This is a genomic window from Bacillus sp. PK6-16 (genome assembly GCF_056530295.1).
Map to the genome: position 1 here is coordinate 600,001 of NZ_CP096511.1, position 57,671 is coordinate 657,671.

Annotated in this window: 45 protein-coding genes, 22 tRNA genes and 2 rRNA genes (2 of these 69 only partly in view); 52 read left to right on the forward strand and 17 right to left on the reverse strand. The window is 37.9% G+C overall.

The genetic code is table 11. The features are described from left to right. The 25 genes from M1D66_RS02940 to M1D66_RS03060 all read left to right on the forward strand — a co-directional run. Window positions 1-1,822 (forward strand): 23S ribosomal RNA (locus tag M1D66_RS02940); it begins 1,100 nt to the left of the window's first position. Window positions 1,823-1,923: 101 nt separating this feature from the next. Next, window positions 1,924-2,039: ribosomal RNA gene (rrf, locus tag M1D66_RS02945) — 5S ribosomal RNA — on the forward strand. A 4-nt stretch (window positions 2,040-2,043) separates the two neighbouring features. Beyond that, window positions 2,044-2,119 (forward strand) — tRNA-Val (locus M1D66_RS02950). Between the two features lie 4 nt (window positions 2,120-2,123). Continuing rightward, window positions 2,124-2,199 (forward strand) — tRNA-Thr (locus tag M1D66_RS02955). A 9-nt stretch (window positions 2,200-2,208) separates the two neighbouring features. Next, a tRNA-His gene (locus tag M1D66_RS02960) sits at window positions 2,209-2,284 on the forward strand. Between the two features lie 22 nt (window positions 2,285-2,306). Further along, window positions 2,307-2,387, forward strand: a tRNA-Leu gene (locus tag M1D66_RS02965). Window positions 2,388-2,416: 29 nt separating this feature from the next. Continuing rightward, a tRNA-Gly gene (locus M1D66_RS02970) sits at window positions 2,417-2,491 on the forward strand. Window positions 2,492-2,507: 16 nt separating this feature from the next. After that, window positions 2,508-2,596: transfer RNA gene (locus tag M1D66_RS02975), tRNA-Leu, on the forward strand. 3 nt (window positions 2,597-2,599) lie between these two features. Next, a tRNA-Arg gene (locus M1D66_RS02980) sits at window positions 2,600-2,673 on the forward strand. Between the two features lie 10 nt (window positions 2,674-2,683). Then, window positions 2,684-2,757: transfer RNA gene (locus tag M1D66_RS02985), tRNA-Pro, on the forward strand. A 16-nt stretch (window positions 2,758-2,773) separates the two neighbouring features. Continuing rightward, window positions 2,774-2,846, forward strand: a tRNA-Ala gene (locus tag M1D66_RS02990). Between the two features lie 20 nt (window positions 2,847-2,866). Further along, window positions 2,867-2,943 (forward strand) — tRNA-Met (locus M1D66_RS02995). 4 nt (window positions 2,944-2,947) lie between these two features. Beyond that, a tRNA-Ile gene (locus M1D66_RS03000) sits at window positions 2,948-3,024 on the forward strand. 17 nt (window positions 3,025-3,041) lie between these two features. After that, a tRNA-Ser gene (locus tag M1D66_RS03005) sits at window positions 3,042-3,134 on the forward strand. 27 nt (window positions 3,135-3,161) lie between these two features. Further along, window positions 3,162-3,238 (forward strand) — tRNA-Met (locus M1D66_RS03010). Between the two features lie 3 nt (window positions 3,239-3,241). Beyond that, window positions 3,242-3,317: transfer RNA gene (locus M1D66_RS03015), tRNA-Asp, on the forward strand. A gap of 12 nt (window positions 3,318-3,329) precedes the next feature. Further along, a tRNA-Phe gene (locus M1D66_RS03020) sits at window positions 3,330-3,405 on the forward strand. A 14-nt stretch (window positions 3,406-3,419) separates the two neighbouring features. Then, window positions 3,420-3,495 (forward strand) — tRNA-Thr (locus M1D66_RS03025). A 10-nt stretch (window positions 3,496-3,505) separates the two neighbouring features. Beyond that, window positions 3,506-3,581, forward strand: a tRNA-Lys gene (locus M1D66_RS03030). A gap of 13 nt (window positions 3,582-3,594) precedes the next feature. Then, window positions 3,595-3,665: transfer RNA gene (locus tag M1D66_RS03035), tRNA-Gly, on the forward strand. Between the two features lie 10 nt (window positions 3,666-3,675). Beyond that, window positions 3,676-3,752, forward strand: a tRNA-Ile gene (locus tag M1D66_RS03040). Between the two features lie 7 nt (window positions 3,753-3,759). Further along, window positions 3,760-3,834 (forward strand) — tRNA-Asn (locus tag M1D66_RS03045). Window positions 3,835-3,841: 7 nt separating this feature from the next. Beyond that, window positions 3,842-3,932 (forward strand) — tRNA-Ser (locus M1D66_RS03050). A 5-nt stretch (window positions 3,933-3,937) separates the two neighbouring features. After that, window positions 3,938-4,009, forward strand: a tRNA-Glu gene (locus M1D66_RS03055). A 746-nt stretch (window positions 4,010-4,755) separates the two neighbouring features. Beyond that, window positions 4,756-5,700, forward strand: a complete 945-nt coding sequence (locus M1D66_RS03060) for an L-lactate dehydrogenase (RefSeq protein ID WP_000715339.1) — start codon at window positions 4,756-4,758, stop codon at window positions 5,698-5,700. Window positions 5,701-6,021: 321 nt separating this feature from the next. On the opposite strand, the gene M1D66_RS03065 is transcribed toward M1D66_RS03060, so the two are convergent. Then, a complete protein-coding gene (locus tag M1D66_RS03065; RefSeq protein WP_242554983.1) occupies window positions 6,022-10,245 on the reverse strand; it encodes a S8 family serine peptidase in 4,224 nt (1,407 codons plus the stop codon). Window positions 10,246-10,277: 32 nt separating this feature from the next. After that, window positions 10,278-10,883: a CalY family protein gene (locus M1D66_RS03070; protein ID WP_000053930.1), complete on the reverse strand. Its 606-nt coding sequence runs from the start codon at window positions 10,881-10,883 to the stop codon at window positions 10,278-10,280. 469 nt (window positions 10,884-11,352) lie between these two features. Between M1D66_RS03070 and glgB the strand changes: the two genes are divergently transcribed. The 5 genes from glgB (at window position 11,353) to glgP (ending at window position 19,392) form a co-directional block, all read left to right on the forward strand. Further along, window positions 11,353-13,290: a 1,4-alpha-glucan branching protein GlgB gene (gene glgB, locus M1D66_RS03075; protein ID WP_086386024.1), complete on the forward strand. Its 1,938-nt coding sequence runs from the start codon at window positions 11,353-11,355 to the stop codon at window positions 13,288-13,290. After that, a complete protein-coding gene (gene glgC, locus M1D66_RS03080; RefSeq protein ID WP_000057604.1) occupies window positions 13,238-14,368 on the forward strand; it encodes a glucose-1-phosphate adenylyltransferase in 1,131 nt (376 codons plus the stop codon). Before glgB ends, glgC begins: the two co-directional genes overlap by 53 nt. A gap of 18 nt (window positions 14,369-14,386) precedes the next feature. Continuing rightward, complete coding sequence (glgD, locus tag M1D66_RS03085) at window positions 14,387-15,421, forward strand: glucose-1-phosphate adenylyltransferase subunit GlgD (protein WP_000504167.1); 1,035 nt, start codon at window positions 14,387-14,389, stop codon at window positions 15,419-15,421. A 113-nt stretch (window positions 15,422-15,534) separates the two neighbouring features. Then, window positions 15,535-16,965, forward strand: a complete 1,431-nt coding sequence (glgA, locus tag M1D66_RS03090; protein ID WP_023901191.1) for a glycogen synthase GlgA — start codon at window positions 15,535-15,537, stop codon at window positions 16,963-16,965. Window positions 16,966-16,983: 18 nt separating this feature from the next. Then, the gene (gene glgP / locus M1D66_RS03095; protein WP_000494108.1) at window positions 16,984-19,392 is read left to right on the forward strand and encodes a glycogen phosphorylase; all 2,409 of its coding nucleotides are present in this window, start codon (window positions 16,984-16,986) and stop codon (window positions 19,390-19,392) included. A 103-nt stretch (window positions 19,393-19,495) separates the two neighbouring features. Here the strand turns inward: glgP and M1D66_RS03100 are convergent, their stop codons facing one another. The 4 genes from M1D66_RS03100 to M1D66_RS03115 form a co-directional block, all read right to left on the reverse strand. Then, the gene (locus M1D66_RS03100) at window positions 19,496-19,630 is read right to left on the reverse strand and encodes a hypothetical protein (RefSeq protein WP_000911075.1); all 135 of its coding nucleotides are present in this window, start codon (window positions 19,628-19,630) and stop codon (window positions 19,496-19,498) included. Between the two features lie 76 nt (window positions 19,631-19,706). Beyond that, window positions 19,707-20,429, reverse strand: coding sequence for a lipase family protein (locus M1D66_RS03105; RefSeq protein WP_001260111.1), 723 nt, complete (start codon window positions 20,427-20,429; stop codon window positions 19,707-19,709). A gap of 337 nt (window positions 20,430-20,766) precedes the next feature. Further along, window positions 20,767-20,916 (reverse strand): hypothetical protein, encoded by a 150-nt coding sequence (locus tag M1D66_RS03110; protein WP_000521639.1) that lies wholly within the window; start codon window positions 20,914-20,916, stop codon window positions 20,767-20,769. Window positions 20,917-21,138: 222 nt separating this feature from the next. After that, window positions 21,139-21,921, reverse strand: coding sequence for a TIGR00266 family protein (locus M1D66_RS03115; RefSeq protein WP_001201257.1), 783 nt, complete (start codon window positions 21,919-21,921; stop codon window positions 21,139-21,141). Window positions 21,922-22,312: 391 nt separating this feature from the next. On the opposite strand from M1D66_RS03115, the gene cspD reads away from it, so the two are divergent. Beyond that, window positions 22,313-22,513, forward strand: a complete 201-nt coding sequence (gene cspD, locus M1D66_RS03120; protein WP_001193054.1) for a cold-shock protein CspD — start codon at window positions 22,313-22,315, stop codon at window positions 22,511-22,513. Window positions 22,514-22,557: 44 nt separating this feature from the next. Here the strand turns inward: cspD and M1D66_RS03125 are convergent, their stop codons facing one another. Further along, the gene (locus M1D66_RS03125) at window positions 22,558-23,289 is read right to left on the reverse strand and encodes a yteA family sporulation protein (RefSeq protein WP_000957394.1); all 732 of its coding nucleotides are present in this window, start codon (window positions 23,287-23,289) and stop codon (window positions 22,558-22,560) included. 109 nt (window positions 23,290-23,398) lie between these two features. Next, window positions 23,399-24,352, reverse strand: a complete 954-nt coding sequence (locus M1D66_RS03130) for a 1,4-dihydroxy-2-naphthoate polyprenyltransferase (RefSeq protein ID WP_000425762.1) — start codon at window positions 24,350-24,352, stop codon at window positions 23,399-23,401. Window positions 24,353-24,546: 194 nt separating this feature from the next. Between M1D66_RS03130 and M1D66_RS03135 the strand changes: the two genes are divergently transcribed. The 15 genes from M1D66_RS03135 (at window position 24,547) to gntP (ending at window position 41,700) form a co-directional block, all read left to right on the forward strand. Further along, window positions 24,547-25,941, forward strand: a complete 1,395-nt coding sequence (locus M1D66_RS03135; protein ID WP_086386026.1) for an isochorismate synthase — start codon at window positions 24,547-24,549, stop codon at window positions 25,939-25,941. Further along, entirely contained in the window at window positions 25,938-27,692 is a 1,755-nt protein-coding gene (gene menD, locus M1D66_RS03140) for a 2-succinyl-5-enolpyruvyl-6-hydroxy-3-cyclohexene-1-carboxylic-acid synthase (protein WP_033696567.1), read from the forward strand. The genes M1D66_RS03135 and menD overlap by 4 nt, the downstream gene beginning before the upstream one ends. Further along, on the forward strand, window positions 27,689-28,501 hold the full coding sequence (menH, locus tag M1D66_RS03145) for a 2-succinyl-6-hydroxy-2,4-cyclohexadiene-1-carboxylate synthase (protein WP_242554984.1): 813 nt from the start codon (window positions 27,689-27,691) through the stop codon (window positions 28,499-28,501). Before menD ends, menH begins: the two co-directional genes overlap by 4 nt. 68 nt (window positions 28,502-28,569) lie before the next feature. Next, window positions 28,570-29,388 (forward strand): 1,4-dihydroxy-2-naphthoyl-CoA synthase, encoded by an 819-nt coding sequence (menB, locus tag M1D66_RS03150; protein WP_000963881.1) that lies wholly within the window; start codon window positions 28,570-28,572, stop codon window positions 29,386-29,388. Between the two features lie 371 nt (window positions 29,389-29,759). After that, window positions 29,760-31,205, forward strand: coding sequence for an o-succinylbenzoate--CoA ligase (locus tag M1D66_RS03155; RefSeq protein WP_212125524.1), 1,446 nt, complete (start codon window positions 29,760-29,762; stop codon window positions 31,203-31,205). Continuing rightward, window positions 31,206-32,312 (forward strand): o-succinylbenzoate synthase, encoded by a 1,107-nt coding sequence (menC, locus tag M1D66_RS03160; protein ID WP_242554985.1) that lies wholly within the window; start codon window positions 31,206-31,208, stop codon window positions 32,310-32,312. Between the two features lie 240 nt (window positions 32,313-32,552). Then, window positions 32,553-33,251 carry a response regulator transcription factor gene (locus M1D66_RS03165; RefSeq protein WP_000822509.1) on the forward strand — a complete coding sequence of 233 codons (699 nt, stop codon included), beginning with the start codon at window positions 32,553-32,555 and terminating at the stop codon, window positions 33,249-33,251. Beyond that, complete coding sequence (locus M1D66_RS03170; protein WP_000002605.1) at window positions 33,244-34,350, forward strand: sensor histidine kinase; 1,107 nt, start codon at window positions 33,244-33,246, stop codon at window positions 34,348-34,350. The genes M1D66_RS03165 and M1D66_RS03170 overlap by 8 nt, the downstream gene beginning before the upstream one ends. A gap of 82 nt (window positions 34,351-34,432) precedes the next feature. Then, entirely contained in the window at window positions 34,433-35,293 is an 861-nt protein-coding gene (locus M1D66_RS03175; RefSeq protein WP_000759404.1) for a D-Ala-D-Ala carboxypeptidase VanY, read from the forward strand. Between the two features lie 360 nt (window positions 35,294-35,653). After that, window positions 35,654-36,754, forward strand: a complete 1,101-nt coding sequence (locus M1D66_RS03180) for an amidohydrolase/deacetylase family metallohydrolase (RefSeq protein WP_242554986.1) — start codon at window positions 35,654-35,656, stop codon at window positions 36,752-36,754. Beyond that, window positions 36,732-37,835, forward strand: coding sequence for a DgaE family pyridoxal phosphate-dependent ammonia lyase (locus tag M1D66_RS03185; RefSeq protein ID WP_149149983.1), 1,104 nt, complete (start codon window positions 36,732-36,734; stop codon window positions 37,833-37,835). Before M1D66_RS03180 ends, M1D66_RS03185 begins: the two co-directional genes overlap by 23 nt. 1 nt (window position 37,836) lies before the next feature. Then, window positions 37,837-38,592, forward strand: coding sequence for a 2-dehydro-3-deoxy-phosphogluconate aldolase (dagF, locus tag M1D66_RS03190; RefSeq protein WP_242554987.1), 756 nt, complete (start codon window positions 37,837-37,839; stop codon window positions 38,590-38,592). Next, entirely contained in the window at window positions 38,585-39,601 is a 1,017-nt protein-coding gene (locus M1D66_RS03195) for a sugar kinase (protein WP_242554988.1), read from the forward strand. The genes dagF and M1D66_RS03195 overlap by 8 nt, the downstream gene beginning before the upstream one ends. Next, window positions 39,601-40,326: a GntR family transcriptional regulator gene (locus M1D66_RS03200; RefSeq protein WP_000539278.1), complete on the forward strand. Its 726-nt coding sequence runs from the start codon at window positions 39,601-39,603 to the stop codon at window positions 40,324-40,326. The genes M1D66_RS03195 and M1D66_RS03200 overlap by 1 nt, the downstream gene beginning before the upstream one ends. A 48-nt stretch (window positions 40,327-40,374) precedes the next feature. Further along, on the forward strand, window positions 40,375-41,700 hold the full coding sequence (gene gntP / locus M1D66_RS03205) for a gluconate permease GntP (protein ID WP_000356185.1): 1,326 nt from the start codon (window positions 40,375-40,377) through the stop codon (window positions 41,698-41,700). A gap of 135 nt (window positions 41,701-41,835) precedes the next feature. On the opposite strand, the gene M1D66_RS03210 is transcribed toward gntP, so the two are convergent. After that, window positions 41,836-42,507: a YqeB family protein gene (locus M1D66_RS03210; RefSeq protein ID WP_000710348.1), complete on the reverse strand. Its 672-nt coding sequence runs from the start codon at window positions 42,505-42,507 to the stop codon at window positions 41,836-41,838. A gap of 45 nt (window positions 42,508-42,552) precedes the next feature. Next, a complete protein-coding gene (locus M1D66_RS03215; protein WP_000132248.1) occupies window positions 42,553-43,146 on the reverse strand; it encodes a TetR/AcrR family transcriptional regulator in 594 nt (197 codons plus the stop codon). 256 nt (window positions 43,147-43,402) lie between these two features. Between M1D66_RS03215 and M1D66_RS03220 the strand changes: the two genes are divergently transcribed. Beyond that, complete coding sequence (locus M1D66_RS03220) at window positions 43,403-43,594, forward strand: YjcZ family sporulation protein (RefSeq protein ID WP_001290392.1); 192 nt, start codon at window positions 43,403-43,405, stop codon at window positions 43,592-43,594. A gap of 53 nt (window positions 43,595-43,647) precedes the next feature. On the opposite strand, the gene M1D66_RS03225 is transcribed toward M1D66_RS03220, so the two are convergent. From M1D66_RS03225 to M1D66_RS03250, 6 genes are all read right to left on the reverse strand, one after another. Further along, window positions 43,648-45,624 carry an FtsX-like permease family protein gene (locus tag M1D66_RS03225; protein ID WP_144596885.1) on the reverse strand — a complete coding sequence of 659 codons (1,977 nt, stop codon included), beginning with the start codon at window positions 45,622-45,624 and terminating at the stop codon, window positions 43,648-43,650. Next, window positions 45,621-46,373, reverse strand: a complete 753-nt coding sequence (locus tag M1D66_RS03230) for an ABC transporter ATP-binding protein (protein WP_000393250.1) — start codon at window positions 46,371-46,373, stop codon at window positions 45,621-45,623. Before M1D66_RS03230 ends, M1D66_RS03225 begins: the two co-directional genes overlap by 4 nt. Before the next feature lie 20 nt (window positions 46,374-46,393). Next, on the reverse strand, window positions 46,394-48,349 hold the full coding sequence (locus M1D66_RS03235; RefSeq protein WP_000145013.1) for an ABC transporter permease: 1,956 nt from the start codon (window positions 48,347-48,349) through the stop codon (window positions 46,394-46,396). A gap of 79 nt (window positions 48,350-48,428) precedes the next feature. Beyond that, window positions 48,429-50,399, reverse strand: coding sequence for an FtsX-like permease family protein (locus tag M1D66_RS03240; RefSeq protein WP_000145046.1), 1,971 nt, complete (start codon window positions 50,397-50,399; stop codon window positions 48,429-48,431). A 94-nt stretch (window positions 50,400-50,493) separates the two neighbouring features. Further along, a complete protein-coding gene (locus M1D66_RS03245) occupies window positions 50,494-51,516 on the reverse strand; it encodes a sensor histidine kinase (RefSeq protein WP_000765341.1) in 1,023 nt (340 codons plus the stop codon). Between the two features lie 2 nt (window positions 51,517-51,518). Further along, a complete protein-coding gene (locus tag M1D66_RS03250; protein WP_000276738.1) occupies window positions 51,519-52,214 on the reverse strand; it encodes a response regulator transcription factor in 696 nt (231 codons plus the stop codon). Window positions 52,215-52,423: 209 nt separating this feature from the next. Between M1D66_RS03250 and M1D66_RS03255 the strand changes: the two genes are divergently transcribed. From M1D66_RS03255 to M1D66_RS03265, 3 genes are read left to right on the forward strand one after another with little or no spacing between them, the layout of a single operon-like run. Then, window positions 52,424-52,696, forward strand: a complete 273-nt coding sequence (locus tag M1D66_RS03255) for an autorepressor SdpR family transcription factor (RefSeq protein ID WP_001070523.1) — start codon at window positions 52,424-52,426, stop codon at window positions 52,694-52,696. Then, window positions 52,693-53,328 (forward strand): SdpI family protein, encoded by a 636-nt coding sequence (locus M1D66_RS03260; RefSeq protein WP_086386036.1) that lies wholly within the window; start codon window positions 52,693-52,695, stop codon window positions 53,326-53,328. The genes M1D66_RS03255 and M1D66_RS03260 overlap by 4 nt, the downstream gene beginning before the upstream one ends. Before the next feature lie 23 nt (window positions 53,329-53,351). Beyond that, the gene (locus M1D66_RS03265) at window positions 53,352-53,990 is read left to right on the forward strand and encodes an SdpI family protein (protein WP_000820673.1); all 639 of its coding nucleotides are present in this window, start codon (window positions 53,352-53,354) and stop codon (window positions 53,988-53,990) included. 45 nt (window positions 53,991-54,035) lie between these two features. On the opposite strand, the gene M1D66_RS03270 is transcribed toward M1D66_RS03265, so the two are convergent. Continuing rightward, window positions 54,036-54,908: an AraC family transcriptional regulator gene (locus M1D66_RS03270; RefSeq protein WP_000377718.1), complete on the reverse strand. Its 873-nt coding sequence runs from the start codon at window positions 54,906-54,908 to the stop codon at window positions 54,036-54,038. A gap of 306 nt (window positions 54,909-55,214) precedes the next feature. On the opposite strand from M1D66_RS03270, the gene M1D66_RS03275 reads away from it, so the two are divergent. Continuing rightward, entirely contained in the window at window positions 55,215-55,985 is a 771-nt protein-coding gene (locus M1D66_RS03275; protein ID WP_000859655.1) for an ABC transporter ATP-binding protein, read from the forward strand. Next, window positions 55,972-57,671, forward strand: the 5' portion of a protein-coding gene (locus M1D66_RS03280; protein ID WP_000176131.1) for an ABC transporter permease. It continues 250 nt past the right edge of the window; the window shows 1,700 of its 1,950 coding nt (coding positions 1-1,700); the start codon lies at window positions 55,972-55,974; its stop codon lies off the right edge, out of view. The genes M1D66_RS03275 and M1D66_RS03280 overlap by 14 nt, the downstream gene beginning before the upstream one ends.

A 57,671-nucleotide genomic window follows, 5' to 3' on the forward strand; every position in this document is an offset into this window, starting at 1 on the left:
GGATGTTGGCTTAGAAGCAGCCACCATTTAAAGAGTGCGTAATAGCTCACTAGTCGAGTGACTCTGCGCCGAAAATGTACCGGGGCTAAATACACCACCGAAGCTGCGGATTGATACCAATGGTATCAGTGGTAGGGGAGCGTTCTAAGGACAGTGAAGTCAGACCGGAAGGACTGGTGGAGTGCTTAGAAGTGAGAATGCCGGTATGAGTAGCGAAAGACGGGTGAGAATCCCGTCCACCGAATGCCTAAGGTTTCCTGAGGAAGGCTCGTCCGCTCAGGGTTAGTCAGGACCTAAGCCGAGGCCGACAGGCGTAGGCGATGGACAACAGGTTGATATTCCTGTACCACCTCTTTATCGTTTGAGCAATGGAGGGACGCAGAAGGATAGAAGAAGCGTGCGATTGGTTGTGCACGTCCAAGCAGTTAGGCTGATAAGTAGGCAAATCCGCTTATCGCGTATGCTGAGCTGTGATGGGGAAGCTCCTTATGGAGCGAAGTCTTTGATTCCCCGCTGCCAAGAAAAGCTTCTAGCGAGATAAAAGGTGCCTGTACCGCAAACCGACACAGGTAGGCGAGGAGAGAATCCTAAGGTGTGCGAGAGAACTCTGGTTAAGGAACTCGGCAAAATGACCCCGTAACTTCGGGAGAAGGGGTGCTTTCTTAACGGAAAGCCGCAGTGAATAGGCCCAAGCGACTGTTTAGCAAAAACACAGCTCTCTGCGAAGCCGTAAGGCGAAGTATAGGGGGTGACACCTGCCCGGTGCTGGAAGGTTAAGGAGAGGGGTTAGCGTAAGCGAAGCTCTGAACTGAAGCCCCAGTAAACGGCGGCCGTAACTATAACGGTCCTAAGGTAGCGAAATTCCTTGTCGGGTAAGTTCCGACCCGCACGAAAGGTGTAACGATTTGGGCACTGTCTCAACCAGAGACTCGGTGAAATTATAGTACCTGTGAAGATGCAGGTTACCCGCGACAGGACGGAAAGACCCCGTGGAGCTTTACTGTAGCCTGATATTGAATTTTGGTACAGTTTGTACAGGATAGGCGGGAGCCATTGAAACCGGAGCGCTAGCTTCGGTGGAGGCGCTGGTGGGATACCGCCCTGACTGTATTGAAATTCTAACCTACGGGTCTTATCGACCCGGGAGACAGTGTCAGGTGGGCAGTTTGACTGGGGCGGTCGCCTCCTAAAGTGTAACGGAGGCGCCCAAAGGTTCCCTCAGAATGGTTGGAAATCATTCGTAGAGTGCAAAGGCATAAGGGAGCTTGACTGCGAGACCTACAAGTCGAGCAGGGACGAAAGTCGGGCTTAGTGATCCGGTGGTTCCGCATGGAAGGGCCATCGCTCAACGGATAAAAGCTACCCCGGGGATAACAGGCTTATCTCCCCCAAGAGTCCACATCGACGGGGAGGTTTGGCACCTCGATGTCGGCTCATCGCATCCTGGGGCTGTAGTCGGTCCCAAGGGTTGGGCTGTTCGCCCATTAAAGCGGTACGCGAGCTGGGTTCAGAACGTCGTGAGACAGTTCGGTCCCTATCCGTCGTGGGCGTAGGAAATTTGAGAGGAGCTGTCCTTAGTACGAGAGGACCGGGATGGACGCACCGCTGGTGTACCAGTTGTTCTGCCAAGGGCATAGCTGGGTAGCTATGTGCGGAAGGGATAAGTGCTGAAAGCATCTAAGCATGAAGCCCCCCTCAAGATGAGATTTCCCATAGCGTAAGCTAGTAAGATCCCTGAAAGATGATCAGGTTGATAGGTTCGAGGTGGAAGCATGGTGACATGTGGAGCTGACGAATACTAATAGATCGAGGACTTAACCATATAATATGAAGCAATGTTATCTAGTTTTGAAAGAATATAAAAAACTTGTTGACTTTCAAAAGTAAATGAGTTATAATAATTCTTGTCTTAAATGAATACAGTCTGGTAATGATGGCAGAGAGGTCACACCCGTTCCCATACCGAACACGGAAGTTAAGCTCTCTAGCGCCGATGGTAGTTGGGACCTTGTCCCTGTGAGAGTAGGACGTTGCCAGGCAAATGGAGGATTAGCTCAGCTGGGAGAGCACCTGCCTTACAAGCAGGGGGTCGGCGGTTCGATCCCGTCATCCTCCACCATTTAGCCGACTTAGCTCAATTGGTAGAGCAACTGACTTGTAATCAGTAGGTTGGGGGTTCAAGTCCTCTAGTCGGCACCAGAAATCATGGCGGTTGTGGCGAAGTGGTTAACGCACCGGATTGTGGCTCCGGCATTCGTGGGTTCGATTCCCATCAGTCGCCCCATTTTTCTTAAATAAATTAATATGCGGGTGTGGCGGAATTGGCAGACGCACCAGACTTAGGATCTGGCGCCTTTGGCGTGGGGGTTCGACTCCCTTCACCCGCACTTTTAATTAAATAACTCATACATGTCTTGCGGAAGTAGTTCAGTGGTAGAATACAACCTTGCCAAGGTTGGGGTCGCGGGTTCGAATCCCGTCTTCCGCTCCAATTTTCAATATGACATGCCGGGGTGGCGGAACAGGCAGACGCACAGGACTTAAAATCCTGCGGTGGGTGACCACCGTGCGGGTTCGACCCCCGCCCTCGGCACCATATGCGCCCGTAGCTCAATTGGATAGAGCGTTTGACTACGGATCAAGAGGTTAGGGGTTCGACTCCTCTCGGGCGCGCTTTTATTAACGGGAAGTGGCTCAGCTTGGTAGAGCACCTGGTTTGGGACCAGGGGGTCGCAGGTTCAAATCCTGTCTTCCCGATATCCCTAAAAAATATGGGGCCTTAGCTCAGCTGGGAGAGCGCCTGCCTTGCACGCAGGAGGTCAGCGGTTCGATCCCGCTAGGCTCCACTTATATTAATATCATTTATGGCGGTGTAGCTCAGCTGGCTAGAGCGTACGGTTCATACCCGTGAGGTCGGGGGTTCGATCCCCTCCGCCGCTACCATAAAGGACCTTTAGCTCAGCTGGTTAGAGCAGACGGCTCATAACCGTCCGGTCGTAGGTTCGAGTCCTACAAGGTCCACCATTAGACGTATATATCTCGGAGGTATACCCAAGTTCGGCTGAAGGGATCGGTCTTGAAAACCGACAGGCGGCGAGAGTCGCGCGGGGGTTCGAATCCCTCTACCTCCTCCATTTTTTCTAAAGTAAATATTTTATCATCGCGGGGTGGAGCAGCACGGTAGCTCGTCGGGCTCATAACCCGAAGGTCGCAGGTTCAAATCCTGTCCCCGCAACCAAATGGTCCCGTGGTGTAGTGGTTAACATGCCTGCCTGTCACGCAGGAGATCGCCGGTTCGACCCCGGTCGGGACCGCCATTTTTACATAAAGGCTCGGTAGCTCAGTCGGTAGAGCAGAGGACTGAAAATCCTCGTGTCGGCGGTTCGATTCCGTCCCGAGCCACCATTTTGAAGTCGCAAGCCGACTTAGCTCAATTGGTAGAGCAACTGACTTGTAATCAGTAGGTTGGGGGTTCAAGTCCTCTAGTCGGCACCACTTTCAAAATGAGCCATTAGCTCAGTTGGTAGAGCATCTGACTTTTAATCAGAGGGTCGAAGGTTCGAGTCCTTCATGGCTCACCATTTACAATTTAATGCGGGTGTAGTTTAGTGGTAAAACAAGAGCCTTCCAAGCTCTGGTCGAGAGTTCGATTCTCTTCACCCGCTTTTCAATTATGGGCCTATAGCTCAGCTGGTTAGAGCGCACGCCTGATAAGCGTGAGGTCGATGGTTCGAGTCCATTTAGGCCCACCATAATTGTTCCGCAGTAGCTCAGTGGTAGAGCTATCGGCTGTTAACCGATCGGTCGTAGGTTCGAGTCCTACCTGCGGAGCCATATTTATAGAGAAGTACCCAAGTGGCTCAAGGGGCTCCCCTGCTAAGGGAGTAGATCGCGAACGCGGTGCGAGGGTTCGAATCCCTTCTTCTCTGCCAGAACTGGCCCGTTGGTCAAGTGGTTAAGACACCGCCCTTTCACGGCGGTAACACGGGTTCGAATCCCGTACGGGTCATACTAAAAGAGATAGCATAATCTGCTATCTCTTTTTTGTTGTATAAAAATGGACTTTGGATAGTCTGCTTTTTTATGCAATAGAAGAAATATGAAGTATTCGCTGTTGCAGTTGGGTACATAGAGAGCCGTAAATACAATCATGTTAATTATTTGGACCTGTATGAATATGAAGGAATTAACTTCAACTTGAACTTTTACCCCAGCTGTATGGCTGTAGCCTCCTACACTTGGAGAAACCGATGAAAATGCATCTGGGAGCTACTGTGGAAAATAAATAATATATAGAAGAAGCTGCTTTCTCTCAATAGCTGTGATCTACTGAAGACAGCTTTTTTATGTTGTCAGTATTGTCGAGTTTTGTCGGTAAGTCGATATATTGCAAAAATCGCTGATATAATTTGAGTTACGGTCGATAAATTTCAATAATCGCTGATATATTTGGAGTTACAGTCGATATATTCTAAAAATCGCTGGTATAATTTCACTTACCGACAAAAAACACAAGAAAATCCCTTTCACAATCTAAAGAAAACGCCTCCATTGAAATGGATTCCACACCTATTCCAATAACTTTACACTCTATGTGAAAAAGTTCACAAATAGGTCATAATTTGTGAAGTAATTCACAATAATACGTGCTACAATATGAATGTAAAGAAGTTAAACAACATTAAATTAGTATTTTAATTAATTACTTAAACAATCATAAAAAATATATGTGAACAATAGAGAGGGGAAATTACCATGAAAAAAGGTATCAATCGTGTAGTATTAGTAGGAACAGGAGCTGTAGGTTGTAGTTACGCTTACTCAATGATCAACCAAGGTGTAGCTGAAGAATTCGTATTAGTAGATGTTAATGAAGCAAAAGCAGAAGGGGAAGCAATGGACTTAAGCCATGCGGTACCATTCTCTCCATCACCAACAAAAGTTTGGAGCGGTAGCTATGCAGATTGTAAAGATGCAGATTTAGTTGTTATCACTGCTGGGTTACCACAAAAGCCAGGTGAAACTCGTTTAGACTTAGTTGAGAAAAATACAAAGATCTTTAAACAAATCGTTCGTGGCATTATGGATAGCGGATTCGATGGAATCTTCTTAATCGCAACTAACCCAGTTGATATTTTAACTTACGTAACTTGGAAAGAATCTGGTTTACCGAAAGAGCGCGTAATCGGTTCTGGTACTACTTTAGACTCTGCTCGTTTCCGTTACATGTTAGGTGACTACTTAGATGTAGATCCACGCAACGTTCATGCTTACATCGTTGGTGAACACGGTGATACTGAACTTCCAGTATGGAGCCACGCTACTATCGGTGTACAAAAACTAGAAACAATCTTAGCTAACAACGAACAGTACAAACAAGAAGACTTAGATAAAATCTTCGAAAATGTACGTGATGCAGCTTACCATATCATCGAGCGTAAAGGTGCAACTTACTACGGAATCGGTATGTCACTACTTCGTGTAACTAAAGCAATCTTAAACAACGAGAACAGCGTATTAACTGTATCTGCATACCTTGAAGGCCAATACGGTGAGAAAGATGCTTACGTAGGTGTTCCAGCTGTAATTAACCGCGAAGGTGTACGTGAAATCGTAGAGCTTGAGTTAAATGAAGAAGAAAAAGCGAAGTTCGCTCATTCTGTAAAAGTATTAAAAGAAACAATGGCACCAGTACTATAATAATTGCTAAATCATTTAGGGGCGGGACACTGCTTCCTACCTCTAAATTCATATAATTTAATATAAATTCCTTTTCCGGTTTCCCTTGTATATCCCCAATATACCCCTTTTGCTGGATCAGGGTCGTTTATAGAAAAAAGCACTCTACTTTAAGTAGAGTGCTCTTTATTATCCCGCATTAACGGGCAGTAAGATCCCCACCTCAAAATGCAGCGAAAGCAAAGAAGTTAGTTTGGTGATCAACTGCCCGTAAAAGCCCGATTGGTTCAACTAATAATCAGTGGGGGATTAACACCCCACACTGATTAAAGTTTCACTTTATCATTTTTTAGGCGTTAATCCTAATTTCTTTAAAATATCTGCCAGTGTACCGCTTTTGGATTTTTCTACAGGTGTTTGTGATTTAGATGCATCCGGACCTTTTTTCAAGAAGTTCTTTTCGACGAAGCGAATATCTTTTTCATCGACAATCCCATCTTTATTAAGGTCTCCGTCTTTTACAGTTAGTCCTTTTTTGCCATAGTTGCTAGCGATAATTTCAGCATCTCTAATATCGATTACTTTATCAGCATTTACATCGCCGGCAAGGTTTTCGTCAGGTCTTGCATAATAATATTGGCCAAGCAGCTTACCGTCTTTTTCAGTACCAAGTTTCGTTGTTAGGCGGCTTGTTAAATGTCCTGGCACCTCTACATATAAGTTATAGTCGCGTTTATTAACTGGAAGTCCATTTAGTTTGAAGTATCCGTATTTATCTAGTGAGCCTTCAAACTTATGACGATAAGAATCAGTCGCATATACTTTTACGCCAAGCTTTGTATAATCGAACTTTTCATCTAAATATCCACGTTCATTTAAGAATGCACCAGGCTTAATATTTCCTTCTACTAATGAGTTTAAGGACATTACTGAGAATGATTGATCTTGAAGGACACGCATTCTATTTGGCTCTGTTTCTCCTGGTTTCCAGTATACAAACACTGGTAACTCTAATTGAGCATTTGCTTCATAAAACTCATCGTTTTCTACTTTGAACGTTACATCAATGAACGGGAAATCACCATCTAATCCAGCGAAGTTTTTGTCATCGATAGCACCGCCAACTGTAACAGAGCCTGCTTCTAGCTTCGGTTCATTTACTTTTGCTGTTACCCCTTTTTCAGAAAGGAGTTTTTTAAAAGCAGGATTCAATTTCGCATTTGCAAATTTGAAGTTCTTTTCTAGGAATTTTACGTTAAATTCCCCAGCAACAAATTGTTTCACATGTTTGGCGTTTAGCGTCACAGTGAATTCATCACCTTTATATACTTCTTTTTTATCATAGCTAGTTTTCGCATATTGAGCTCCTTGCGGGATAAACCAATAGTTATTTACACCGCTTGGATAGTCAACTCCTGCAGTTGCATAATCGAAAATATATACCCCTGTGTTCATTGGACCTTCCACTTTAAAGGATTCAGGAGTAATGCCAACTTTAAAGTCACCGTTTGCATTAATAGGTAAAAACTTATGCAAGTATGGAGAATAGTCATAATACATCACTCCGTTTGCTTCTTGCGTAATGTTTAATCCTTTTCCTTTTAAGTAGTCAACATTCGAATCATACACATTTCCTTTAATCCATAATGCCTTTTTACCGTCTTCTACTGTATAGTTTTCTTCATTTAATTCATAAATACCAGGTTTTAATCCAGTTAATTTTACTTCTGGCGGTGTATTATCAATTACGACATAATCACCTTTCACACGTGCTTTACCATCTTTATCATAGCCAACAAATTCAATTGTGTAATCGCCTTCTGGTAAGTCGATTTTCTCATCACCAATTGGTTTTGCAGGATCATTTGTGAAAGGATATACTCTGCCGTTAAAGAATGAATCTAAGTAGTAATACACATCCGTTTTTAGTCCGCTTGTGTTTAATGTTCCAATGAAGCCAAGCGCTTTATTTGTTTTTGAATCCTTCACGATAAGATCTAACGTCTCAAGGTCGCTATTTAATTGGAATGCTCCGTGTAAATACGATTCACGATATGGATTGAATTTAGATGTATCAGTTGAAATGGATTTTCTTGATAAAAAAGCATTTTCAATACCAGGCTCTGATACACGAATAGAGAATGGTATTTGATACGTTTCTTCTTTATTTTTCGTATTTGTAATATGAATATATCCTTCATATCGGCCTTGCTTCACGCCAGCTGGAATATTAATTTTTGCTTCAACTTCATCTGATTTTCCAGCATCAACAGTAATTGTTTCTGCAATAGAAACTTTTACACCATTTGCGGTAGCGTCGTTAATGGAAGGAGAAGCTGGTGTATAAGAAATTTCTGTTTTAAATTCTTTCTTCTCTTGTTTATTATGATTAGCTACTTTTACATTGCGTTTTTGTTCAAGAGCTTCACCGTCTTTTTGATAGAACTTCCCGAATGCAATGGATCCGGTTTCTTCTGGTACTTCAATTACTTCATCATTTACAACTGTTTTTGTTGTATCTAGCACTTTAAAACTTGTTTCCGTATGAACGGAGTTGTATGCATCTACTCGTCCAGCTCCAACTTCATATACGGAATACTTTTCTTTTAAATCATCAGCTGTGTTCATAAGAGACGCCTTTACATCGAATGGAGAGTATTCTGGGTGTTCTTGTAAAATAAGAGCAGCAACGCCCGCGATATGAGGAGAAGCCATAGATGTTCCTTGCATACGCTCATAGGAAACGTCATAGTTTTCGCCCTCTTGTGGGTCATTAATATATTCAGGTACTGTTGAAAGTACAGCAACACCAGGCGCTGTAATATCTGGTTTAATATCATCATTTGATGTAACAGGACCGCGTGAGCTAAAGTCTGCAAGATGATCGCCTTCTGTTTGAATATAACTAAGTTCGTCAAAAGTAAAGGATGTATTACTTTGTTCGATTTGAGCTTTTAGTTTTTCACCGTCTTCTTTCGTTAGGCGGAATGCTGGAATGTATTTTGTACTTTCACCAACGTAGAAAGGAATTTCTCCGTCCACATTGTTATAAATAATAACGGCCTTTGCACCAGCTTGTTTTGCGTTAGCAATTTTTTCATCAAATGACAGTGTACCACGTGCAACGAGAGCGATTTTTCCTTTTACATCTTTTTTACTAAACTCGTCAGACGTACCAATTCCTACAGATTCAATAGATAGAGATTGTCCTTTGAAATCCTCTATTTTATCAGTGAAATTTTTGCCGAATAGAATTAGGTTAGGAAATTGTAATTGTCCCGCATGACCTGATAGTTTCGGTAAGGAAATAGAGCTATCACTTGCTCCAACCGTAATTGCAAATGGAGAAGCACCTGGTGAACCGAGTGTCGCTGGATTTGGACCAGAGTTGCCAGCAGCAACGACTGTAACAACGCCTGAAAGCATTGCATTATTAACAGCGATAGATGTTGGATCGAGTGGATTGTTGCTATCATCACCTAATGATAAGTTAATAACGTTCATACCGTCAGAAATAGATTTATCAATTGCAGCGATAATGCCTGAACTATCTCCACTTCCGTATGGGCCGAGTACACGATAGTTATACAGTTCAATGTCAGGGGCAACGCCTTTTACTGCGGAATCTGATGTATTTTTCTTTTGAGCAGAAACGATACCTGCTACGTGAGTACCATGGGCGGTGTAGAAGGAAGAGCCGCGATCATCAAATTCAGGAGCACCAGATTGTTGCCACTCTGTATAAGTTGTTTCCATCGGATCTGCATCGTTATTAATAAAGTCCCAACCTTTTACGGAGTTTGGATCTACCTTGCTAGAATCTTCGCCAGGTTTTGCGCGATAGCCCTTATATACATCTTTTAAGTCAGGGTGATTGTAATCAATACCCGTATCTAATACACCAACTTTAATTCCTTTTCCGGTAATGCCTTCACTATGTAACTTATCGACCCCAATTTGCGGAATACTATCTGTTAGTTTTTGAGGCGCTTTTTGCTCTGCTTGTTTCGGTAAATTTAATTTCACTTCGTAATCTTTCCAAATACGTTTTACAACGCCAATCCGTAACAATTCTTCCACTGTATTTGCTGGTAATGTCAGCGCAACCCCATTTATCGCATGTTTATAAGAACGTTTAATTTGTACTGACTGGAAATTCCCTGACTTTACTGATGGGCTGAATTGATAAAGACGTTTTAGTCCTTTTTGAAATTCCTCATGTTCTTGATCAATACGTGCTTTTATATTTTCAGGAGCAGCTTGTAATCCTTTTTCTTTTTGTTTTAATTCATTAATTTTTACTGGCGCAGTTTGAAATTCTACAATGATATTTACTGGTTCGGGACTACTCGTATTAATATCTGGCGAAATCGTAAAGCCAGGATTGGCATCTAACGTTTGTAATGCCTGACGCTGTTCTTTAGAAAGTTTTGATAGTAAAGACTGGGCGTTTGAAGAGTCAATTTGGTTAATAGGATTTTCAGCAAGTACATTGAATGGAAGGGCAGTTGAAAATAGAACGCCAGCCGTTACAATTCCGGTAACAAAACGATTTTTCTTTTTCATGTATAAGCCTCCAGTAATTTATATTTTAAAAATTATTTCTCCACGCCTGGTGTTTGCTCTGCATGGAATGTCCAGTTTAGCTGCAGGGAATCACCTTGAAATTTATTTTGATCTTGGTTGTTATCTTCAAATGAGAAGAGGACGTGTAAATAATCTGTTTCACCAGATTTAATACCGTCTATTAAGTTATGACGTTCTAGAGAAGTAGCGACATCTTCAGGTTTCATAGTTTTTAATTGTGATAGTTTTGTTTCCCACAAAATCTCATGATCATCGTTTGGATTAGATGGCTGTCCATCATTTACTAGAAACTTGACGATAATGTGATCACCTAAATCTTCACCGTCATTATTTTGCTTTGCATCTGTAACTTCATATGATGTTTCAAGTGCTACTTTTGCGATATCCAATGTACCTTTATTTTCAAGCTTGAAGTTCCTTTCAATAAAATCACCTGGTTTTAAATCTTTCACATTAACGATTACACTTGGATTAATAGAAAGATCTAGTGTTCCAGCTTGAAATGAGTTACTTGATGTTTCTGAATCACTGAAATAGGCGAATACACCGCCGAATGTAAGGGATAAGCCAAGTGAAGCGGTGATAACTCCCATTCCTACTTTTTGTTTTAATGACATAAGAAAGCCTCCTAGTTAAATTTGTATAGCAACCGTTCGCAACAAGGATAAACGAGTAAACATAGTAGTCCGCTATGAATTGTAGTTACGAAAGATCGTCGTTCTTTATTGAGAACAAGTATATGCTTATAAATTTCGCATTTCAATAACATTGTGACAAAAAATATTGAGAAACATTTTTTTATGACAGATTATTTTGTTTTGAATTTAAGTGGAAAATAGCATGAAAAATAGGATAAACATAATAAAATAAAGGTTGAGAAAAAATAATTGGTAAAAATATAGAAGAATAATAAAGCGTTTTCAATGAATATTCGTCAAAATTCGATATTTTACACGGAAATGTGAAGGAAAACTAACATTTTTAAGAAAAAAACGAATGTTTTTTATAAATTAACAAGGATATTGCAGTTTTTCGCAGAAATAGTTAAAGTATAAAAAATTCTGTCATCTAAGTGAGGTGAGCATATTGAGTGTAATAAATTGTGAAGAAGTGAAACGAGATGAGTTTCATACAGAAAAGTACTATGAAAGTTATAATATCTTTGGCGCACATGTTGTGACGGAAGATGAGATTCAAGGAGTACGATTTACAGTGTGGGCTCCTCATGCGAAAGCAATGAGTGTTGTTGGAGATTTTAATGAGTGGGATTATGAGCAACATAAAATGCTACAAGTGACAGAAGAAGGCATTTGGTCCTTGTTTATACCGCATATTGAAGAAGGAGAAATATATAAATATGCGATTGAAACGTTGGCTGGTGACGTCATTTTAAAGGCAGATCCGTATGCTGTATATGCAGAAGTAAGACCGAATACGGCATCTGTAGTTTTTGATATAAAGGGATATGAATGGAATGATAAAAACTGGATTCGTAAGAAAAAGAAAAAATCGATTTATAAAGAAGCGATGACAGTTTATGAATTGCATTTTGGTTCTTGGAAAAAGAAAGAAGATGGAACACTGTATTCTTACAGGGAAATGGTAGAAGAACTCATTCCATATGTGGTGGAACATCAATTTACACATATTGAAATTATGCCGCTTGTTGAGCATCCATATGATCGTTCTTGGGGATATCAAGGAACGGGATATTATGCAGCGACGAGTAGATTTGGTACGCCGCATGATTTAATGCATTTTGTCGACGAATGTCATAAATATGGAATCGGTGTCATTTTAGATTGGGTGCCGGGGCATTTTTGTAAAGATGCTCACGGTTTATATTTGTTTGATGGTACACCGACCTATGAATATAAAGATAAAGATGTACAAGAAAATCCAGTATGGGGAACTGTCAATTTTGATTTAGGAAAGAGAGAGGTACGTAATTTCTTAATTTCAAATGCGTTATTTTGGATGAGATATTTCCATATTGATGGTTTCAGAGTTGATGCAGTTGCGAACATGTTGTACTGGAATAAAGAAGGACAAGAGCAAAGTAATGAGCATGCTGTTTCATTTTTAAGAGAGTTAAATGAAGCAGTGTTTGCAGAGGATGAAGATTTTCTTATGACGGCAGAAGATTCAACAGCTTGGCCACTTGTAACAACTCCAACGTATGAAGGTGGGCTTGGATTCAATTACAAATGGAATATGGGCTGGATGAATGACATGCTGAAATATATGGAGTGTGCGCCTGAATATAGGAAACACATTCATGAGAAAATGACGTTTTCTTTGCTATATGCGTACTCTGAAAACTTCATATTACCGCTTTCTCATGATGAAGTCGTTCATGGGAAAAAGTCGTTATTAAATAAAATGCCAGGTGATTACTGGGATAAGTTTGCTCAGCTTCGTTTATTATATGGATATTTCTTTACTCACCCAGGAAAGAAATTACTTTTCATGGGAGGAGAATTCGGGCAGTTTGATGAGTGGAAAGACCTTGAAGATTTAGATTGGAATTTACATGATTTTGAAATGCATCGTTATATGCATGATTACTTTAAAGAGCTCATAGCATTGTATAAGCGCTCAAAACCACTTTGGCAGCTTGATCATTCGCCTGAAGGTTTTCAGTGGATTGATGCTAATAATAACGAGCAAAGTATTTTCTCGTTTATCCGTCAAGGGGATAAACAAGAGGATGCGTTAGTTATCGTATGTAATTTTACGAAAGCTACATATGAAAACTATAAAGTAGGTGTACCAGATTTCGAGTATTATAACGAGATTTTAAACAGTGATGCACAGCAATATGGCGGTTCGGGGCAAGTGAATAAGAAACGTCTTAAGACGATTCTAGAACCGTACCATAATCAAGCAGCACATGTAGAGATTACAATTCCACCATTTGGCGTATCCATATTACGACCAGTGAAGACGAGAAAGGGGAGCAAAAAACAAGATGGCTCAAAAACAAAAGTGCGTAGCAATGTTACTAGCAGGGGGAAAAGGTAGTCGTTTAAGTGCATTAACAAAAAATTTAGCCAAGCCAGCTGTTCCATTTGGTGGTAAATATCGCATTATTGATTTTACGCTAAGTAACTGTGCGAATTCTGGTATTGAAACGGTTGGGATTTTAACACAATATCAACCACTCGAACTTCATAATTATATCGGAATCGGAAATGCGTGGGATTTAGACCGAGTAAACGGTGGAGTCACAGTATTACCTCCTTATGCGGAGTCTTCAGGGGTTAAGTGGTATACAGGTACGGCAAGTGCCATTTATCAAAACTTAAACTATTTAAGTCAGTATGAACCGGAGTATGTTCTCATTTTATCAGGCGACCATATTTATAAAATGGATTACAGTAAGATGCTAGATTACCATATTGAGAAAGAATCGGATGTATCCATTTCTGTTATTGAAGTACCTTGGGATGAAGCGAGTCGCTTTGGCATTATGAATACGAATGAAGAGATGGAGATTGTTGAGTTTGAAGAGAAACCACAATTTCCAAGAAGTAATCTTGCATCAATGGGAATCTATATTTTTAATTGGTCAATTTTGAAAGAGTATTTAGAGATGGATGCAAGAAACCCTGAATCTAGTAACGATTTCGGAAAAGACGTACTTCCGCTTTTATTGGATGAAGGGAAGAAGTTAATGGCGTATCCGTTTGAAGGATATTGGAAAGATGTTGGAACGGTGAAGAGCTTATGGGAAGCGAATATGGATTTGCTTCGCGATGAAACATCACTGAATTTAAACGATCGTAATTGGCGTATTTACTCTGTCAATCCAAACGAACCGCCTCAATATATTGCTGAAAAGGCGAAAGTAGAAGAATCGCTTATTAACGAAGGATGCGTCATTGAAGGGGACGTGAAGCATTCTGTGTTATTCCAAGGAGTGACGGTGGAAGAAGGAAGTATGGTGATTGATTCTGTCGTTATGCCAGGGGCTAAGATTGGTAAAAATGTTGTGATTGAAAGAGCGATTGTTGGATCAGAAATGGTTATCGAAGATGGAACAATCATTCGTCCAGAAAAGAATGTTGACGATGTAGTATTAATTGCTGAAGGGAAATAGAAAAGGGGGATGAAATGAATGGGAGAAAAAATGTTAGGAATTATTAATGCAACGGGAAGTTTTCCTTCCTTAAAGAAAGTAACAGGGCATCGTTCACTAGCGGCGTTACCGTTTGGGGGCCGTTATCGACTCATTGATTTCATGCTTTCAAATATGGTGAATTCTAGTATTCATAGTGTGGCAGTTTTTACAAGCCATAAAAATCGTTCGTTAATGGACCATGTTGGTTCAGGAAAACAGTGGGATTTAGATAGAAAACGAGACGGACTATTTTTATTCCCGCCAAACTGCCAATGTGACCAAGATGAATTTGGGTCTTTTGCACACTTTAGAAGACATATTGATTATTTTCTAAGAAGCAGAGAAGAGTACGTTGTTATTACGAATAGCCATCTCGTAACAGCATTAAATTTTCAAGCGGTGTTAGAGCGACATATACATACGGCAGCTGATATTACAGAAGTTTGCCATGAAGGGGTTTCGCTTCAAACATACGTGTTAAAGAAACAATTATTGTTAGACTTATTTGAGTCATATAAAGGTGTGGAACAATACAGTTTATTTGATGTAGTGAGAGAAAAGCGCGGGAAATCATTACACATTGCTACATATGAACATACTGGATATGTAGCAATTATTGACTCGATTGAAAGTTACTATAAACATAGCTTAGAAATTTTGCAACCTGCTATTTGGAAGCAATTATTTAAGAAAGAAGCACCGATCTTTACGAAAGTAAAAGATGAGCCACCAACTCGTTATTTAAAGGGTGCAGTCGTGAAAAATACAATGATTGCAAATGGCAGTATTATTGAAGGGGAAGTCGAAAACAGTGTTGTTTCCCGTTCAGTTAAAATTGGAAAAGGTTCAATTATTCGTAACAGTATTATTATGCAAAAGAGCCAAATTGGAGATAACTGTATAATAGACGGTGTTATTATTGATAAAGACGTGAAAATTGGCGACGGTGTCGTATTAAAAGGAAACGCCGATGAGCCGTATGTTGTAGAAAAAGGAAGCGTACAAAACAGTACGATTAATAGTTATTCCTAAAGAATCAGTGGGGGCTTTTTCCTCCACTGATTAAAGTTTTAATTTAAATGAAAACTCGAAGGGAGGAAGCTGCAAGAGGAGTAATAAAAACTTTTCGCGCAGTGGGACAACAAGTGAATATTTTATTTGCAGTATCAGAATGTGTACCGTTTGTGAAATCGGGAGGATTAGCTGATGTAGCGGGTGCGCTCCCAAAAGAGCTAAAAAAATTAGGAGTGGACGTTCGTATTATACTTCCGAATTATAGTCTCATTCCGCAAAAGTTAAGAGATGGATGTACGTTACATAAAGTAATTAACGTCCCTCTTGGGTGGAGAAATCAATATTGTGGAATTTTAAAAGGTGAGCAAGACGGAATTACGTATTACTTAATAGATAATGAATATTATTTTAAGAGAGATTCTCTGTATGGTCATTACGATGACGGAGAGCGTTTTTCTTATTTCTCAAAAGCAGTGTTAGAGTGTATTCCGCACCTTGATTTTGAAGTGGATGTTCTTCATAGCCATGATTGGCATACGGCTATGGTTAATTTCTTACTTCGTGAAAAGTATCAAGATAACCCGTTATATGAGCGTATTAAAACGGTATATACGATTCATAACTTGCAGTTCCAAGGTGTATTTCCTCCTGAAGTGATGTACGACTTGTTAGAGCTTGGTGATGAATATTTTCATAGTGAGCAGCTAGAGTTTTATGGAAACGTAAACTTTATGAAAGGCGGTATTATCGCTTCGGATCAAATTACAGCGGTGAGCCCGACGTATAAAGAAGAAATTCAATATGAATTTTTCGGTGAGAAGTTAGATGGATTACTGCGAAAATATAATGATAAGCTTAGCGGCATTGTAAATGGTATTGATACGAGCGTATATAATCCAGAAACGGATTCGTATATTAAGGCTCAGTATGATGCAGAGTCATTATATGAAAAGAGTGAAAATAAACGCGCCTTGCAGCGTTATTTTGGTTTGCCAGAAAAAGAGGATACACCAATTATTTCAATGGTAACGAGATTAACGAAACAAAAAGGTCTTGATTTAGTACGTACTGTATTCCGCGAAATAATGGAAGAAGATGTACAATGTATTATTTTAGGTTCAGGTGATTCGGAATATGAGCAATTCTTTGAGTGGATGGCATATGAGTATCCGGAGAAGGTAAAAGTTTATATCGGATTTAATGAAGAATTAGCTCACCAAGTGTATGCGGGAAGCGATTTGTTTTTAATGCCATCGCTGTTTGAACCGTGTGGACTTGGACAACTTATCGCATTAGCATACGGTACAATTCCAATTGTAAGAGAAACAGGTGGGTTAAACGACACGGTACATTCTTATGATGAAGAAACAGGCGAAGGAAATGGTTTCAGTTTCACGAATTTTAATGCACATGACATGCTGCATACGATTCATCGTGCAATTGAATTCTATCATGATAAACCAGTGTGGGAGCAGCTTGTAAAACAAGCGATGACTGAAGATTATAGCTGGGAGCAATCGGCTCTTGCTTATAAGGAATTGTATAAAAGTCTCATGGAATAACATGTAGGTGGTGAAAAAATGTTTACTCATGTTGAAAGTTTTAAATCAACTTTTCTAGAAAAGTTAGAGACGATGTATGGTAAAAGTTTTAAAGATTCTACAACTCGTGATCAATATAATACGCTCGGCCATATGGTACGTGAGTATATGAATAGTCAATGGATTGCAACGAACGAGAGTTATCGATCCGGAGAGCAAAAGCAAATGTATTACTTGTCTATTGAGTTTTTGCTTGGACGTTTGCTTGGAAGTAACATCTTGAATTTAGGTATTCGAGATGTATGCGAGCAGGGGTTATCTGAACTAGGGATTTCGTTACAAGAGTTAGAAGAAGTGGAAGCAGATGCAGGCCTTGGTAATGGTGGGCTTGGACGCTTAGCAGCCTGTTTTCTCGATTCACTCGCATCTTTAAACTTACCAGGACACGGCTGTGGAATTCGTTATAAACATGGTTTGTTTGATCAGAAAATTGTTGATGGTTATCAAGTTGAATTTCCAGAACAGTGGCTTCTTCATGAAAACGTATGGGAAGTAAGAAGGTATGATCAAGCTGTAGAAGTAAGTTATTTCGGCAGTGTTGAACCGCTGGAAATTGACGGGCGTTTAGAGTTTAGGCATACAAATGCAGAAGTCATTATGGCCGTGCCATATGATGTGCCGGTAGTTGGCTATGAGACGAGTACTGTAAATACACTTAGACTTTGGAATGCTGAACCAGTTCCTTTCCCGCAAAACTGCAAAGATATTTTGAAATATAAGCGTGAAACAGAGGCTGTATCGGAGTTTTTATATCCAGATGATACGCATGATGAGGGAAAAATACTTCGTTTAAAACAACAGTATTTCCTCGTATCAGCAAGTTTGCAAAATATCGTTCGAATGCATAGAGAAAGATATGGTGACCTTCGTCAACTACATGAAAAAATTGCGATCCATATTAACGATACACATCCGGTTTTAGCAATTCCGGAACTGATGCGTATTTTACTAGACGAAGAAAAGTTAGCATGGGAAGAAGCTTGGCACATAACGACGCAGACGATTTCTTATACGAATCATACGACGTTATCAGAAGCGCTCGAAAAGTGGCCAATTCACATTTTTAAACCGTTATTACCGAGAATTTATATGATTATTGAAGAGATTAATGAACGTTTCTGTCATGAACTGTGGGAACAGTATCCGTATGAGTGGGATCGTATTGAAGCAATGGCGATTATTGCACATGACCTTGTGAAAATGGCTCATTTAGCGATTGTCGGTAGCCATAGCGTAAACGGTGTAGCAAAAATTCATACGGAAATATTAAAGCAGCGGGAAATGCGATTGTTTTATGAATTTTATCCAGATAAGTTTAATAATAAGACGAATGGAATTGCTCATAGGCGCTGGCTTATGAAAGCAAATCCACAGTTAACAAATCTCATTTCAGAGGCGATTGGAACGGAGTGGAAGAAAGAACCGATTAAGCTTCAAGAGCTACAATTAGTTCAATATGATGCGAGTTTCCAAGAGAAATTTGCAGAGGTAAAACAAGAGCGTAAAGAGATTTTAGCAGAGCGTATTCATAATACAATGGGGATTACCATTGATCCAAATTCTATTTTTGATGTGCAAGTGAAAAGATTACATGCTTATAAACGACAATTATTAAATGTTCTTCATATTTTATATTTATATAACCGTTTGAAAGAGGATGCTAGTTTTACATTTTATCCGCGTACTTTTATTTTTGGAGCAAAAGCATCACCTGGCTATTATTACGCGAAAAAAATTATTAAATTAATAAATGAACTCGCAAGAAAAGTAAATAATGACCCGTATGTCAGTCAATATATGAAAGTTATCTTTCTAGAAAACTATCGAGTTTCTTTAGCGGAAGATATATTCCCAGCGGCGGATGTAAGTGAACAAATTTCAACGGCGAGTAAAGAAGCATCGGGAACAGGTAATATGAAATTTATGATGAATGGTGCGATTACACTCGGAACGCTAGACGGTGCTAACGTTGAAATAAAAGACCGGGTCGGTGATGATAACTGTTTTATTTTCGGTTTAACGGCCGAAGAAGTTCTTCATTACTATCAAAATGGTGGCTATCGTGCAAGTGATTATTATCACCACAATAGACACATTAAAAAAGTAGTTGATCAATTAACAAATGGTTTCTTTGCACAATCGGGAGCTGAATTTGAAGCGATTTACGATTCTCTCGTTATTCAAAACGATGAATATTTCGTTCTGCGAGATTTTGGTCCATATGCTGAAAGACAAGAGGCTGTCGGTAGAGCTTATGAGAACCGAACGAAGTGGCTAGAAATGTCGATTTTAAATATTGCACAGTCTGGTCATTTTGCGAGCGATCGGACAATTTTGCAGTACAGTAATGAAATTTGGGGTATTGGTAATGCAGTTAAACAGTTTTAAAGAGGTTGCTATATTGGGATATATATTATCGATTTACCAACCGAAATGGATATTAATAAATAAAACGGGCTTAATAAAATTAAGCTCGTTTTATTTATTTTGCTTAAGAAAGAAATGGAACAGTGGTATATATGATACCTGCCCCATCATACTCTCCTGTCGCAAAGTATGAAAATGTAAAGAAACCTGTAACCGTAAAAATTACAATAAGAAAAAGTGCGAAGATAAATTTTAACATGTAAGGTCCCCTCATCCAAAAATAACTTCATACATTATTATAGTATACGAATATTTTATTTCCAATTGTTTACTGGTTAAAAATGAGAAGTCAGACATGTTTTGTATGTTGTAATGGAATGATTATTTGTAATGGATTTTGTGTTTTTTGTAAATGTCATGTTGTGATGGACGTGTGCATACTCCCAATCATGATCATTAAAATTTATGTTTCGGGGAGGGAGAAGTGGGACGACATCGAACAAGTTGACGAAACGAAAGCTACTAGCTACTTGTAGTTTATAATAATTTCGAAAAGCGATATCTCCTACTTTTGGAGAAGCGAATGTATAAAGTCCATACTGTGCGAAGGCAGTATTTATACGTGCATCTAATATGTGTAATGTGGCAAGTGCGCCACCTAGACTATGCCCAGTAGCTAGCAGTTTTTTATGTGCTGGCAATGATACGAGCATATCCATAATAGAATCACGACAAGACTCATAAATAGAGAGAAAACCGTTATGGACATTTCCGCCATTTAAAGCATAAGGATAAGGTTTTTGATTGACGAGAGAATCAATAATCCAATCGGGGTCTGTTTGAGTGCCTCTGAAGGCAACGATAATTGTATCCTCAGATTCTAATATAAATCCGAACCATTCTGTTGTTTGAATGGCCTTTCCTTGAAACCCTTGTACATATTGAAAACCATCTGGTATCTCGAAAATGCCATTTTGTTTATATTGTTCATACGTTAACTCACAACAAGAAGCTAACAGTATGGCAGTGTCTTTATCAAAGGATAAAGGAGTACGCATTAAGGAAGCCCTCCTTAAGAAAAAGTATAGTTTAATATATGCAGTGAGGAACTTGATTCATTCTTTTGGAGGTGGGGAATAGCTTGTATCGCTTATCTAAATCAGTGGAGGAAATTATAAGGTCAAAATAAAACAGTGCCCGATAAGGGCACTGTTTACTCTTTTTCATCTCAAGGAATCGACTTTTTTAGTTATTCTTAATGAACTGACGCATGCGTTAGTTGCATAAGTAAGAGGTTTGAAAAAATAGCCTGTATATATTTGAACAATGAATAACTTACCTATTTTCTTGTGTTTGTTTACACTATATACAGAAAAATTTGAAAAACAAAACGTATTATTTATCTGTTTGTTTTTGCTTCTTTTTCAAATATTCCGTACGCAATTTTTCAAGTTGCTGCTTTTTATCAAATTTGGCAGGTTTCTGTTTTTCATGGAACTTTGCCACAGCTACCTGACTTTTGGAATCCAATTGATATTTTCCCACTTTGTTCACCTACTTTTCTTGTCTCTAAAGAGAATCTATTCAACAAATATAATATACCTTATTTTCCTGAAGTAAACCTTATTACTTTATTTTAACTGCTTTTTCTCGTTTGTAGACGTAAATTAAAACACCCTTTCACTGCATTACTGCAAGCAAGGGTGTTTTAATTTTATTATTTTATTATTTTATTAGTTGATGGCCATGCCTACATAAGGGCACAGTTTACTCTTTCCCATCTAATAAACGACCAAGTCCACCTAATACACTACCTTCGCCAGTACTTTGCGCTGCTGGGCTTGTAAGGCGTGCTGCTAAGCGGCTAAGTGTTAAGGACTGAATCCAAACTGTTCCAGGACCTTCTAATGTTGCGAAGAATAAACCCTCGCCGCCAAATAGAGCTGTTTTTACTTTACCAACGAACTCGACATCATAGTTAATGTCTTTTGTCATAGCAACGAGACAACCTGTATCAATGCGAAGTTTCTCACCAGGTTTTAATTCACGTTTATATACAGTTCCACCTGCGTGCATGAAAGCAAGGCCGTCACCTTCAAGTTTCTGCATGATGAAGCCTTCACCACCGAAGAAACCAGTTCCTATTTTTTTCGTAAATTCAATTCCGATGGAAACACCTTTTGCGGCACAAAGAAAGGCATCTTTTTGACAAACTACTTTTCCTTGATACTCTGTTAAATCTACAGGAATAATTTTACCAGGATAAGGAGCAGCAAATGAGACGTGGCGCTTGCCGTGACCTGTATTTGTAAATACAGTCATAAACATACTTTCGCCTGTAACGAGACGTTTACCAGCGCCCATTAATTTTCCGAATAAACCTCCAGATGGGCCAGAACCATCACCGAAGATTGTTTCCATTTCTATGTAATCTTCCATCATCATCATTGCGCCAGCTTCTGCGATCACGCTCTCTTCTGGATCTAACTCAATTTCAACAAACTGCATATCATCGCCATATAACTTATACTCGATTTCGTGTGCTCTCATTTTTTTCACCTCGTATGTAATAGATACTTATATTGTACAGAATTTAATAGGATTAGAATACTTTAGTTTTGTTAATTTTCAAATAAAGTGGAACCAGCCAAAACTGATTATCAGCTCCCGCCAATCAAGCTGTCCACAAATGGCGGGATAATATATGAATATGGAAATTCAACATTATATTAAAATTATAAAAAAATGGTGGAATGAAAGTGTTCTCATTTGACGTTTTGGATATAGCGTGATATAGTGAAATCACTATTGAGCTACATAATGTGGTACGGAAATAAAGCACGTTGAATTAAAGGCTGTAAGCTTGTTATACATTCATGTCCTTTATATCCACCTTTTCATGTGGATTCATAGTTTCATTTTTATTTAGGAGGTACATGACATGCAAACAGGTAAAGTTAAATGGTTCAACAGCGAAAAAGGTTTCGGTTTCATCGAAGTTGAAGGTGGAGACGATGTATTCGTTCACTTCTCAGCTATCCAAGGTGACGGATTCAAAACTTTAGAAGAAGGTCAAGAAGTTTCTTTCGAAATCGTTGAAGGTAACCGTGGACCACAAGCTGCTAACGTTACAAAAAACTAATTAGCTAGCGATAAAAAGCATTCCGATTTTCGGAATGCTTTTTTTTATTCTTTGGAACTAGATTCATTTGAAGATAATTCACCTTTGAAGGTACGTTCTTCAAAATCATCAAGCATTTGTTCATATTCTTCATGCTCTTCTGTAGCGAAAACTTGTGGGTTTTTCCCGTACATATCCGTACCGATAAAGTTTTCAAAATCCTCCACGTAGCCTACGTTTTCTTCACTATTTACATACATGCCATTATAGTTTTTTGAATCTTGTCTTTCTAAATCAGACGGCGTTTCAGATGTTCCGTAATTTGCGACATCTTGCCACGCATCTTCCGCATCGTACTCAACAGAATGGTCCTCATCATGCTTGTGGAAAGAAGGGGATAACACTTCCTCTTCAACTGGACGCGTATTCATGTTTAATTTATTTGTCGCGTGCTGAACGCATGTTGTAGCGGTTGGCATTGCTTCCAATCTTTCGAATGGAATTTCTTCGCCAGACACTTCGCAAATGCCGTACGTACCCGCTTCTATTTTTTGCAAGGCATGTTTCGTGTCCTCAAGCTGTTTATGCCAAAGTTCAATAAGCCCGAAGTCTTTTTCACGTTCATATAGCTCTGTAGCCATATCAGCTGGATGGTTATCATAGCTAGACAGTTCTCCTACTGAGTCACGTTCAGAAGCACGATCTGTATTTTCATGAGTTTGTATCGTTTGCTCTAGTTCTTGTTTTTGTTTTTCTAAAATGGATTTAAATTGACCTACTTGTTGTGGAGTTAACATAGTCGTCCACCTTCCTACAATTCAGTTTCTTTACATAGTATGAGCGTTGAGAGTAGGAATTATGAGATGAATTTCAGATATGAAAAAGGAGCCGCATAAGCAGCTCCTTTTATAGAAAGTATCCAAGTAATAATCCGATTCCCATTAGGAAACCGAAGATTGTATTTGTTTTTGCTGTTGCAATCATCGCAGGTACCATTTCCATTGGAATGCTTTTGCCAATAAAACCTTTCGTCGCTTTAAATGCTTTCGGCGCACTTAAAAATACGATAAGCATCCATGGTGATACGATGCCCACGATAATTAAAGCAATTGTCCAAATGTAGGAAACGATGAACATCGAAGCAAGTACACCAACCGCTCGCTCACGTCCAACGAGAATTGCTAACGTTTTACGACCGTTTTCTTTATCGCCATCCAAGTCACGAATATTATTGGCTAGTAAAATGGCACCAATTAAAATGGAGCTTGGAATAGATAGTAAAATGACTTCTGATGTTACAGTTCCAGTTTGAATAAAGAATGAAATCCCAATAATAATGACACCCATAAATAATCCGGCTGTCAACTCTCCAAATGGTGTATATGCAATTGGAAGTGGGCCACCTGTATAAAGGTAAGCAACGGCCATACAAACAAGACCGATTGCAGCAAGCCACCAGCTAGAATTTATACAAATATAAACACCTAATAGTATTGCGATGCCGAAAAATCCAAATGCTAAGTTAAGCACTGTTTTTGGCTGAATGCCATCCCGAACGATAGCGCCGCCGATACCAACTGAACCTTCGTGATCGAGTCCTCTTTTATAATCAAAGTATTCATTAAACATGTTTGTTGCTGCTTGAATGAGAAGACAAGCAAGAAGCATCATAAGGAAAAGAGGAAGATGTATTTGATTTATACCTCCGACCTGCATCGAATATGCTGTTCCGATGAAAACAGGCACGAAAGCTGCTGTTAATGTATGGGGACGTAGTAAACTCCACCAGATGCGCCAGCCTGTTTGCTTACTTGGCTTTGGCGCCGTAGGAGAGGAATTCGTTTCGACGTTCATTTCCATGTTGAATCCTCCTTTGGTCACATATTGTACACAACTAAGTGTAGAAAAAGCATCATTTAGTGTCAACGTTTATTTTCTAGGAAGAGAAGGTGAATTTCTCAGAAATGCTAAACGTTGACAGGCCTTTCGTTTGAGGTGTATCTTAAAATCAAGCGTAATTATGACTATTTTTCGCCCATAGGGGGGAGACAATTGTGATTCAAACGAAACAAAAAGGCTTGCAAGAAGTTCTTATTGCAGCTATCAAGCGTGCAACTAACGAAAAAACATTGGTTAGTTTTGTAAAACAAATAGACTGGGTGGATCCGCTTCTGTTCTATGCAGCAGGAAAAAGGATTTCATTCGAAAATAGATGTTATTTTGCAGACCCGGCTCAGCATGTAATATTTGCAGGAATTGGCTCTGTTTTCACTATAGCAAATTCTTCTCATAAGCGCTTTCAAACCGCTCGTGACGAGTGGGAGAAAGTAAAAGAGAATGCATTTGTCCAAAGAGATGAATATGAATTTGGAACGGGTCCGCTTTTATTTGGTGGTTTTTCCTTTGATCCAGAAAAAGAGAAAACGGACCTATGGAAAGAGTTTAAAGATACGACATTTTCACTACCAGCATTTTTATTAACTGTAAAAAATGAAAAAGCATGGTTAACGATGAATACATTTGTTGCAGCAACAGATTGTGCAGAAACTCTTTATAATGAAATAATTTCTTTAGAAGAGAGAATTTTTGAGGAGAGTAAATGTGCGCTAAACGGATCGAAATTAACTGCTATTTCTAAAGTAGAAGTGAATCCGAAAGGCTGGATGAAAGCAATTGAAAAAGTACAAGATGAGATGAAGCAGGGTAACGTGCAGAAGGTTGTATTGGCGAGGGAACTAAAAGTAGAGATGAACCATTCGATTGATTCTGCTCTTGTTTTAGAAGCACTTCGCATTGGTCAACCGGATTGTTACGTATTTTCTTTTGATTATAAAGGAGCATGCTTCTTAGGAGCGACGCCTGAGAGATTAATTCGCAAAGAAGATGAGAAATTTACATCGATGTGTCTTGCTGGTTCAATCGGTCATGGTCATTCTATAGAAGAAAGTGAACGAAATAGTAATGCGCTTCTTCATGATGAAAAGAATTTAGCTGAACATGGTTATGTTGTTAACATGATCCGCTCGGTACTAAATGAACATTGCGAATACGTTAATATTCCGGAAAGCCCAGGCTTATTAACAACGAAAAACTTAATCCACTTATATACGCCTGTAGAAGCAAAAGGTGATGCGAGTCTTTTAACAATGGTAGAAGAATTACATCCAACACCAGCTCTTGGCGGGACACCTCGTTTGGAAGCGATGAAACTGATTCGTGATGTTGAATTGTTAGACAGAGGGTTGTATGGTGCACCGATTGGCTGGATAGATGATGAAGGAAATGGTGAATTTGCGGTTGCGCTGCGCTGCGGATTATTAAACGGCGAGAAAGCATCCTTATTTGCCGGCTGTGGTATTGTAATTGATTCAGTCCCGCAGCTTGAATATGAAGAAACAAGTTTGAAGTTTAGACCGATGCTTGGTGCTTTGGAGGAATTAATGAAATGAACAATCATATAGAAGCATTATCATATTATTTAGGCGCGTTCGTGGATGAACTGACGCGTCTAGATGTATGTGATGTTGTCATTAGTCCAGGCTCACGGTCAACGCCGATTGCTTTGCTAATGGAACAACACGAAGGAATGAACACATATTTACATGTAGATGAAAGATCAGCAGGATTTTTCGCGCTCGGTATTGCGAAAGCAAAAAAACGCCCAGTAGCATTATTATGTACGTCAGGAACAGCAGCAGCGAACTATTATCCAGCTGTATGTGAAGCTTTTCATTCAAGGGTCCCACTTATCGTCTTAACAGCGGATAGACCGCATGAATTAAGAGATGTGGGTGCACCACAAGCAATGAATCAATTTAATTTATACGGTACTTTTGTGAAACAATTTACAGAGATGGCACTGCCAGAAGCAAGTGAAGCGATGTATCATTACGCTCGTATGACGACGCAGCGTATAGTAGCAAATGCTTGTTTAGCACCGCAGGGGCCTGTTCATCTTAATTTTCCAGTTCGCGAGCCACTTATCCCTGATTTCTCACTAGAAAGCTTATGGGATAAAGGACGTAGTGAATATACAGGAGTAGTTCAGCAAGGAAACGCGGTGATGCCGAGTGAATATGTAGATTCTCTTGTAGGGCGCCTTTCACATATGGAAAAGGGGCTTATTATTTGTGGAGATGATAGTCATGCAGAAATCGCAATGTTTGCAACGCAACTAGCTGAAAAAACTGGCTATCCTATATTAGCAGACCCACTTTCTAATATTCGTAGCGGACACCACGATAAAACGATGGTAATTGACTGTTATGATACATTTTTACGAAATGAAAAGTTAAAAGAAACATGGAAACCGGACGTTTTAATTCGCTTTGGTGGTATGCCTGTTTCTAAATCATTAACGCAGTTCATAAAAAAACAAACAAAAGCAGTTCATATCGTTGTCGATGAATCAGGACAATGGAGAGATCCAGCTCTTGTTGCGACAGAAGTTGTGCAAGCAAGTGACATTGAATTCTGCAAGGCATTAATAGAAAAAATGCCAGTTATGAAAAAGAATGATTGGTCCCTAATGTGGCAACATATAAACGAAAAAACGAAGGAAACGCTTCGTGAAATGGAAACATATGAAACTGCATTTGAAGGAAAGGTTATTACAGATATTGTGCGCGTATTACCAGAAGACGCAACGTTATTTGCGAGCAATAGTATGCCAATTCGTGATACAGACTCATTCTTCTTCACATCGGATAAAAACATCCATGTGATGGCAAACCGTGGTGTAAATGGTATTGATGGAATCATTTCGACAGCTCTAGGAGCAAGCGTTATTTGCGATCCACTTGTATTAGTGATTGGTGATTTATCATTTTATCACGATTTAAACGGGCTGTTAGCAGCGAAATTACATGAATTAAACATAACAATTGTCGTTGTAAATAATGATGGTGGGGGTATTTTCTCATTCTTACCACAGTATGAGAAAAAGGAACATTTTGAATCATTATTTGGAACACCAATTGGACTTGATTATGAGCATGTTGTCAAAATGTACGGCGGTTCATTTAGCCGTGTAAATGGTTGGGAGCAATTCCGAGAAGAAGTTCGAAAAGGAACGACGACAGAAGGTTTACACGTTGTGGAAATTTGTACGAATCGTGATGAAAACTTAACATTGCACCGTACATTATGGGCAAAAACGATGGACGTAATTACTACATCTTTACAAGGTGAATCAAAATGAAAGTAACGCTGCAAGGTGTATCGTATGAATATGAAGTAGTCGGAAGCGGGGAACCACTTCTACTTCTTCATGGTTTTACGGGAAGCATGGAAACGTGGCGTTCTTTTATCTCTTCATGGAGTGAGCAGTTTCAAGTTATTGTAGTGGATCTTGTTGGACACGGAAAGACGGAGAGTCCTGAAGATGTTGCGCATTATGATATCCGAAATGTGGCATTGCAAATGAAAGAACTACTAGATTACCTTCATATTGAAAAAGTACATATACTTGGCTACTCAATGGGAGGAAGACTGGCGATTACGATGGCATGTCTATATCCAGATTATGTACACTCTCTTTTATTAGAAAATTGTACAGCTGGGCTCGAAGACGAAGCAGATAGAAAAGAACGTCGTGAAAAAGATGATCGACTTGCCGATAAAATTGAGCGAGAAGGCATAGAAAGTTTTGTATCGATGTGGAAAAATATTCCGCTTTTTGCAACGCAAAAACGTTTAGCAAAAAACGTACAAGAAGCGGTGCGAAAAGAACGACTTGCTAACAACCCAAAAGGGCTCGCAAATAGCTTGCGCGGCATGGGAACTGGGGCTCAGCCTTCATGGTGGGATGAGCTGAAAAACTTAAAAATGCCTGTTCTTTTAATGAACGGAGAATATGATGAAAAGTTCTTCCGCATATTAAAAAACATCGAAAAATCCGTGTCTGATGCGAAATTTGTCAAAATTCATGGGGCTGGCCATGCAATTCATGTGGAACAACCGGAAAAGTTTGATACAATAGTAAAGGGATTTCTAAAAACTATGCAGTGATACTTTTTTCAGCAAGAAGGAAGCCACGCTTATAGGTGAAATCAGAAATATACAAGGAGGTAGTTGTAATGGCTATTGAATGGGTAAAAGAAGGCAATTACGAAGATATTATTTATTCAACATACAATGGTATCGCAAAGATTTCGATTAACCGTCCTGAAGTACATAACGCATTCCGTCCAAAAACGGTAATGGAGTTAATCGACGCTTTTGCACAAGCTCGTGATGATGCAAATGTTGGCGTTATCATTTTAACAGGTGAAGGTGGACGTGCATTCTGTTCTGGCGGCGACCAAAAAGTTCGCGGTCATGGCGGATATGTAGGTGACGACCAAATCCCACGTCTAAACGTATTAGACTTACAACGTCTAATTCGCGCAATTCCTAAACCAGTTATCGCAATGGTAGCAGGTTATGCAATCGGTGGAGGACACGTACTTCATATCGTATGTGACTTAACAATCGCTGCAGACAACGCTGTATTCGGACAAACAGGTCCTAAAGTAGGAAGCTTTGACGGTGGATACGGAGCTGGTTACTTAGCTCGTATGGTAGGCCACAAGAAAGCTCGCGAAATTTGGTACCTATGCCGTCAATACAACGCTCAAGAAGCACTTGATATGGGCTTAGTAAACACTGTAGTACCATTAGAAGAGCTTGAAGCAGAAACAGTACAATGGGCACAAGAAATTTTAGCAAACAGCCCAATGGCACTTCGTTTCCTAAAAGCTGCATTCAACGCAGACACAGACGGTCTAGCTGGTATTCAACAACTAGCTGGAGATGCAACTTTATTGTATTACACAACTGACGAAGCAAAAGAAGGTCGCGACGCATTCAAAGAAAAACGCAGTCCGGACTTCGGTCAATTCCCTCGTTTCCCGTGATCAAACCAAAAGCGAAAGCGGCTTGCTTAGAACAAGAGGGCGTTGGAACTCCTGACGTAGAGGCGCTTTTTGCCTCGTAGGAAGGCGTGAAACGACCGACTGTTCTAGCCGCTATAGCTGGATGAAACCAAAAGCGAAAGCAGCTCGTTCAGAATGTGAGGGGGATGGAGCTTCTGACGTAGAGGCGCTTTTTGCCTCGTAGGAAGAAGTGAAGCCACCGAACATTCTAGCTGCTGTAGCTGGACGCGACCAAAAGCGAAAGCGGCTCGCCAATAAAGTGAGACGCAACGAAAAGGTCAAACCGGAAACAAAACAACTAAGAGACTTGATATCATATCAAGTCTCTTTCTTTCATGAAAGGAGAATGAATGATGGAGACGATGCCAAATTGGTTAATGCAACGTGCATTTTTAACACCAGATCGCACTGCAATTGAAATAGAGGAAGAGAAAGTTACTTTTATGGAGCTGCATGAAAAAGTAGTATCTGTTTGTGAACACCTCACGCATGTTGGAGTGGAGCGAGGGCAAAAGGTGGCTGTTCTGATGAAAAATGGTATGGAGATGATTACAGTTATTCACGCCCTATCTTATATAGGTGCAGTAGCTGTGCTTTTAAATACGCGTCTTTCAAGAGAAGAGCTACTTTGGCAAATGGGTGATGCTGAAGTTATTTGTTTAGTGACGGATCAAGATTTTGATGCTAAAGATATTCCTGTCTATTCATTCGCCGAAGTGATGAATGGACCAAAAGAGGAAGCCTCTATACAAGAAGAGTTTTCTTTAGAAGAAGCGATGACAATCATTTATACGTCAGGGACGACAGGAAAACCGAAAGGCGTTATTTTAACGTACGGTAATCATTGGGCAAGTGCGGTTGGCTCTTCGCTTAACTTAGGGCTTCGTGATGATGATTGCTGGTTAGCTTGTATGCCGATGTTCCATGTTGGCGGGCTCTCTCTTTTAATGAAAAACATTATGTATGGCATGCGTATTTTACTCGTTCCGAAATATGATGCTGATTTTATTCATAAAGCACTTCAAACGAGAGGTGTTACGATCATTTCTATTGTATCCAAAATGTTAACAGATTTATTAGAGAGACTTGGAGAAGGGACATACCCAGCTTCTTTACGATGCATGTTACTTGGCGGAGGACCAGCGCCGAAACCGTTATTAGAAACATGTGTAGAAAAAGGAATCCCTGTGTATCAAACGTACGGTATGACAGAAACGTCTTCGCAAATTTGCACGTTATCAGCAGATTACATGTTAACGAAAGTAGGATCAGCTGGAAAACCACTATTTCAGTGCCAACTCCGTATTGAAAAAGATGGCGTAGTAGTGCCGTCACATGCGGAAGGTGAGATTGTAGTAAAAGGGCCGAACGTAACAGGCGGTTACTTTAACCGTGAAGATGCGACGCGAGAGACTATTCAAAACGGATGGCTTCATACTGGCGACCTCGGTTATTTAGACGAAGAAGGGTTTTTATACGTATTAGATCGCCGCAGTGATTTAATTATTTCTGGCGGAGAGAACATATATCCAGCTCAAATTGAAGAAGTGTTGCTTTCTCATCCGGCAGTAGCAGAAGCTGGTGTTGTCGGCATGGCTGACGATAAATGGGGACAAGTACCAGCAGCTTTTGTTGTGAAAAGCGGGGCGGTAACAGAAGAAGAAATTCTTCATTTTTGCGAGGAGAAATTAGCGAAATATAAAGTGCCGAAGAAAGCATGTTTCTTAGAGGAATTACCACGTAACGCTTCGAAAAAATTGTTAAGACGAGAGTTAAGACAATTAGTGGAGGAGATGTAGGTGGAAATAAAAAAAGCGACACTGTTTATAACGGAAATGCCACTCGTAATCCCGTTTGCTGCAAGCTACGGGACTTACGAAAAGCGTGAGGGTATCGTTATTGAATTAGAGGATACGGACGGGTACATTGGATTTGGGGAAGTCGTTGCATTCTCTGAACCGTGGTATACGGAAGAAACGGTGAAGACAGCGCTGCATATACTGCAAGACTTTTTAATACCTGATTTATTAAAGGCTGAAATTTCTCATCCGAATGAGGTACTGGGTCTATTTCAACATATAAAAAGAAACCGAATGGCAAAAGCCGGAATAGAGGGGGCTGTTTGGGATTTATATGCGAAGCGTCAAAAGAAATCGTTAGCGACATTGCTTGGCGGAACGAAGTCTGAAATTGAAGTCGGCGTTGTAATTGGGATCAATACGATTCCGGTTATGTTAAAACAAATCGAGAAGTACGCAGAAGAAGGATACGAGCGTTTTAAAGTAAAAATAAAACCGGGGCATGATTACGAATTATTGAAAGAGATTCGAAAAGAATTTCCGCATATCCCGCTAATGGCAGATGCAAATTCAGCATATACATTAGCGGATACGGAGAGGCTGAAACGACTAGATGAATTCCAATTAATGATGATTGAACAACCGTTAGCGGATTACGATTTTCTTGATCACGCGGAGTTGCAAAAGAAAATTGAAACGCCGATTTGTTTAGATGAAAGTATTCATAGTTTAGAAGATGCACGCGTTGCGATTACGCTTGGCAGCTGCCAAATTGTGAACATTAAACCAGGGCGAGTGGGCGGATTAACAGAATCGGTTCAGATCCATAATTATTGCATGGAGCGTAACGTACCCGTTTGGTGCGGTGGCATGGTAGAGATGGGGATTTCACGAGCGCAAAATGTTGCTCTTGCTTCATTGCCTAACTTTACGATTCCAGGAGATATATCCGCCTCTAGTAGACATTGGGAGCAGGATATTATTTGGCCGGAAGTGACGCTTGAGGGCGGGAAAGTGATGGTGCCGCAAAGCGTTGATGCTGAGTATGAAGTAGATCGCGGAAGATTGGAAGAAATCACGAAGCAGAGGATTGTGTTTGAGCGGTAAATGGAAGTTTCATTAGGATGCCCGCAAATAGCGAGAGGATTTTGTCGTTCATTGTCGGTAAGTCGATATATTTCAATAATTGTTGATATAATTCAAGTTGTGTTCGATATAATTAGAAAATCGCTGATATAATTTTATTTACCAAGGTTACTCTAACGAGTAGCCTTTTTGTATTGTACAAATTGGATAGACTAGTTTACAATCGAGCGTATAAAAATGGAATGAAAAAGGGGGAGTAAAATGAAGCGCATTTCAATTTTAATAGCGGATGACGAGGCAGAAATTGCTGATTTAATTGAGATACATTTAGAAAAAGAAGGGTACCATGTTGTGAAGGCAGCGGATGGGGAAGAGGCGGTTCATATTATTGAAACGCAGCCAATCGACTTGGTAATTTTAGATATTATGATGCCGAAAATGGATGGGTATGAGGTGACGCGTCAAATTCGCACGAAACATCATATGCCGATTATTTTTTTAAGCGCGAAAACTTCGGACTTTGATAAGGTGACAGGTCTTGTACTAGGCGCGGATGATTATATGACGAAGCCTTTCACACCGATTGAATTAGTTGCACGTGTAAATGCACAACTGCGTAGGTTTTTTACGTTAAATCAACCGAAAGTAGCGGAGAGTAAATCTGCTTTAGAAATAGGCGGAGTCGTAATTAATCCCGAGCGTAGGACGGTTGATGTATATGGTGAGCAAATTGAATTAACGCCGAAAGAGTTTGATATTTTATATTTATTAGCGAGTCATCCGAAGAAAGTGTACAATGTAGAAAATATTTTTCAGCACGTATGGGCAGACGATTATTATGAAGGTGGAAATACAGTAATGGTACATATTCGTACGTTGCGGAAGAAACTTGGAGAAGATAAAAGAAAGGATAAATTAATAAAAACAGTGTGGGGAGTAGGTTATACTTTTAATGGCTAATATGATGAAAAGTTTTCGATTTAAAATGATTGCCTTATTTGCGTTAAGTATGGTGCTTGCAGCAACTGTAACTTATATAATTTATAAAGGATTGCAGCTGTATTATAAAACGATGGTTCGCTACGAAGAGCCTTTAGCACAATTTAGGTCAATGGTAAGGGAATTTGGAGACATTAATTTCTTTTTAATTTTCTTTATTCCGTTATCTATTATCTTTTTCTTCTTTTTGACAAAACCGTATTTAAAATACTTTGATGAAATTTCTAATGGGATTCATCATCTTGCGAACGGTAACTTTACGAATAAAGTTCAAGTTTCATCAAATGATGAGTTTGGAAATATCGCGCGTGAAATAAATGTTGCAAGTGAAAAGTTAAAAGAAGCTGTTGAAAGAGGAGACTTTGCTGAAAGTAGTAAAGATCAGCTTGTTGTGAATTTAGCTCATGATTTAAGAACACCATTAACATCCGTGTTAGGATATTTAGATTTAATTCTTAAAGATGAAAATTTAACAAAAGAACAAATTAAACATTTCTCCACAATTGCATATACAAAATCGCAAAGACTGGAAAGTTTACTTGATGAGCTATTTGAAATTACACGTATGAATTATGGCATGCTAAAGCTGGATAAAAAGCCGATTGATATAAGTGAGTTGCTTATACAGTTAGAGGAGGAATTGTATCCGTTATTAGAAAAACATCATTTAGAAGCTAGATTGAATGTGGCTCCTCATTTACCGATGCACGGTGATGGAAAATTGTTAGCTAGAGTATTTGAAAACTTGTTAACAAATGCCGTTCGTTATGGCTATGATGGACAATTTGTTGATATGAATGGGTATGTTGATAATGGAGAAGTTGTCGTACAAATTATGAATTACGGAGATAGCATCCCGGAAGAAGATTTACCGTATCTTTTTGATATGTTCTATACAGGTGATAAAGCAAGAACTGAGAACCGTGGCGGGACAGGCCTTGGACTATTTATTGCGAAAAATATTGTCGAGCAACATAACGGTACGATTTCTGCTGAGAGCAATGTAGTTAGAACGATATTTGAAGTACGATTGCCAAAAGACGAGAATGTAACAATTTAATAAAAATTTAAACTTTACCCCACTTTTTATTTTAATAGTTTTTTCTATTCTATACGTAAGTTACGTTAAGGAGGAACTAGAAATGAAAAAGTGGGTATTTATTTCTTTTTTTATAGTATGCACAGTATGTGTAGGCGTTTATATATCACCGTTATTTCAAAAGGAAATCGACGTTAAAATTGTCGAGAAAGATGAGCTAGTAAAGGCGGCAAACACCGAGGGGAAAGAGATTAAGAAGGAACAAATTTATAAGGGCGATTTATTATTAGTTAACAGGGATTACCCAGTAAAAAAAGATAGTATTAGGTCTGATATTATAAATGTAAATCATAATAGTGAATTAGTGAGAGGCTATGTAATATTTGATAGAAATCTTCGTTTATCAAAGGATGTTGTGAAAAAGTTTTTGAACGTTGTCGATGCGGCTGGAAAAGAAAGTGTTAACCATTTTTTGATTAGTAGTGGCTATAGAGATTTCCACGAGCAAAAACAGCTATATGAAAAAATGGGATCTGATTATGCACTTCCAGCAGGATACAGTGAACATAACTTAGGATTATCACTGGACATTGGGTCTACTCAAAAGAAAATGGAGAAAGCGCCTGAAGGAAAATGGATTGAAGAGAACGTATGGAAGCATGGCTTTGTATTACGTTATCCGAAAAATAAAAGTAACATTACAGGCATTCAATATGAGCCATGGCATATACGTTATGTAGGCTTACCTCATAGCGCAATTATGCAAAAAAAGAATTTCACACTAGAGGAATATTTAGAGTTTTTAAAAGAGGAAAAAGAGATTTCAACTGAAGTAGAAGGTAAGAAATATACTGTTTCTTATTATAAAGTTTCTGAGAATATGAAAGTGAACGTTCCAGCAAACAAGCAGTATGAAATTTCCGGGAACAATATGGATGGGGTTATTGTGACGGTTCAGGAATAGAGAAAGAGGTTGTTCCGTTTGGAGCAACCTCTTCGTATATATAAGAAAGGGATTGATATTTTTTGTCGGTAAATCGATATTCTTTGTCGAATCGTTGATATATTGTGAGTTACGGTAGATATAATTGAAAAATCGTTGATATATTGTAAGTTATGATAGATATATTCAAAAAATCGTTGATATAATTTCCTATACTATTAGCATTTTGGAGGAGCATCTTTTTATTTGCTTTTAAACATTATAACGTTATATTTACTTCTCCCTTTTTTTGTGTTACGCTAAACGTGTGAAAGAGATATAAAATGAAACTTTAATGTAAGCGTATTCTTATGGCTTCTTATAGAAAAGGGTGGAAGTACAATGACAGAACGATTCGTACTACGTAATGTGAAACGTGTGAACGGGGAAGAGATTGACATTGTAATTGAAAATAATAAAATCGCACAGGTGACGAAAGCTGGTGCTGGCGAGGGTGGAAAGGTTCTTGATTACTCTGGTACTTACGTATCGAGTGGTTGGATTGATTTACACGTTCATGCTTTTCCAGAGTTTGATCCGTATGGCGATGAGGTGGATGAAATTGGCGTTAAGCAAGGGGTAACGACAATTGTTGATGCGGGTAGTTGCGGTGCTGATCGCATTGCAGATTTAGTACAAAGTAGAGAGCAGGCAAAGACAAATTTATTTGCCTTTTTAAATATTTCTCGCATCGGTTTGAAACGAATTGATGAATTATCCAATATGGAATGGATAGATAAAGAGAAAGTGATAGAAGCAGTAGAAAAGTATAAAGATGTAATCGTTGGGTTAAAGGCGAGAATGAGTAAAAGCGTCGTTTGTGATAGTGGAATTGAACCGCTGCATGTAGCGCGCTCTTTATCCCGTGAAACATCATTACCGATTATGGTACATATCGGTTCAGCGCCTCCTCGCATTGAGGAAGTTGTACCTCTTTTAGAAAAAGATGATGTTATTACACATTACTTAAACGGGAAAGAAAATAATTTATTTGATAAAGAAGGCAAACCGCTACCTGTGTTACTAGATGCAGTGAATCGCGGCGTACATTTAGATGTTGGTCACGGTAATGCTAGTTTTTCTTTTAAAGTAGCAGAAGCAGCAAAGCGTCATGATATTACCTTTAATACAATTAGTACAGATATTTACCGGAAGAATCGCGTGCACGGTCCAGTGTATAGTATGGCTCACGTTCTTTCGAAATTCCTTTACTTAGGTTATCCGCTAGAAGAAGTGATTGATGCGGTTACGAAAAATGCGGCAGAGTGGCTTAAGAAACCAGAGCTTGGCCGTATTCAAGAAGGAGATATTGCAAACTTAACTTTATTTACGGTTAAAGATGAGAAGGTTACGTTAATTGATTCAGAAGGGGATCAGCGCATTGCTGAAAGAAGGATTGATACGAAAGGGGTTGTAATTAATGGGTCATTCATTGAATGCTAAGTACGGATTAAAAAGAGTAATTAATGCGAGCGGTAGAATGAGTATTTTAGGTGTATCTGCTCCTACAGATACAGTAATGGATGCGATGAAACATGGTGGACAAAATTATGTGGAAATTGCTGATTTAGTAGATAAAGCAGGAGACCATATTGCGAGAATTCTAGATTCAGAGGCAGCGGTCGTTGTGAATTCAGCATCGAGCGGAATTGCGCTTTCTATCGCTGGTATCGTTACAGAAGGAAATCGCCGTAAAAGTGAAAGACTTCATCAAGAAGTAATCGCGAAAAACGAAGTGATTATGTTAAAAGGTCATAACGTTCAATACGGTGCTCCTGTTGAAACGATGATTTACTTAGGCGGCGGTAAACTTGTAGAAGTTGGCTATGCAAATGAAGGGAAAGCAGAGCATATTGAAGATGCAATTGGTGAAAATACAGCAGCGATTCTGTATGTGAAATCACATCATGCAGTGCAAAAAAATATGATTTCTGTTGAAGAAGCATGGGAAGTTGCGCAGCGAAATAAAGTACCGCTTATCGTGGATGCAGCAGCTGAAGAAGACATTCAAAAATATGTGAAGTATTCAGATCTTGCTATTTATAGCGGTTCAAAGGCAATTGAAGGACCTACTTCTGGTATTGTGGGCGGTAAAAGAAAGTATATTGAATGGCTGAAAGTGCAATTACATTGCATTGGAAGAAGCATGAAAGTTGGGAAAGAAACAACTTTTGGTTTACTTCAAGCACTTGATGAGTACGGAGTAAAAGAAGATAAGAGCGAGCAAGAAAAAGAATTGCTACAAGTACTTATGCCGCTAAAAGAATTAAATGGTGTAAATGTAACGATCGTTCAGGATGAAGCTGGAAGAGCAATCTTTCGAGCTCGTATTCATATTAACGAGAAAGAATTAAATAAATCAGCAAAAGATGTTGTGACTGCATTACGCGAAGGGGAAATTGCCATTTATACACGTGATTACGGAGTAAGACAAGGATTCTTTGATATTGATCCACGTCCACTTCAAGGTGATGACATACATGTGATTGAAGAAAAATTGAGAGAAATTGTAGGGGGAAACTAAAATGACAAACATTCAAAAACGTTTTTATAAAGGCCGCGTAGCATTAAATGTATTGGCAAACAATATAGAAAATGCGAAAGATATTTTTGAAGCAGCAGAAGGTTATGTAGTAGTGGGAGTGTTATCAAAAGACTATCCAACAGTAGAAAAAGCTGTTACAGCTATGAAAGCATATGGAAAAGAAATTGATGACGCTGTATCAATCGGACTAGGCGCAGGAGATAATCGCCAAGCGGCAGTTGTGGCTGAAATTGCGAAGCATTATCCTGGTAGCCATATTAACCAAGTGTTCCCTTCAGTTGGAGCGACACGTGCAAATCTTGGCGAAAAAGATAGCTGGATTAATAGTTTAGTATCGCCAACAGGAAAAGTAGGTTACGTAAATATTTCTACTGGCCCAATTAGTGCGGCTGGAGAAGAAAAAGCAATCGTTCCAATTAAAACAGCGATCGCACTTGTACGTGATATGGGCGGAAATTCATTGAAGTACTTCCCGATGAAAGGGCTAGCTCATGAAGAAGAATATCGTGCAGTTGCGAAAGCTTGTGCGGAAGAAGGATTCGCATTAGAACCAACAGGTGGAATTGATAAAGAAAACTTCGAAACAATTGTACGTATTGCGCTTGAAGCAAACGTAGAGCAAGTTATCCCGCACGTGTACTCTTCTATTATTGATAAAGAAACTGGTAATACGAAAGTAGAAGATGTTCGCGAATTATTAGCAGTCGTGAAGAAGCTAGTTGATCAATATGCGTAAGAAAATTGCAGCGTTTGGCGAAGTAATGATGCGCCTGCAAGTACCTGGATATGAATTGTTGTCGCAAGCTAACACGTTAAATTACTCATTTTCAGGTACAGGTGTGAACGTTGCAGCGGCACTTTCTCACTTAGGGCATGAAGGGCTTCTTATTTCAACTTTACCGGAAAATTCGGTTGGAGATGCAGCTGTATCTTACATTCAAAAGTTAGGGATTCAAACTTCTCTTGTTTCAAGAGGCGGTAAATATGTAGGTATGTATTTTTTAGAAAATGGATTCGGTGCACGTGCAAGCCGCGTTACGTATTCGAATCGAATAGAAAGTAGCTTCAATACGGCGTCTGAAGAGATGTACCAATTTGAAGAAATTGCTAAGGAAATTGATATCGTTCATTTTTGCGGTATTACACTTGCGATGAATGATACGGTACGCCATCATATGAAGTCTTTAGCGAGAGCAGTTAAAGAAAACGGAGGAACCGTCGTTTTTGATTGTAATTATCGTCCATCACTTTGGGGAGAAGACGGATATGAACAGGCAAAACCGCATTATGAAGAAATGCTGGGACTTGCTCATATCGTTATGATGAACGAAAAAGATGCAATGTTTGTTTTAGGAATAAAAACCGAAGAAACGGAGCGAGAGGCGCAACTTGTTGATCTTATTCCAAGGGTAGCTGAAACGTATCATATCGCTACAATCGCTGGTACTCATCGCTCTATTAACAGTGATAATACACATTCGCTTCGCGGGTTTATATGTAAAGATGGAACGTTCACTTTTGCAAAAACACTTACGTTTTCTGTATATGATAGAATAGGTGCTGGAGATGCTTATACGAGCGGAATTATTCATGGCGAGATAAAGGAGTTCGCACCAGAGAAAGCTGTTTCATTTGCGTCAGCAGCTGGAATGCTAGCACATACAATCGTCGGTGATACGCCAATGTCATCAGAGAAGGATATACTTCGGGCAATGACGGCATCAGTAGGTGATGTAGAAAGGTAGTGGGTGTAACGGTGAACGTAACGAGAAAAAAAGGACCATTATATTTGCAAATAAAAAATATTATTCGTGATCGAATATTGCATGGTGTATATGCGATTCATACGAATATTCCTTCCGAACCGCAGTTAGAAGAAGAGTTCAAAGTGAGTAAAATTACAGTGCGAAATGCGATTAAAGAACTCGCTCAAGAAGGATATTTGGAAAAGAAAAGCGGTAAAGGAACGAAAGTCATCCGCAATACTTCTGCGACAAAACTGTCAAAGGGTAAGAAATTTACTGAAGTGTTAGTGGAAGAAGGATATAAAGTACAGAAGAAATTGCTAAAAGCAGAAATTGTGCAGAATGAAGAAGGAACAGTGCCATTTCGATTATTCGGTAAGGAGAGTTTTCGTATTGAACGTTTATATACGTTAAATGATGCACCGTACATTCATTATACGCACTATTTCTCAGCAGGAATGGCAAGTTCAGATTTATCGGATTTTGACTTGCAATCGCTTTATGATTTAGTTGAAGACCGAGGTATTCATTTAGAAAACTTCAGAGATGAATTCGCTGTTGGACTGGCGCCTAGTTTCGTTGCAGAAGCGCTAGGTGAAAAAGAGGGGACAGCGCTATTAAAACGCATGCGTTATTCTTACGATGAAGTTGGCGAAGTAATTGAATATAGCGAAGGCTACTACAATACAGAAATGCAGCATTATGTAGTGAATTATGACGTATAAAAAAGAGGGGATTTTCCCTCTTTTTTTATAAAGTAAGGGGAATGAGAGATGGATATATACTTATTAATCGTCACGTTACTTGCAATTGCGATTGTTATTTTAGGGGTATCATGGTGGAAATGGCATGCATTTATTAGTTTAACAGTTGCGAGTTTGTTTTTAGCTATCACGTCTGGACTGAATGTAACGAAAATAGTGACTGCCTATGAAACTGGTGTTGGTAGTGTACTAGGGCATTTAGTTGGTATTTTAGCTCTCGGAACAATTTTAGGGAAAATGATGTCCGATTCAGGGGCCGGCATGCAAGTGGCAGATTTCTTTATTCGATTTTTCGGTGTAAAGAAACTACCTTGGGCTATGTTATTTGCAGGATTTGTTATAGGGATTCCAGTGTTTTTTGAAGTGGGGATCGTCATTTTATTACCACTTGTTATTTCCATTCGAAAAACGACGAAGCAAAATATATTATTAATTGCGTTACCTGTCATTGCAGGATTATCTATTGTTCACGGGCTCGTGCCTCCGCATCCAGGGGCGATGACAGCAATCGGTATTTATAACGCGAACTTAGGAAAGGTACTTTTATATTCATTAATTATCGCGTTACCGACGGCTATTATAGCAGGCCCAATATTTGCAAAGTGGGTACATAAGAGGGTTATACCTGAAAATGAACCGGAGCTTGTTCGAGTTACGACAGTATCAACTGATTTGCCAAGTCGTAAAGTTTCATTCTTTATTATTTTATTACCAGTTGTATTGATGATTTTATCAGTAGTTGCACCATATATTTCATTACCGAAAAAAATAACTGAATTTTTCGTGTTTATAGGAAGTCCAGTAATCGCCTTACTTATTTCATGTTTCGCAGCATTTTATTTACTTGGTATCAAACAAGGTATTAATAAAAAGATGATTAAAAAATTAACAGATGAAAGTTTATTGCCTGTCGGTTCTATTATTTTAATAATTGGTGCAGGCGGTGGATTTAAACAAATATTAATTGAAAGCGGCGTTGGAACAGCTATTGCACAAATGGCAGAACATATTTCGTTATCACCAATCGTATTAGCTTTCATGGTAGCTGGTTTAATTCGAATTGCAACAGGTTCAGCGACAGTAGCATTAACGACAGCAGCAGGGATTGTTTCACCAGTTATTCAGCACATGTCTGGTGTGAATTTAGAGTTGCTTGTTATTGCAACCGGTGCAGGATCATTAATGTTTTCTCACGTAAATGATGCAGGGTTCTGGCTTGTAAAGGAGTATTTAGGTTTGACGGTGAAGGAAACTTTTAAAACGTGGACGGTACTCGAGACATTGTTATCATTTATTGCATTTGGTTTTGCGCTTGTGTTGAATATGTTTCTTTAGGGAGAAAAGCCCATTTTAATTAATAAAACCCACAGGAGAAATTCAATTTCTCTGTGGGTTTTGCTATTTTTTGATCGTAGTTACTTATAAATATACAGGGCAAGGTGCTTTTTATATCTTTTTTCTATTGTCCTATTAGTTAATAGAACGGACATACTGATTTTCTCCATCGTCTTTGACAAAGACTCCTAGCTCATTCAAATCTTTGCGCAAATGCTTCTTTTTTTTCGAGTTTCCTTCTCGAAGGGCATTTCGTCTTTCATACAAAATAGTATTTATGCTTTTATTAAATCGCTCATCCTCTAATTTCCATAAGCTATACTCATGTTTATAAGGATCTTGTTCCACCCAGGGGAAGCCGTGCATTAAGAAAGTATCTTTAATTTTGCTTGGGGTAATGTCAGATGTTTCACGTAACCATTCTCGGTCTTCTTGATCAATGATAACCACTTGACGCTTATCTACAAAAACGGCTTTTACATTTGATCTGGTGATTTGTTTCTTTTGATCGTCCTTATTCACGTGAATGCTTTCCGAAGTAATGTTCATTTTTAAAGCTTCACTATAAATAATTAAAGAAAATAAAATTCCTGCAATAACACCAATTAGCATGAGGATAATAGGAAGCCAGAAGGGATTAATAAAATTTAAAAGTTCTATAATTTTTGAATCAGAAAAGAGAGGAATCTTTTTTATAATCTCTATTAATTTAGGGGAAAAATATCCAATAACGCCTAAAAGGATGGGACTTGCTATAGCAAGTAATTTTTCTAAAAAACCTAATCCAATGACAGATGCTTTTTTCATGTGTAGTTCATCCTTTCTTATATATTTTTTTTAACCAGGCATGTTTTAAACAGTGAGTTTCTTCACCATTTTTATGAGCTCATCTGAGTAATTTTCTATGGATATAGATGAATTTGCCTTCAGCATTCTTTCTTCGATTGCTCCTAAAATAAATGAAGCTAATGTGTCGGTTTGGAAAGAATCGGAAAACACGCCATTTTGTTGACCAGTCTTCAAAATATCTAATAACATCGTTCTAAGAGCATCCTCCTCTTCGTCGTCTTCGATTCTGTAATAGGGAACGTTCTCTTCATTTCTTGCATTAAAGACAATCTCAATTAAGGCAATATTATTTTTGTAATGAGTTTCTTGATAAGCCAAATGTGCTTCAATAAAAGCCTCTAGTTTATTTATTTCAGATTGAGCTAATAGCACTCGATTACTAATAAATTCATGTTGCTTGGCAACTAAAAATTGTAATGTGCGATTCATAAGGTAAAGCTTATCATTAAAATGATAAGAAATAAGTCCGGTACTAATCTTAGCCTTTTTTGCCACCTTCGTTAAGCTTAAGTTGTTATATCCAACCTCTTCTAATGTATCAATACATGCAAGAATAATTTGTTCACGCCTAGCCTCTGCAATAAAAGAATCAGTCACGCTATTCAACTCCTGATTTATATAATTTGAATGTATAATCAAAAAATTAATTGATCGTTCAATTAAATATTAGTAAGAAATTATTAGTATGTCAAATGTTTTATACCTACATCTTGATAAGGCTCATTTTCTGAAACAAGCCCGTTTTTAGGTAAGCCAAGCTTCCTATTCGCCCTGAAAACATAATATAAATGGAATCCCCTCATTTAGAGCAAGGTGAACTTGTTATGAATGATACTAAAGGAGGAATAGGGTAATGAGCGAAAAGTGTGAACACAGACATGATGATTGTAACCGCAGACATGGTTGCGGAGGCGGTTTTGCGCTTCTAATCGTATTGTTTATTTTATTAATTATCATCGGTGCTAGCTGCTTCGGCGGAGGCGGCGGTTGTGGCTATGGTGGTTATGGCGGTTATGCTGGCGGCTACGGCGGATATTGCTGCTAATTATTAAAAACTATTGAAAATGGCCTTGTGCAATACGCACAAGGCCATTTTATTCATATTTTTATATGCTGTGATAATTTATTAATGTACAGAGAACGGATTAAGAAGAAGAAAATGATCTCGATAATCCCGAAAAAGGTGAGTACGATACATGTCTCTTTTAATAAGGAGAAAGAAAACATGCTTTGTAAAAACTTAACCGCAAATAATGTGTGAACACCAGCAACGATATAAGGAACGAAAAATAAAATTCCTAATTGAATCGTTGCAGAGCGAAACATTTCTGATTCAGTTAAGCCAAGCTTTGTAATCGTAATATACTTTTGTCTTTCAGTTGTTAAGTCATTATACATACGGAAATATAAAACACTAGCTGCTCCGATAAAGAAAATAAAGCCGAGAAATGCCCAAATAAAGAATTGAGCGACTGCATTTCCTTTACTATGAACGAGTTCATCCGTAGCTGTATAAATATAAAATGGTTTAATGAAATCTTCTTCATTTTTATGTGCTTCATACAAGGTTTCTGCATCATGATTTAAGCTTTTTAATATATTTTTTGTTGGGACAATTGCATTTTCCCAATTTTCCACGAAATAGTTATAGACTGTAATTGTTTCAATATGAGGAATCATATTTTCAATTACTTCATCTTGCATCACAATTAAGTGAGGTAATGCAAAGGGAGGCTCAATTCCTCTATTAATAAAACCTTTAATTTGAAATTCCTTTTTATTAGAGCCAAGTGTAATCGTGTTCTGCTTCGCAAATGGGTTAGACACGAGATTTAATAACACCGGTGAATAGCGAGAAATATTATAAACTTGTGAAGAATCGAGAGTGATTTCTGGTCTGTTTAATTGCTGTGCTATTGCGTTATAATCACTCATTTTCATAATGGCAATTGATTCTTTTGAAGCTGTATCTTTTAAAACGGTAAACTTATATTTGTCATATTGAAAATTGGCATTTGTAAGTTCAGTTTCAATCGTAGTAATATGCTTTTGTTCAAATGCATTAACACCTTCTGATGTATAGGTGAATGGTATTGGATATCGTTCTAGTATAGGGGCTTTCGTATTATTGTTTGCAGCAAATAACCCGATAATAATTGTAAATGCAAGTGCAGATAGCATAGAAACAATAAAGAGTACATTAATATTACTGCGTGTACGAGAAACTAAATCTGAAATCCATAACATATTTATTTGTTTTAAATAAAACTTTCTTCGTTTCTTTAAAATATAGATAAAGAGAAGAAATGTTTGTGAAAAAAATAAATACGTCCCAATCACTACAAGCGGTAAAATAGATAGCATAATTAAGAATACAGATCCATTTTGTGCATTTTTTTCCGTTATATAGCCTTGCGGATAACCGGCAATATAATAACATAGTCCTAAACAAGTTAAAGCAAATAGTGAAATGAGTATAGATGGTTTCTTTTCGCTCTTTTCTTTGTTAACGCCCTTAATAAGCTTCGTTGTTTTTCGAGTACGAATAAACATTGGTGTAAACGTAGAAACGATTAAAAATAAAATGATAAACGTGACGGTTGTAACGATAATCGCTTCTGTTGGCCAATATAAATAGAGACCTTTCGCACTTGTTAATTTCGAAGTGACTAATAAGAAAAAGTTAGAAAATACAAGTCCACCTTGAATGCCGATAAAGATAGACAATATCCCGATTATCATATTTTCAGTAAATAACAGTCTCTTTAATTGTCTCTGTGAGATACCGAGAATGGTGAGTATCCCGAATTGCTGCTTCCGTACATTTAAAAATGTTCCAATTGAATATAAGAGAAAGAAGAACGAGAACATAACAATCACAAGCTGCGCTGTACTAGCTAAATTCATTAGAGGATCCCGATCTTGAAAGCTTTGTACATTCTGTAAGCGTGGATGATACGCGTATACAGTAAATGAAAAGAAAACCATGATAGAAAACGCACTACTTACAAAGTAGGCGAAATATGCTTTCGAATTACGTGAGACATTTTTAAATGCGAATTGCCAAAATGTCATCCACGTCTTCCTCCTAATAATGCTAAAACATCTAATATTTCTTGATAAAATTTCTCGCGATATAATCCGCGGTGTAGTTCATTGTAAAGCTCTCCATCTTTAATGAAAATAACACGGTTACAATAACTTGCTGCAAACGGATCGTGCGTAACCATTAAAATCGTTGCATCTTCTTCTTTATTTAATTTCGTAAATAGCTCCATTACGTCAATTGCCGCTTTTGAATCTAAGTTTCCTGTCGGTTCATCGGCAAGTAGAAGTGAAGGATGATGAATAACAGCACGTGCTACTGCGGTACGCTGTGCTTGTCCCCCGGAAACTTCAAAAATACGCTTGTCCAAAATATGATCAATTCCAAGCTTTTTTGAAATGTTATCAAGCTTTTCATCCATTTCTTTTAATGGAACATTATCTAATGTTAAAGGTAGTACGATATTTTCACCGATTGTTAGTGTATCTAGTAGGTTAAAGTTTTGGAAAACAAATCCTAACTCTTGGCGGCGGAAAATAGCTAACTTTTCTCTACGAAATGTGTGCGGTTTTTTTCCGTTAATAACGACGTCACCAGAAGTCGGAGAATCGATTGTAGAGATAACGTTTAAAAATGTAGATTTCCCGCTACCAGATGGTCCCATAATGGCAACGAATTCACCTTTATCCACGTGTAAATTTATATTTTTTAAAGCAGTATGAGGGACTTTTCCCTCATATACTTTTGAGACGTTTTTTATGTGTAATACTTCTTCCATAGTAATCACCTTTCTACTTTTTAAAACTTAATGTGTTGTGATAATTTTTGCATATAAAAGGAACGAATTAAAAGGAAAAATAAAATTTCAACTGTTCCAAAAATCATAAGTACGACTGTAATTTCAGCGAAGAACGAGAGATGTAATATTTCTTGTAGCATCTTTGTCGCAAACATCGTATGGATTGATGCCATAATGTAAGGCACGAAGAAAAGAATCGCAAGCTGAATTGTCGCTGAACGTTTCATTTCAGTCTCAGTTAAGCCAATTTTCGTAATCGTTATATATTTTTCTTGCTCATTTGTTAAATCTGTATACATTCGGAAGTAAAGAACACTACCAGCACCGATAAAGAAAATAACACCTAAGAAAGTACCAATTAAGAAGAATGAGGCAACATTTAGTTTTTTCTTATATAGAGAATCGCTCGCTTCACTTGCATGGAAAGGTGGGTGCTCTGCTTGAATTGCTGCATTATCGTTATCGATTTTTGTTATAAACGCTGAACCGATATTATGTGCTTTTTCCCAATCCGTAACTTTGAAGTTATATACACTCATTTGTTTGGAAACGGTGGATAAGGCTTCTACATTTTCATCAGATAGTATGAGTAATTTGTATATTAAGCTGTTTGGGAATGGGCTATAACTTTTATATTCTTTCACTTGTAGTTGTAAAGTGTTTTGAGTAAGTGTAAGAGTATTTTTCTGTTCTTTATTATGAAGTGTTCCAATAACTTGATCATCTAAGTCTTTCATAAGAATATAAGATTCATTCTTATTTACTGTGAGCGTTTCCCAATTTAAAGCCTTAGCAAGTACATTATAGTCACTTTGTTTAATGGCATAATAGAGCTGCGTGTTATCTTCAGCCGAAGATACTTCATATATATCCGTTTTAAATTTTGTGTAAGTAAAGTGTTCTTCATTAAATTTCTGCTCTAACCAGTTTAAATGTTCATCAGCTAACGTATTTTCAGTATGCGATAAATACGTAAACGGGAAAGGGTTTTGTCTAATCGCATCAAACTTTGTAAACTTCCCGAATCCATATAAGAATGTAATCATTGTAAAAGCGAGCGTCGATAGCATCGCTACAATAAAGAGCATGTTGATGTTTGTCCGAATACGTGATGCTAGATCGGAAATCCAAAGCATATTAATTCGTTTCATATAAAACTTTCTTCGCGTTTTTAAAATACGAATAAGTAAAAAACTAATTTGTGAAAAGAAAAAGTATGTTCCAGCTGCAATAAGCGATGGGATGACAAATATACTAGAGACGGCGTATAAAAGCCCAATGATGTCACCTAGCGACATAAAATACAGCGGATTTGCGGCTAACGCATATCCACATATTAAACACATCGCACCAAATAGAGAGATGAGAACGGATGCTTTTCTTTCTTTTTGTTGCTTTCCTTCTTTTAAAAGACGTACGGCTTTTCTCGTACGAATGAGCATAGGTGTAAAAGATGATACGAGAATGAAGAGCCCAAGAAAGATGATGATAGTTAAAACGATAGCACTTGTAGGCCCATATAAATATAAACCAGGTACGTGTGTAATTTTGGCGGTAACTAACAAAAAGAACTGTGAAAAGACAACTCCAAGTTGAATGCCAAAAAATATAGAAAGAACACCAATTAACATATTTTCTATAAATATGAGTCGTTTTAATTGTTTTTGAGATATGCCAAGTACTGTTAAAATCCCGAACTGTTTTTTTCGTACTTTTAAAAACGTCCCGATTGAATACAGTAAAAAGAAAAATGAAAAGAACACAATGACAACCTCTGAAATTGTCATTAATATGTTCAGATAATAATTAACGTCTGTCATATGCAATTTCGGATGAAATAAATAAACTGCAAATGAGAAAAAGATTGCAATGGAGAACGCACTGCTTACAAAATAGGCGAAATAAGCTCTGGCGTTCCGCGTCACGTTTTTAAATGCAAACTGCCAAAATGTCATTTGCCTAGCCTCCTAGTAGGATGAAGAGGAAAAGGATATAAGAAATACCCTTTCCCCCTACTAAATACATTCATAAAATTTAACCATTTGTATACTCTGATAACTTTTGCATGTAAAAGGAACGAATGAATAAGAAAAAGACGATTTCAACTACGCCAAAAATAATAAGAACAGCTGAAATTTCTTTGAATAGTGATAAGGCAATTACGTCTTGAAGCATTTTTGTTGCGAACATTGTATGAATGGACGCCATAACGTACGGAACGAAAAATAAAATGCTAAGTTGAATGGTTGCAGATCTTTTCATCTCTGCACCTGTTACCCCAATTTTTGAAATTGCTACATACTTTTCTTGTTCGTTCGTTAAATCTGTATACATTCGGAAGTAAAGAACGCTCCCTGCTCCAATAAAGAAAATGACACCTAAGAATGTCCCGATTAGGAAGTACGCGGCACTACCAGATGTGATTCTGTATAATGAACCTGCTGATTCATAGGAGCGAATAAGAGGGCCTTCGTATTGGAATTTCTGTCGATCTCTTTGTATTTTTTTCATAAAATCATCAGCAATTTCATAAGTCTTTTCCCAATTTTGTACGTTATAATTGTACGCTGTTACGTGTTTTGTTGTATTTGGTAAGTTGTTTACAACAGCGTCAGGTAAAATTAAAGTTTGGTATGAAAAGTTAGATGGAATGGCCCCTACTTGTTCATAGCCCTTTACTTGTAATTGCGTATTTGTACTAGAAAGTGTAATAGACTTTCTATTGTAGCTTGGCTCAAATTCGCTGAATAAGGTTACATAAGCGCTACCTGTTAAGACATATGCTTCATTATCTTTCATGAATAGTTGTTTCATTTGCAGGGAAGCTGCGAGTTTATTATAGTCACTTTGTTTTATTGCGTATATGTCATTATAAGCTGTTATGCCTTCATCTTCTTTCAGTGGTGTTTCATATAAATCAGCTTTTATTTTTTTATAAGAGAAATTCTCTTTTCGTAATTGTTGTTCAAGCCAATTTAAATGATCATTCACAAAAGGATTTGCGTCATAAGAAAAATAAGAGAATGGAAAAGGTGAACTTCGCGTAACCTCTAGCTTTGTAAACTTTCCGACTCCATATAGAAACGTAATCATTGTGAAAGCAATTGTAGATAGCATCGCTACAATAAACAGCATATTAATATTCGTTCGGATGCGGCTTGCTAAATCCGAAATCCACAGCATATTAATCCGTTTCATATAAAACTTTCTTCTTTTCTTTAAAATATAAATAAGTAAGAAACTAATTTGAGAAAAGAAAAAATATGTTCCGATTGTAACGAGCGTTGGAATGACGAAAATACTTGAAACCATATATATAACGCCTACTTGCGAGTTTATTGAGAAGAAATATTTAGGGTTTCCAGCTAAAATATAACCAGCTAATAAACAGATAGCACCAAATAGAGAGATAAATATGGATGGTTTTCTTTCCTTTTGTTTCCTACCATTAGTTTTTAAAAGGTTTACTGTCTTTTTCGTACGAATTAGCATGGGTGTAAATGAAGATACAACGATAAAGAGACCAAGAAACACAATCATTGTTAAAATGAAAGCATTCGTAGGGATATATAAATATATCCCTGGTAGATGTGTAATTTTCGCTGTTACTAATAAGAAAAACTGCGAGAAGACAAGTCCAAACTGCATGCCGAAAAAGATAGATAAAATACCAATTAACATATTTTCAGTGAAAATGAGCCGATGTAATTGCTTTTTTGATATACCTAAAACGGTTAACACACCAAATTGCTTTTTCCGAACTTTTAAAAACGATCCGATTGAATAAAGTAGAAAGAAGAACGAGAACAAGACAATGATAACTTCTGAAAATATCATTAATCCTGAAATTTCAGAGGTCATGTCAAAGTTTTGTAATTTCGGATGGAATAAGTAAACAGCAAACGAAAAGAACACAGCAATGGAAAAGGAGCTACTTACAAAGTAAGCAAAATAAGCTCTTGAGTTGCGCGTGACGTTTTTAAATGCAAATTGCCAAAATGTCATAGATTATACCTCCGGCTAGAAGATATAGAAGTAGTTGTATTGCAAAAAATGTATGAGAGTAAGTTCTCATACATTTTGCTTGCATATGTTACGATCATGCTTCGGTCACCTTCTCTGTATGTTCTGCTTGATTATTTGCAGCGTTGTGGAAGATGATTTTAATCGTCGTTCCTTTACCAACTTCAGAATCTAGTTTGACAGAGTGACCTAAATAATCACAAATTTTACTTACAATATAAAGTCCCATACCAGTAGATTCTCCGAATGCGCGACCGTTTTTCCCTGTGTAAAATGGTTCAAATACTCTTCGAATATCTTCTTGCGGAATACCAACACCTTCATCGCGAACTTCTAAAATAATATCTTTTCCGTTTCGGTAAGCAGATAAGAATACTTTCTTTCCGCGTTCCCCAGAGTAACGAACAGCATTTGTCATTAACTGATAGATGATAAATTTTAGCCATTTCGCATCAGAAGCAACTTTTAAATCAGAATGGACTTCTAAAACAGGGAAGACACCATTACGAATGAATAGTTCTTTTAATCCGTTAATATTTTTTGTTACCGTATCTTTTAATGAAATCGTCTCGACATGGAAATCTTCATGGAAGTTATTTAACCTAGCCATGTATAAAGCCATATCAAGCCCTTGGTTTAGACGCTCTAATTCTTTTTTAAACTTTGGAATTAAATGCTCGTCTTCCATTTCTAGCACCATAAGCTGCATAACAGAAACAGGTGTCTTCATTTGATGTACCCAATGGTTAATGAATAGTTGATGTTCTTGTTGTTTTACTTCATACGATTGTAGTTCTTTTTGGAAGAGGCGGTACTGCGTACGCACGAGTTCATTGACACCGTGAGGCATCGGAGCAGTCGCTCTTTCAATAAACGCATCTTCCATTTTTTCTGGTTGCTCACTTAATCTATGGTACATTCTACGATTGCGAACGTAACGGTAAGCGAGGAAACAAATAAATAAATATAAACTTAAAACGACGAAGTAAAATTTATTGTTTTGAAATCCATCTACTGCATCATAAAGAACGAAAATGATACCGAAGTTTAAAACGTACAGTAGGAAAAATGCAAAATGATCACGTAAAAATAGCTTCATGCTTATTCACTCCAAGTTGCGTTAAAGCGATATCCAAGTCCACGTACTGTTTCAATAGAGTTCTCAATGCCAAGCTCATTAAACTTTTTACGAAGACGTGTAATGTTTACGTTTAATGTATTTTCTTCAACGAAACTTTCGTCATCCCAAAGCGCAGCTAATAAATCTTCACGGCTCGCTGTACGAGGGAATTTAGATAATAACATTTCAGCTAAAATAGCTTCTTTCTTCGTTAAAAGAACTTGTTCAGATCCGAAGTGAATTTCAGGACGTTCTGGGAATAGTTTTAAACCTTCTACTTCAACGATACGTTCAGAAATATTCGGTGCATAATCACCGTAAATACGGCGTAATTGTCCTTTGATTTTCGCCATTACAACGTCGTAGTGGAATGGTTTTGTAATGTAATCATCCGCACCGCTTTCAATTGCCATAATTTGTTCCATCTCACCAGCACGCGCTGAAATGAAAATAATTGGACAAGTAGATTCATGACGAATTTGACGGCACCAGTAGAAACCATCGAATTTCGGTAAGTTTACATCAAGTAAAACAAGATGGGGTTTCACTGCGTTAAACGATTCCATAATATCATCGAAATTCTCCGCTACCACAGCCTCATAACCGTACTTCTGAATGTGAGATTGCAGTAATGATGAAATATTTGGATCGTCTTCAACGATTAAAATTTTATACATATGTATATTCCTCCTCAAAAAAACAATTGTAGCTATAGTGTATCATGTGTTTCAAGTCTTTTCATTATGTTGAAAGATAAGCTAGTAAACAGTATAGGTTAAAAGTGAGAAAAGTAAAAAGGGCGCTGGATGAAATTGACAAATAACGGTAATCGGTTTAATATTTAGATAAATATCTAAATGTCTAATTATCGAAAGGAAGAAAGACATTGAATCAAGCATTCAAAGCATTAGCAGATCCAACAAGGCGAAAAATTTTAGACTTATTAAAAGAAGGCGATCTAACCGCTGGTGAGATTGCTGAACATTTCAATATGACAAAACCAAGTATTTCACACCACTTAAATGCACTTAAAAATGCTGAACTTATTCAAGATGAAAAGAAAGGGCAATTCGTTATGTACTCTTTAAACACAACGGTCTTTCAAGATTTATTGACTTGGGTGTTTACATTTACGAATAAGGGGGAAGAGGGGAAATGAAAAAGCATCTTTTTGCAATCTTATTAATTGTTATAACTTGTTTAGCTTGGGCGTTTGCTTGGCCACATTTACCGGATACAATTGCAACGCATTGGAGCGGCGGTAAAGTAGATGGATATTCTTCTAAATCGTATGGAATGCTTTCTATGGTTGGAATTATGATTGTTTTATATATTTTTCTAAACGTGTTACCAAAGATTGATCCAAAGAAAGCGAACTACGAGAAGTTTTCTAAAGCTTTTATGATGATGAATAACGGGATACTACTGCTACTATTTGTAGGGAATATAGATATTATTACAAGTGGATTAGGATACAATTTATTCATTAATCGCGTGCCGGAATTATTAGTGGGTATTTTATTTATAGTCATCGGAAACTATTTACCACAATGTAAACCAAACTACTTTGTAGGTATAAAAACACCGTGGACATTAAGTAACGAAGAAGTGTGGAGAAAAACGCATCGTTTTAGCGGAAAGGTGTTTGTTGCATTGGGGATCATTATGATTTTAAGTGTTTTTGCACCAGTGGCGTGGAAATCTTTCGTAATGGTTGGAATTATTATTGGTGCAGTAGGATTAACGATGGGATATTCATATATTGCTTATAAAAAAGAAATAGAGGCCTAATAAAAAATTATGGGGGAGAGAGGATGAAAAGACACGTATTACCATGGAGTTTAATTATTGGTATTGCAATTGGATGGTATATTGTATGGCCATATTTACCAGAACAAATTCCACGCCATTATAATGCAGCAGGAGTAGTAGATGGATATTTTTCTAAAATAGAAGCAAGTTCTGTTTCAATAGGTAGCATGATGTTGCTGTATTTGATATGGCTAGCTCTTGGGTATATTGATGTAACGAAAGATAAGTATAAACAGCATGCTAAAGTCCTTTCCGCAATCCATTATGCAATTCTTTTAATAGGATTCGGTTGTAACTTATTTGCACTATTAGCCGCGTCTAATTATATTGCATCGGGCTCAATTGCATTTAATTTTGGGCTTGGAACATTGTTTCTTGTACTAGGTAATTACATGCAACAAACGAAGCCGAACGGGTTAGTAGGCATTCGAATGGACTGGACATTAGAAAATCCTGTAGTTTGGAGGAAAACACACCGATTTGCTTCGAGGGTATTTGTAATAGGTTCACTTTGTATATATGCCGGGGCTTTGCTTCCAGATCCATTTAATATTTTTATAGGGGTTGGAATGATATTAATATGCATTATCGTATCAACAATAAAGTCATATAGTATTTATAAAGAAGAGTTGAAAATGTAAATAAAGCTGCTTTTCCTTTTAGGGAAGAGCAGCTTTGTTTTTTTATCACTTCTTCAAAACCGGTATCCAAATTTCACTTTTAAAGTTTGGAGAAGATATATCTTTCTGTTCATTCCACAATATTTCCGGTCCTTCCGCTAGTTCATAGTTCGAAGAAGGGAACCATTCAGAATAAATACGTCCCCACACATTTTGTAATGCATCAGGAAATAGACCGACAGCTTCAAATATGGCCCATGTTGAAGCTGCGACTTCAAGTTGTATGAATTGCTCTGGGCAATCTTTCGTTGTGGCTACTCCAATGTAGTGATCGAGTTCGCCTTTTTCCTCCATTCTTCCTTCAGAAAAGTTAGTAGAAGCACTAATGATTCCATTCGGTTCCATGTTTGAAAGTGACTTTAACATTTCAATGGACTCTGGATTTAAACTTTTCCACATAGAAGCAATTTCTTCATTTACACCGTTAAAAACGATTGGTACTCGTTTTGTAATACCTATAATTCGAAAGGGCTCTTTTTCTTCAATTCGATAGTTCATTTCATTTCCTCCTTGAATGGACAATTGGAAGGTCATTGGTGAATAAGCCTTCAAAGAATGGCTACTATTTCGGGCTTCTGAAGGTGTTATACCGTGCAAGTTTTGAAATGCACGAGCGAATGAATCTGGTGAGTTGTATCCATATTTTATAGCGATATCAATGACTTTTACATTGCTGTTTTTTAGTTCAAAGGCAGCGAGAGTAAGACGTCTACAGCGAATATATTCTGATAGTGATATACCTGCTAAAAACGAAAACATTCTTTTAAAGTGATACTCAGAACAAAGAGCTAGCCTCGCAACTTCTTTAAAATCAATTTCATTCGTAAGGTTATCTTCAATATAGCGCATTGCAGCATTCATATTTTTAAGTGAATCCATATTATGACCTCCTCTGTACATAGAATAGCAGGAACGAAATAGCTCCATCCGACATTTCGTGCACAACTTTGTAGGTGCATTTTTTACCTTACAAAATTGTAATGTTCCTGTAAGGAGAATGAATGGATGGTATGATATCCCAATGTTATAGTAACAAAGTACTTTAATTCATTACGTTAACTTTTTGATTTCTTTACTTATGTGCCTTACATAACTGTCATGTTTGTGTAAGAAATATCGATAGTGGCAAGAGTAGAGAGTGTATATAGTTGAAAATAGAGAATAGATGAAATGAGGGATGTCGAGATGAAAACAGTGCTAGAAGCAAAAAATATTGAAAAAGTATATGACACGGGTGGTAATAAATTTGCAGCGTTAAAAGGTATTAACTTACAAGTAAAAGAAGGTGAGTTCGTTGGAATTATGGGACCTTCAGGTTCTGGTAAGACGACTCTACTAAACGTTCTTTCTACAATTGATAATGCGACGAACGGTGAAATTTTAATTGATGGAAAAGATATCGTAAAAATGAATGACGATAAGTTAGCGTTATTCCGCCGCGATCATTTAGGTTTCATTTTCCAAGATTATAACTTATTAGATACGTTAACGGTGAAAGAGAATATCGCTTTACCACTTGCGTTATCAAAGGTGAAAGCGAGTGAGATTGATCGCCGCGTTCTTGAAATCTCAAAGAAATTCGGTATTGATCATATTTTAAGTCAGTTCCCATATCAAGTATCTGGTGGACAGAAGCAGCGCTGCGCAGCATCACGTGCGATTGTTACAAATCCAAGTATGATTTTCGGAGACGAGCCAACTGGAGCACTTGATTCTAAATCAGCAACAGATTTACTTGAAAGTATGAAGTCGTTAAATGAATATGATAACTCAACAATTTTAATGGTAACGCATGATGCATTTGCAGCGAGTTATTGTAAACGAGTTATTTTCATTAAAGATGGTGAACTATATAAAGAATTGCACCGCGGTGAATCGACGCGTAAACAGTTCTTCCAAAAAATTGTTGATGTAATGTCTTCTATTTCTGGGGGTATGGCTGATGACCTTATCTAGCATTGCCCTCCGCAACATACAGCGGAACTTTAAAGACTACTTTGTATATTTTGCATCTATGATTTTTAGTATCGTTATTTATTTTACATTTAAAGCACTGCAATACAATTCACAAATGGAAAAAGCTGCAGAAGCTTCAAAAAAAATTAGCGGAGCGTTCCAAGTTTCAAGTGTCATGCTTATCATTTTCGTAGCAGTGTTTATTATATATTCGAACGGTTTCTTTACACGTAAACGTAAAAAAGAAGTTGGCTTATATTCGTTATTAGGTATCCGTAAAAGACAAATTGGTAAAATGCTCTTTTATGAAAATATGTTAATGGGATTAATGTCTTTAATTATCGGTATTGCGATTGGTAGTGTCCTTTCAAAATTATTCCTTGAACTGCTAGTAAGCATGATGGGATTAAATTTAAACGTTCATTTTGAAGTGCCGATGGCCGCCATTATTGATACAGCAATTATTTTCTTTGTGATTATTTTATATACATCACTTCAAGGGTATCGTTTAATTTATCGCTTTAAGTTAATTGAACTTTTCCGCGCAGAACGTGAAGGAGAAGCAATGCCAAAAGGATCAGTTATTATGGCATTAATTTCAGTTGTCTTAATCGGCTCAGGTTATTTTTTAGCATTAATGTTCATGAAGGCTGTTAAATATGCAGACTTTATGGTCGTTGCATTATACATTTTATTAGCGACAGTAGCAGGGACTTATTTACTGTTTATGTTCTTCACAGTATTTGTATTGAAACGTGCAAGAAATAATAAGTCAGCGTTTTATAACGGTATGAATATGGTAACGACATCTCAGTTACTATACCGTATTAAAGGAAATGCGAAATCACTTGCGACAATTGCTATTTTAAGTGCAGTTACATTAACTGCAGTGGGTACTTCGGTTACGATGTATTACAACACATTTACACAATCAAAAGTGGCTGCGCCGTATAGTTATTCTTATGAGAAAAAAGATGAAGCACTAGATAAAAAAGTAAATGAAATACTTGCTGGAGAGAAAAATAATCATCCAGTCACATATGAAGCAGAAGTTGAAATGATTCCTGTGAAAGGAACATTCAAAGGTGAAAGAGCTGATCAAGTTCTGAATACACACTATAACGTTACAAATCAGTACCAGCTTATTGCTCAATCAAGCTTTAATACACTTGTGAAACATTTAGATGTAGAACCTGTAAATTTAAGTGCGAATGAAGCTTTTGTATATGATAGCTTATATATTGAGAAACTTGAGTTCGGTCCTCTTTATACAGGAAATACAGCTGTATTTCCTATTGGAAATGAGTCGAAAGAATTAAAAATTAAAGGTGTAAATAATAGAAGCCTTACAAATTTAAATGAACTATTTGTAATCGTTCCGGATAAAACATATGAGCAAGTGAAACAAGGAAACGAAACGCGCACTGTAAAAAATATTGATGTAAAAGGTGAACGAAATAGTAAAGAGTTAACAGTAAAATTAGCAAGCATTATGCCAGCTGGTGAATCAGAAATTTTAAAGCCATTTAACGATTTCTATACAGGATTCCAGATGCAACTTGAAGCGTCAGGCTTAATGATGTTTATTGGGTTATTCTTAGGATTAGTCTTCCTATTAGCGACAGGCTCAATCATTTACTTCAAGCAACTTACAGAAGCAAGTGCTGACCGTGATCGTTACATTGT

What these genes read in the sequence shown, in the direction of transcription:
- glgC (WP_000057604.1), top strand. Translation starts at nt 13,238, where the DNA reads ATGGCTCAAAAACAAAAGTGCGTAGCAATGTTACTAGCAGGGGGAAAA.
- dagF (WP_242554987.1), top strand. Translation starts at nt 37,837, where the DNA reads ATGACAAACATTCAAAAACGTTTTTATAAAGGCCGCGTAGCATTAAAT.
- M1D66_RS03180 (WP_242554986.1), top strand. Translation starts at nt 35,654, where the DNA reads ATGACAGAACGATTCGTACTACGTAATGTGAAACGTGTGAACGGGGAA.
- M1D66_RS03245 (WP_000765341.1), bottom strand. Translation starts at nt 51,516, where the DNA reads ATGAAGCTATTTTTACGTGATCATTTTGCATTTTTCCTACTGTACGTT.
- glgD (WP_000504167.1), top strand. Translation starts at nt 14,387, where the DNA reads ATGGGAGAAAAAATGTTAGGAATTATTAATGCAACGGGAAGTTTTCCT.
- M1D66_RS03265 (WP_000820673.1), top strand. Translation starts at nt 53,352, where the DNA reads ATGAAAAGACACGTATTACCATGGAGTTTAATTATTGGTATTGCAATT.
- cspD (WP_001193054.1), top strand. Translation starts at nt 22,313, where the DNA reads ATGCAAACAGGTAAAGTTAAATGGTTCAACAGCGAAAAAGGTTTCGGT.
- M1D66_RS03250 (WP_000276738.1), bottom strand. Translation starts at nt 52,214, where the DNA reads ATGTATAAAATTTTAATCGTTGAAGACGATCCAAATATTTCATCATTA.
- M1D66_RS03100 (WP_000911075.1), bottom strand. Translation starts at nt 19,630, where the DNA reads ATGTTAAAATTTATCTTCGCACTTTTTCTTATTGTAATTTTTACGGTT.
- M1D66_RS03270 (WP_000377718.1), bottom strand. Translation starts at nt 54,908, where the DNA reads ATGGATTCACTTAAAAATATGAATGCTGCAATGCGCTATATTGAAGAT.
- M1D66_RS03220 (WP_001290392.1), top strand. Translation starts at nt 43,403, where the DNA reads ATGAGCGAAAAGTGTGAACACAGACATGATGATTGTAACCGCAGACAT.
- M1D66_RS03195 (WP_242554988.1), top strand. Translation starts at nt 38,585, where the DNA reads ATGCGTAAGAAAATTGCAGCGTTTGGCGAAGTAATGATGCGCCTGCAA.
- M1D66_RS03185 (WP_149149983.1), top strand. Translation starts at nt 36,732, where the DNA reads ATGGGTCATTCATTGAATGCTAAGTACGGATTAAAAAGAGTAATTAAT.
- M1D66_RS03125 (WP_000957394.1), bottom strand. Translation starts at nt 23,289, where the DNA reads ATGTTAACTCCACAACAAGTAGGTCAATTTAAATCCATTTTAGAAAAA.
- menB (WP_000963881.1), top strand. Translation starts at nt 28,570, where the DNA reads ATGGCTATTGAATGGGTAAAAGAAGGCAATTACGAAGATATTATTTAT.
- glgP (WP_000494108.1), top strand. Translation starts at nt 16,984, where the DNA reads ATGTTTACTCATGTTGAAAGTTTTAAATCAACTTTTCTAGAAAAGTTA.
- M1D66_RS03175 (WP_000759404.1), top strand. Translation starts at nt 34,433, where the DNA reads ATGAAAAAGTGGGTATTTATTTCTTTTTTTATAGTATGCACAGTATGT.
- M1D66_RS03065 (WP_242554983.1), bottom strand. Translation starts at nt 10,245, where the DNA reads ATGAAAAAGAAAAATCGTTTTGTTACCGGAATTGTAACGGCTGGCGTT.
- M1D66_RS03070 (WP_000053930.1), bottom strand. Translation starts at nt 10,883, where the DNA reads ATGTCATTAAAACAAAAAGTAGGAATGGGAGTTATCACCGCTTCACTT.
- gntP (WP_000356185.1), top strand. Translation starts at nt 40,375, where the DNA reads ATGGATATATACTTATTAATCGTCACGTTACTTGCAATTGCGATTGTT.
- M1D66_RS03105 (WP_001260111.1), bottom strand. Translation starts at nt 20,429, where the DNA reads ATGCGTACTCCTTTATCCTTTGATAAAGACACTGCCATACTGTTAGCT.
- M1D66_RS03060 (WP_000715339.1), top strand. Translation starts at nt 4,756, where the DNA reads ATGAAAAAAGGTATCAATCGTGTAGTATTAGTAGGAACAGGAGCTGTA.
- M1D66_RS03165 (WP_000822509.1), top strand. Translation starts at nt 32,553, where the DNA reads ATGAAGCGCATTTCAATTTTAATAGCGGATGACGAGGCAGAAATTGCT.
- M1D66_RS03225 (WP_144596885.1), bottom strand. Translation starts at nt 45,624, where the DNA reads ATGACATTTTGGCAATTCGCATTTAAAAATGTCTCACGTAATTCGAAA.
- M1D66_RS03260 (WP_086386036.1), top strand. Translation starts at nt 52,693, where the DNA reads ATGAAAAAGCATCTTTTTGCAATCTTATTAATTGTTATAACTTGTTTA.
- M1D66_RS03170 (WP_000002605.1), top strand. Translation starts at nt 33,244, where the DNA reads ATGGCTAATATGATGAAAAGTTTTCGATTTAAAATGATTGCCTTATTT.
- menH (WP_242554984.1), top strand. Translation starts at nt 27,689, where the DNA reads ATGAAAGTAACGCTGCAAGGTGTATCGTATGAATATGAAGTAGTCGGA.
- M1D66_RS03275 (WP_000859655.1), top strand. Translation starts at nt 55,215, where the DNA reads ATGAAAACAGTGCTAGAAGCAAAAAATATTGAAAAAGTATATGACACG.
- M1D66_RS03235 (WP_000145013.1), bottom strand. Translation starts at nt 48,349, where the DNA reads ATGACATTTTGGCAGTTTGCATTTAAAAACGTGACGCGGAACGCCAGA.
- M1D66_RS03230 (WP_000393250.1), bottom strand. Translation starts at nt 46,373, where the DNA reads ATGGAAGAAGTATTACACATAAAAAACGTCTCAAAAGTATATGAGGGA.
- M1D66_RS03155 (WP_212125524.1), top strand. Translation starts at nt 29,760, where the DNA reads ATGGAGACGATGCCAAATTGGTTAATGCAACGTGCATTTTTAACACCA.
- menD (WP_033696567.1), top strand. Translation starts at nt 25,938, where the DNA reads ATGAACAATCATATAGAAGCATTATCATATTATTTAGGCGCGTTCGTG.
- M1D66_RS03210 (WP_000710348.1), bottom strand. Translation starts at nt 42,507, where the DNA reads ATGAAAAAAGCATCTGTCATTGGATTAGGTTTTTTAGAAAAATTACTT.
- M1D66_RS03240 (WP_000145046.1), bottom strand. Translation starts at nt 50,399, where the DNA reads ATGACATTTTGGCAATTTGCATTTAAAAACGTCACGCGCAACTCAAGA.
- M1D66_RS03130 (WP_000425762.1), bottom strand. Translation starts at nt 24,352, where the DNA reads ATGGAAATGAACGTCGAAACGAATTCCTCTCCTACGGCGCCAAAGCCA.
- M1D66_RS03115 (WP_001201257.1), bottom strand. Translation starts at nt 21,921, where the DNA reads ATGAGAGCACACGAAATCGAGTATAAGTTATATGGCGATGATATGCAG.